Origin of the sequence: Thermosipho sp. (in: thermotogales), from assembly GCF_020054775.1 — a bacterium.
Taxonomy (GTDB): Bacteria; Thermotogota; Thermotogae; order Thermotogales; family Fervidobacteriaceae; genus Thermosipho; species Thermosipho africanus.
In genome coordinates this window covers 1-57,671 of sequence record NZ_JAIHAP010000003.1, presented here as the reverse complement: position 1 = coordinate 57,671, position 57,671 = coordinate 1, and the positions used below count along the sequence as shown (strand labels likewise).

Annotated in this window: 53 protein-coding genes and 1 pseudogene (1 of these 54 running past the window's edge); 24 read left to right on the top strand and 30 right to left on the bottom strand. The window is 31.1% G+C overall.

Features of this window, described 5'->3' with window-relative positions; all coding sequences use genetic code 11:
* The 12 genes from JG780_RS01455 to eno all read left to right on the top strand — a co-directional run.
* Positions 1–233, top strand: partial view of a 23S rRNA (pseudouridine(1915)-N(3))-methyltransferase RlmH gene (locus JG780_RS01455; RefSeq protein WP_287569005.1) — the 3' portion only. Its footprint begins 226 nt before the window's first position; the window shows 233 of its 459 coding nt (coding positions 227–459); its start codon lies beyond the left edge, outside the window; the stop codon is at positions 231–233.
* Between the two features lie 9 nt (positions 234–242).
* Entirely contained in the window at positions 243–821 is a 579-nt protein-coding gene (gene rdgB, locus JG780_RS01450) for an RdgB/HAM1 family non-canonical purine NTP pyrophosphatase (RefSeq protein ID WP_287569004.1), read from the top strand.
* Positions 818–1,303, top strand: coding sequence for a hypothetical protein (locus tag JG780_RS01445; RefSeq protein ID WP_004104158.1), 486 nt, complete (start codon positions 818–820; stop codon positions 1,301–1,303). The genes rdgB and JG780_RS01445 overlap by 4 nt, the downstream gene beginning before the upstream one ends.
* Before the next feature lie 13 nt (positions 1,304–1,316).
* Positions 1,317–1,694, top strand: coding sequence for a fluoride efflux transporter CrcB (gene crcB / locus JG780_RS01440; protein ID WP_287569003.1), 378 nt, complete (start codon positions 1,317–1,319; stop codon positions 1,692–1,694).
* Positions 1,691–2,008: a DUF190 domain-containing protein gene (locus JG780_RS01435; RefSeq protein ID WP_287569002.1), complete on the top strand. Its 318-nt coding sequence runs from the start codon at positions 1,691–1,693 to the stop codon at positions 2,006–2,008. The genes crcB and JG780_RS01435 overlap by 4 nt, the downstream gene beginning before the upstream one ends.
* Positions 2,005–3,039: a THUMP domain-containing class I SAM-dependent RNA methyltransferase gene (locus JG780_RS01430; protein WP_287569001.1), complete on the top strand. Its 1,035-nt coding sequence runs from the start codon at positions 2,005–2,007 to the stop codon at positions 3,037–3,039. The genes JG780_RS01435 and JG780_RS01430 overlap by 4 nt, the downstream gene beginning before the upstream one ends.
* Before the next feature lie 13 nt (positions 3,040–3,052).
* Complete coding sequence (locus JG780_RS01425; protein WP_287569000.1) at positions 3,053–4,831, top strand: TIGR03960 family B12-binding radical SAM protein; 1,779 nt, start codon at positions 3,053–3,055, stop codon at positions 4,829–4,831.
* 61 nt (positions 4,832–4,892) lie between these two features.
* A complete protein-coding gene (secG, locus tag JG780_RS01420; protein WP_004104145.1) occupies positions 4,893–5,123 on the top strand; it encodes a preprotein translocase subunit SecG in 231 nt (76 codons plus the stop codon).
* 25 nt (positions 5,124–5,148) lie between these two features.
* Positions 5,149–6,345 (top strand): tyrosine--tRNA ligase, encoded by a 1,197-nt coding sequence (gene tyrS, locus JG780_RS01415; RefSeq protein WP_287568999.1) that lies wholly within the window; start codon positions 5,149–5,151, stop codon positions 6,343–6,345.
* Positions 6,346–6,445: 100 nt separating this feature from the next.
* Positions 6,446–7,477: an S-layer homology domain-containing protein gene (locus JG780_RS01410; protein ID WP_287568998.1), complete on the top strand. Its 1,032-nt coding sequence runs from the start codon at positions 6,446–6,448 to the stop codon at positions 7,475–7,477.
* A 49-nt stretch (positions 7,478–7,526) separates the two neighbouring features.
* Positions 7,527–8,825, top strand: coding sequence for a hypothetical protein (locus tag JG780_RS01405; RefSeq protein ID WP_287568997.1), 1,299 nt, complete (start codon positions 7,527–7,529; stop codon positions 8,823–8,825).
* Positions 8,826–8,958: 133 nt separating this feature from the next.
* Positions 8,959–10,248 carry a phosphopyruvate hydratase gene (gene eno / locus JG780_RS01400; RefSeq protein WP_004104139.1) on the top strand — a complete coding sequence of 430 codons (1,290 nt, stop codon included), beginning with the start codon at positions 8,959–8,961 and terminating at the stop codon, positions 10,246–10,248.
* 40 nt (positions 10,249–10,288) lie between these two features.
* Here the strand turns inward: eno and xerA are convergent, their stop codons facing one another.
* The 23 genes from xerA to JG780_RS01285 all read right to left on the bottom strand — a co-directional run bounded on the left by xerA (position 10,289) and on the right by JG780_RS01285 (position 38,727).
* On the bottom strand, positions 10,289–11,140 hold the full coding sequence (gene xerA, locus JG780_RS01395; RefSeq protein ID WP_287568996.1) for a site-specific tyrosine recombinase/integron integrase: 852 nt from the start codon (positions 11,138–11,140) through the stop codon (positions 10,289–10,291).
* Complete coding sequence (gene uvrA, locus JG780_RS01390) at positions 11,133–13,907, bottom strand: excinuclease ABC subunit UvrA (RefSeq protein WP_287568995.1); 2,775 nt, start codon at positions 13,905–13,907, stop codon at positions 11,133–11,135. Before uvrA ends, xerA begins: the two co-directional genes overlap by 8 nt.
* Positions 13,908–13,910: 3 nt before the next feature.
* Positions 13,911–14,390, bottom strand: a complete 480-nt coding sequence (locus JG780_RS01385) for an adenylyl-sulfate kinase (protein ID WP_287568994.1) — start codon at positions 14,388–14,390, stop codon at positions 13,911–13,913.
* On the bottom strand, positions 14,383–15,606 hold the full coding sequence (locus JG780_RS01380) for a hypothetical protein (RefSeq protein ID WP_287568993.1): 1,224 nt from the start codon (positions 15,604–15,606) through the stop codon (positions 14,383–14,385). Before JG780_RS01380 ends, JG780_RS01385 begins: the two co-directional genes overlap by 8 nt.
* Before the next feature lie 20 nt (positions 15,607–15,626).
* The gene (locus JG780_RS01375; RefSeq protein ID WP_287568992.1) at positions 15,627–17,201 is read right to left on the bottom strand and encodes an ABC transporter permease subunit; all 1,575 of its coding nucleotides are present in this window, start codon (positions 17,199–17,201) and stop codon (positions 15,627–15,629) included.
* Between the two features lie 48 nt (positions 17,202–17,249).
* A complete protein-coding gene (locus tag JG780_RS01370) occupies positions 17,250–17,687 on the bottom strand; it encodes a UvrB/UvrC motif-containing protein (protein WP_004104133.1) in 438 nt (145 codons plus the stop codon).
* Positions 17,684–18,232, bottom strand: a complete 549-nt coding sequence (pth, locus tag JG780_RS01365; RefSeq protein ID WP_081578928.1) for an aminoacyl-tRNA hydrolase — start codon at positions 18,230–18,232, stop codon at positions 17,684–17,686. Before pth ends, JG780_RS01370 begins: the two co-directional genes overlap by 4 nt.
* A gap of 1 nt (position 18,233) precedes the next feature.
* Positions 18,234–18,887 (bottom strand): 50S ribosomal protein L25, encoded by a 654-nt coding sequence (locus JG780_RS01360; protein ID WP_004104129.1) that lies wholly within the window; start codon positions 18,885–18,887, stop codon positions 18,234–18,236.
* Positions 18,888–18,922: 35 nt separating this feature from the next.
* Positions 18,923–19,873, bottom strand: a complete 951-nt coding sequence (locus JG780_RS01355) for a ribose-phosphate pyrophosphokinase (protein WP_012579546.1) — start codon at positions 19,871–19,873, stop codon at positions 18,923–18,925.
* Complete coding sequence (glmU, locus tag JG780_RS01350) at positions 19,854–21,209, bottom strand: bifunctional UDP-N-acetylglucosamine diphosphorylase/glucosamine-1-phosphate N-acetyltransferase GlmU (protein WP_287568991.1); 1,356 nt, start codon at positions 21,207–21,209, stop codon at positions 19,854–19,856. The genes JG780_RS01355 and glmU overlap by 20 nt, the downstream gene beginning before the upstream one ends.
* A complete protein-coding gene (locus JG780_RS01345) occupies positions 21,206–21,616 on the bottom strand; it encodes a hypothetical protein (RefSeq protein WP_012579544.1) in 411 nt (136 codons plus the stop codon). Before JG780_RS01345 ends, glmU begins: the two co-directional genes overlap by 4 nt.
* Before the next feature lie 57 nt (positions 21,617–21,673).
* Positions 21,674–24,319: a pyruvate, phosphate dikinase gene (gene ppdK, locus JG780_RS01340; protein WP_287568990.1), complete on the bottom strand. Its 2,646-nt coding sequence runs from the start codon at positions 24,317–24,319 to the stop codon at positions 21,674–21,676.
* A 231-nt stretch (positions 24,320–24,550) separates the two neighbouring features.
* Positions 24,551–25,780: an iron-containing alcohol dehydrogenase gene (locus tag JG780_RS01335; RefSeq protein ID WP_287568989.1), complete on the bottom strand. Its 1,230-nt coding sequence runs from the start codon at positions 25,778–25,780 to the stop codon at positions 24,551–24,553.
* 57 nt (positions 25,781–25,837) lie between these two features.
* A complete protein-coding gene (locus JG780_RS01330) occupies positions 25,838–27,703 on the bottom strand; it encodes a glycoside hydrolase family 127 protein (protein ID WP_287568988.1) in 1,866 nt (621 codons plus the stop codon).
* A 69-nt stretch (positions 27,704–27,772) separates the two neighbouring features.
* Positions 27,773–29,293 (bottom strand): FGGY-family carbohydrate kinase, encoded by a 1,521-nt coding sequence (locus tag JG780_RS01325; RefSeq protein WP_287568987.1) that lies wholly within the window; start codon positions 29,291–29,293, stop codon positions 27,773–27,775.
* Between the two features lie 14 nt (positions 29,294–29,307).
* Positions 29,308–29,946, bottom strand: a complete 639-nt coding sequence (locus JG780_RS01320; RefSeq protein ID WP_287568986.1) for an L-ribulose-5-phosphate 4-epimerase — start codon at positions 29,944–29,946, stop codon at positions 29,308–29,310.
* A 36-nt stretch (positions 29,947–29,982) separates the two neighbouring features.
* Positions 29,983–31,434: an alpha-N-arabinofuranosidase gene (locus JG780_RS01315; protein ID WP_287568985.1), complete on the bottom strand. Its 1,452-nt coding sequence runs from the start codon at positions 31,432–31,434 to the stop codon at positions 29,983–29,985.
* Between the two features lie 38 nt (positions 31,435–31,472).
* Positions 31,473–33,377, bottom strand: coding sequence for an alpha-L-arabinofuranosidase family protein (locus JG780_RS01310; RefSeq protein WP_287568984.1), 1,905 nt, complete (start codon positions 33,375–33,377; stop codon positions 31,473–31,475).
* 33 nt (positions 33,378–33,410) lie between these two features.
* Complete coding sequence (locus tag JG780_RS01305; RefSeq protein WP_287568983.1) at positions 33,411–34,265, bottom strand: carbohydrate ABC transporter permease; 855 nt, start codon at positions 34,263–34,265, stop codon at positions 33,411–33,413.
* Positions 34,266–34,267: 2 nt separating this feature from the next.
* Positions 34,268–35,212: a carbohydrate ABC transporter permease gene (locus tag JG780_RS01300; protein WP_287568982.1), complete on the bottom strand. Its 945-nt coding sequence runs from the start codon at positions 35,210–35,212 to the stop codon at positions 34,268–34,270.
* 17 nt (positions 35,213–35,229) lie between these two features.
* A complete protein-coding gene (locus JG780_RS01295; protein ID WP_287568981.1) occupies positions 35,230–36,477 on the bottom strand; it encodes an extracellular solute-binding protein in 1,248 nt (415 codons plus the stop codon).
* Positions 36,478–36,513: 36 nt separating this feature from the next.
* A complete protein-coding gene (locus JG780_RS01290; RefSeq protein ID WP_287568980.1) occupies positions 36,514–37,266 on the bottom strand; it encodes a LamG domain-containing protein in 753 nt (250 codons plus the stop codon).
* A 30-nt stretch (positions 37,267–37,296) separates the two neighbouring features.
* The gene (locus JG780_RS01285) at positions 37,297–38,727 is read right to left on the bottom strand and encodes a glycoside hydrolase family 43 protein (RefSeq protein WP_463274138.1); all 1,431 of its coding nucleotides are present in this window, start codon (positions 38,725–38,727) and stop codon (positions 37,297–37,299) included.
* A 448-nt stretch (positions 38,728–39,175) separates the two neighbouring features.
* On the opposite strand from JG780_RS01285, the gene araA reads away from it, so the two are divergent.
* Positions 39,176–40,666 carry an L-arabinose isomerase gene (gene araA, locus JG780_RS01280; RefSeq protein ID WP_287568979.1) on the top strand — a complete coding sequence of 497 codons (1,491 nt, stop codon included), beginning with the start codon at positions 39,176–39,178 and terminating at the stop codon, positions 40,664–40,666.
* Between the two features lie 17 nt (positions 40,667–40,683).
* On the opposite strand, the gene JG780_RS01275 is transcribed toward araA, so the two are convergent.
* A complete protein-coding gene (locus tag JG780_RS01275) occupies positions 40,684–41,745 on the bottom strand; it encodes a GntR family transcriptional regulator (protein WP_353844448.1) in 1,062 nt (353 codons plus the stop codon).
* 207 nt (positions 41,746–41,952) lie between these two features.
* Here JG780_RS01275 and JG780_RS01270 point away from each other — a divergent pair, with 207 nt between their 5' ends.
* The 8 genes from JG780_RS01270 to JG780_RS01235 are packed head-to-tail and all read left to right on the top strand — an operon-like array spanning position 41,953 to position 48,632.
* The gene (locus tag JG780_RS01270; RefSeq protein ID WP_287568978.1) at positions 41,953–42,552 is read left to right on the top strand and encodes a uracil-DNA glycosylase; all 600 of its coding nucleotides are present in this window, start codon (positions 41,953–41,955) and stop codon (positions 42,550–42,552) included.
* Entirely contained in the window at positions 42,545–43,048 is a 504-nt protein-coding gene (locus tag JG780_RS01265) for a metal-dependent transcriptional regulator (RefSeq protein ID WP_114702266.1), read from the top strand. Before JG780_RS01270 ends, JG780_RS01265 begins: the two co-directional genes overlap by 8 nt.
* The gene (locus JG780_RS01260; protein WP_114702267.1) at positions 43,048–43,980 is read left to right on the top strand and encodes an SDR family NAD(P)-dependent oxidoreductase; all 933 of its coding nucleotides are present in this window, start codon (positions 43,048–43,050) and stop codon (positions 43,978–43,980) included. Before JG780_RS01265 ends, JG780_RS01260 begins: the two co-directional genes overlap by 1 nt.
* Entirely contained in the window at positions 43,949–45,181 is a 1,233-nt protein-coding gene (locus JG780_RS01255) for a replication-associated recombination protein A (protein ID WP_287568977.1), read from the top strand. The genes JG780_RS01260 and JG780_RS01255 overlap by 32 nt, the downstream gene beginning before the upstream one ends.
* Positions 45,165–45,719 carry a macro domain-containing protein gene (locus tag JG780_RS01250; protein WP_287568976.1) on the top strand — a complete coding sequence of 185 codons (555 nt, stop codon included), beginning with the start codon at positions 45,165–45,167 and terminating at the stop codon, positions 45,717–45,719. Before JG780_RS01255 ends, JG780_RS01250 begins: the two co-directional genes overlap by 17 nt.
* A 17-nt stretch (positions 45,720–45,736) precedes the next feature.
* Positions 45,737–46,717: an ABC transporter permease gene (locus JG780_RS01245; protein WP_287568975.1), complete on the top strand. Its 981-nt coding sequence runs from the start codon at positions 45,737–45,739 to the stop codon at positions 46,715–46,717.
* Positions 46,718–47,575 carry an ABC transporter ATP-binding protein gene (locus tag JG780_RS01240; protein ID WP_287568974.1) on the top strand — a complete coding sequence of 286 codons (858 nt, stop codon included), beginning with the start codon at positions 46,718–46,720 and terminating at the stop codon, positions 47,573–47,575. It abuts the gene before it with no gap.
* Between the two features lies 1 nt (position 47,576).
* Positions 47,577–48,632, top strand: a complete 1,056-nt coding sequence (locus JG780_RS01235) for an ABC transporter permease (RefSeq protein ID WP_287568973.1) — start codon at positions 47,577–47,579, stop codon at positions 48,630–48,632.
* Positions 48,633–48,646: 14 nt separating this feature from the next.
* Here the strand turns inward: JG780_RS01235 and JG780_RS01230 are convergent, their stop codons facing one another.
* Genes JG780_RS01230 through JG780_RS01220 form a run of 3 tightly spaced genes read right to left on the bottom strand, consistent with a single transcriptional unit; the run spans position 48,647 to position 51,566 of the window.
* Entirely contained in the window at positions 48,647–49,843 is a 1,197-nt protein-coding gene (locus JG780_RS01230; protein ID WP_287568972.1) for an aminopeptidase, read from the bottom strand.
* Position 49,844: 1 nt separating this feature from the next.
* Positions 49,845–50,807, bottom strand: a complete 963-nt coding sequence (locus JG780_RS01225; protein WP_004104097.1) for a potassium channel beta subunit family protein — start codon at positions 50,805–50,807, stop codon at positions 49,845–49,847.
* 36 nt (positions 50,808–50,843) lie between these two features.
* Positions 50,844–51,566, bottom strand: coding sequence for an alpha/beta hydrolase (locus JG780_RS01220; RefSeq protein WP_004104094.1), 723 nt, complete (start codon positions 51,564–51,566; stop codon positions 50,844–50,846).
* Positions 51,567–51,666: 100 nt separating this feature from the next.
* Between JG780_RS01220 and JG780_RS01215 the strand changes: the two genes are divergently transcribed.
* Genes JG780_RS01215 through JG780_RS01205 form a run of 3 tightly spaced genes read left to right on the top strand, consistent with a single transcriptional unit; the run spans position 51,667 to position 55,068 of the window.
* Positions 51,667–53,070 (top strand): MATE family efflux transporter, encoded by a 1,404-nt coding sequence (locus tag JG780_RS01215; protein WP_287568971.1) that lies wholly within the window; start codon positions 51,667–51,669, stop codon positions 53,068–53,070.
* Positions 53,045–54,763, top strand: coding sequence for a M3 family oligoendopeptidase (locus JG780_RS01210; protein WP_287568970.1), 1,719 nt, complete (start codon positions 53,045–53,047; stop codon positions 54,761–54,763). Before JG780_RS01215 ends, JG780_RS01210 begins: the two co-directional genes overlap by 26 nt.
* A 2-nt stretch (positions 54,764–54,765) precedes the next feature.
* Complete coding sequence (locus tag JG780_RS01205; protein WP_004104080.1) at positions 54,766–55,068, top strand: hypothetical protein; 303 nt, start codon at positions 54,766–54,768, stop codon at positions 55,066–55,068.
* A gap of 145 nt (positions 55,069–55,213) precedes the next feature.
* Here JG780_RS01205 and corA read toward each other — a convergent pair.
* The 3 genes and pseudogenes from corA to JG780_RS01190 all read right to left on the bottom strand — a co-directional run bounded on the left by corA (position 55,214) and on the right by JG780_RS01190 (position 57,310).
* Positions 55,214–55,967 (bottom strand): annotated as a pseudogene (gene corA, locus JG780_RS01200) (magnesium/cobalt transporter CorA).
* A gap of 108 nt (positions 55,968–56,075) precedes the next feature.
* A complete protein-coding gene (locus JG780_RS01195; RefSeq protein WP_258167431.1) occupies positions 56,076–56,201 on the bottom strand; it encodes a hypothetical protein in 126 nt (41 codons plus the stop codon).
* Between the two features lie 218 nt (positions 56,202–56,419).
* Positions 56,420–57,310, bottom strand: coding sequence for a hypothetical protein (locus tag JG780_RS01190; protein WP_114702277.1), 891 nt, complete (start codon positions 57,308–57,310; stop codon positions 56,420–56,422).
* Positions 57,311–57,671: the final 361 nt, after the last annotated feature.

Sequence of the window (57,671 nt, the reverse complement as noted above, 5' to 3'; positions counted from 1 at the left end):
AACAGATGGATAGTATTTCATTTTCAAAATTCGTTGAAAATGAGATGTTATCGGGAGAGCTTTTGTTTGTTATAGGAGGACCACTTGGTATAGACGATGAATTAAGAAAAAAAGCAAGTTTAAAAATTTCTTTGTCTAAAATGACTTTTACTCATGAATTTACACTTGTTATACTTTTAGAACAACTTTTTAGAGCGTTTAAAATTATAAATAATGAAAAATATCATTATTGAGGTGAGAATGTGATTTATGTGGCAACAACAAATGAACACAAAGTTCACGAAATTATGGATATTTTGAGTGATTTTAATTTGGAACTATTAAAATCACCAAAAAAAGTTGATGTTGAAGAAGATGGAAAATCTTTTTTTGAAAATTCTGTGAAAAAAGCTTACTATTATGGAATGGAGTTAAATAACCCTGTAATTTGTGATGATTCAGGACTTGTTATAAATGCTCTAGGTGGAATGCCTGGGGTTGAAAGTGCTAGATTTATGGAAGGCTACAGCTATGAAGAAAAGATGAAAGAACTTTTAAGACGATTGCAAAATTTTGATGATAAAAGTGCAAGTTTTGTTTGTGTTGCAACATATTTTAATCCAAATAGTGGAGTTTTAATTTCCGCGCAAGGAGTTGTAAGCGGCACGATTTCCGAAAATATAAGAGGTGAGTTTGGATTTGGATATGATCCATTCTTTATACCTGAAGGTTATGATAAAACTTTTGGGGAACTTGGCGAAAGTGTAAAAAGACAAATAAGCCATAGGAGTAGAGCTTTTAGAAAGTTATTTGAATTATTGAAAAAGGTGGGAGAGATTTGAGAATCCTTCTTTCAAATAGTTTTTTAGTGGAGGAATTTGAACCAGACATATGGGTGACTAATGATTTTGAAAATTTGCAAATTCCATATACTCTCTTTTATAATGGACAGGCTGTATTTATTTACGATCATTTTAAGTTCGTAGATACTATTTTGAATAATTCAGAAAAGATAATAGACTTTGGGTTTTTCAAAGCTGGCATATTGGTTGGAAGTTCTATATCGGTTGCTGAAAATTACTTAAAAGATGTTGAACTTTTTATAGCTTTTGATAAAACAAACTATACCAGTAAATTTTTGCTTAGAAAAGCTCAGACTATTGTGGCAAGTGATATTTCAGGTAAGACAATTTTATCTTTGTTTATTTACAAAGATAAAACAAACTATATAAAAACGTTGCCGAATATTGGAATAGTTGATGACAGTATGTCGCATGTTTTGTGGGAAAAGGAATTTAAAGAAAGTAAAAGAGTGGAAATATAAGGAGTTGAAGTAAGTGAAGATCTTGTATGTTGCGTTTGGTGGAGCTTTAGGTGCTGTTTCAAGGTATGTGATTTCAAAGTTTATTAATTCATCTTTTTCATTTAGTTTTGTCCCTTGGGGGACAATTTTTGTAAATGTAGTTGGTTCTTTTTTACTTTCTTTTCTGATGTTTTTAAGTATTTCAAAAACAGATATATCACAATCCTTTATACTATTTTTTGGAACAGGTTTTCTTGGAGCATTTACAACATTTTCAACTTTTGCATATGAATTTTTATCAATTTTTTTGACTCAACCATTGAGGGCAACTGTGTATTTTATTGCAAATATCTTTTTAGGATTTTTTGCAGCTATATTGGGTATGTTTTTGGGTAGGGGGAGAATATTATGAAGTTACTTAGAGTTTACCTTGGAGAAAAAGATTTTGAAAAAGGGATTCCAACTGCTGAGTATATAATGAAACTTGCTTATAAAGAAGGGATGAAAGGTGTTACTATATTGAAGGGTATAATGGGGTTTGGGAAGAAGAGGCATATTCACAGAAGTGATTTTTTTAGTATTTCAGAAGATTTACCTGTGGTTATTGATATAGTTGATGAAGCTGAAAAGATAAATATGTTTGTTGAAAAGTTAAAAGAATTAAATTTTGATGGTCTTATAGTTGAAATTCCTGTGGTAGCTCATTATATGGAGTCAAAAAAATGAAATTAATGATAACTTGCACTGCAGGTCTTGAAGGTGCAACGGCTCTAGAATTAAAAAATTTGGGTTATAAAATTGTGGATTCACAATCAGGAAGAATATACATTGAAGGGGATTTAAAAGACATTCCAAGACTTAATATGTTTCTTAGAACTGCTGAGAGGGTATATATTGTTTTAGCACAAGATAGAGTTGAAACCTTTGATGAACTTTATAATGTAATTTATTCGGTAAATTGGGAAGAATTTGTTGATGGAAAAGTTTTAATCTCTGATGTCTCTGTAAGAAATTCTAAACTATCTGCAAAAGGTGCTATTATTTCAGTAAGCTATGCAGCAATTAGTAAAAAAATTTCAAGAAAAACTAATAATATTTATCCAATCAGGCTAATTATTAAAAACGATATTCTACAAGTTTTGCTTGATACTACAGGAAAAGATGCATTAAGTAAAAGAGGATATAGGCTAAAGACTTCAAAGGCTCCATTAAGAGAAACTATAGCTGCTGCTTTAGTTCTTCTTTCAAGATGGGATAAAAAATCTACTTTGATTGATCCATTTTGTGGGAGTGGAACAATTTTAATTGAAGCAGCACTTTATAAGGAAAATATTCCTCCATCTTTTTTGAGACATTTTGTATCTGAAAAATGGAGTATTTTAAAAGATTATTGGCCTGAGAGGAAAAAGTACAAAGTTAATGTGGATAATTTATTTGGATTTGATATTGATAAAGAAGTACTAAAAGTTGCAAGGGAAAATGAAAAAAGGGCAAATATAAACGGGATAATATTTGAGAATATAGATTTTAATAATTTAAAAAAATTTGAAAATTGTTGGGTTGTAACTAACCCTCCATATGGTGAAAGATTAAAGAATGATATTAATTTTTCAAAACTTTGGGATATTTTTGTTGATTCAAAAATTTATATACTCTCCCCAGATTCAAACTTTGAAAGGCTTGTTCAAAAAAAGGCAAGGAAAAAAATCAGATTTCAAAATAGTGGTATTTGGGTATGGCTTTATATGTTTTATTGAAGAGGAGGAAAATATGATAAATCAATTTTTGCATAATAATCTTTTAAAGGTTCAAAAGCCTGCAAGATACATTGGTGATGAATACAATATTGTAAAAAAGGATCCAAATGGAAAGTTTAGAATTGCACTTTCGTTTCCCGATGTGTATGAAGTTGGAATGTCTCATTATGGACTAGAGGTTTTATACCATTATTTAAACCAACTTCCAAATTTTTATGCTGAAAGAGTGTTTTTACCTTGGGTTGATATGATTAACTTGATGCAGGAAAAAGATATACCACTTTTTACATTGGAGACTAAAACTCCGGTAAAAGAAATGGATGTACTTGGTGTTTCTTTAGAGTATGAACTTGCATTTACTAATGTTTTAAAACTTTTAGAATTAGCCAAGATTTCAATTGAAACCGAATATAGAAAAAAAGATGATCCAATAGTTGTTGCAGGTGGGCCTGTTGCTTACAATATTGAGCCTATTTCTAAAGCATTTGATATTGTATTTATTGGTGATGGGGAGAAAAATTTAAAAGAGTTATTCGAACTTTTATATTATACAAAAGGAGAAGACAGGATAAAAAGATTAGAAGAGGTAGCAAAGATACAAGGAGTTTATGTCCCGATTTTTTACAAACAAATTGGAAGAAAAATTGTCCCAATTGGAAACGTTCCAAAAAAAATAAAAAAGAGTATTATTGAAGATTTGGATAAAGCAATAGTTCCTATAAAGCAAATACTGCCAAATGTTCAGAGTATTCATGATAGAGCAGTTATTGAAATTAGTAGAGGTTGTACAAGAGGTTGTAGATTTTGCCATGCTGGGTATGTTTATAGACCCGTTAGACAAAGAAGTGTTGAGAATATTGTTGAAAACGCGAAAAAAATGTTGAAAGAAACTGGATATGAAGAATTATCTTTTTTGTCTCTCTCTGCAATGGATTATACGGCAATAAATCAAATTGTTGATAAAATTATTTCATATTCAATTGAAAATAAAATTTCTATATCTATTCCATCAACACGTGTTGATGCATTAAATATTGAGATTATGTCGAAGATTGCTTCTGTTAGAAAACGTGGAATAACTCTTGCACCAGAAGCAGGTTCTCAAATAATGAGAGATAAGATTAATAAAAATATAAATTTTGAAGAAATTTATAACAGTGCTAAAAAAGCAAAAGAGGCAGGTTGGAATAGAATAAAATTGTATTTTATGGTAGGTTTTGATGGAGAAAAAGATAGTGATATTGAAGATATAGGAAGGTTGTTGATAGAAATTAAGAAATTAAAATATAGGGATATTACTGCTTCAGTAAATCTTTTAGTTCCAAAACCACATACACCAATGCAATTTGCAAAATTGCAACTTCCAGAATACACTGAACATGTCTTTTCTATTTTGAGAAAATATAGAAAATATGCTAAGATTGATATTAATGACGGTAAAAAAAGTTTTATTGAAGGATTATTATCACGTGGTGATAGAAAATTGTTTGAAGTTATAAAGATAAAGTATAAAAAATCTTATTATGATGAGTGGACTGAGTTTTTTAGTTTTGAAGATTGGATGGAAGCATTCAAAGAAGCAAAGGTAGACTTTAAAGAATACATAGGACCATTTACTTTGAAGGATGAATTTGCCTGGGAGCACATAGATTGTGGAGTAACAAAGCAGTTTTTGTGGAAAGAATATAATAAATATTTAAATGGAGATATAACTAAAGATTGTAGATTTGGTGATTGTAGTATTTGTGGTGTGTGTCAAATTTTGAAGGTGGAAAATAACCTGAAGGTTTGATTTGATAGAAGGTATATGATATAATAAGGCTTAGAAAAAATAATATTTGGAGGTGCAATTGATGGGTACAGTTATGCTTGTTGTTCACGCAATTATTAGTGTAATTCTTATTTACCTTTCTTTAAAGCAAATGGGAAAATTTGCCGAACTTGGTGGAGCATTTGGATCAGGTTCAATGAACACTATTTTTGGTAGAGATAAAGGGCTTGACGCCGAGGGAAAATTAACAGTTTTATTTGGAATATTATTTTTTGTTTCAAGCATATTAACAGCATTTTTTATTTCCAGATAAAAAGTTTTAGAAGGGGGAAGTATCTTTGGATTTTTCAAAGCAGCTTGAGATATTAAAGAAGAATGTAGTAGATTTTGTAAGTGAAGAGGAATTAGTTGAAAGGCTTAAAGAAAATAGACCTTTGAGAGTAAAACTCGGAGTAGATCCTTCCAGACCTGACCTTCATTTAGGACATGCTGTTGTGTTAAAAAAATTAAAACAATTTCAAGAATTAGGTCACCACATAATATTGATTATTGGTGACTTTACTGCTCGTATTGGGGATCCAACAGGAAGGAATTCTACAAGACCGATGCTTTCTGAAGAAGAAGTAAGAAAAAATGCTGAAACTTATGCAAATCAAGCTTTTAAAATTTTAGATAAAGAAAAAACTGAGATTAGATTTAATAATGAATGGCTTGGGAAGATGAAGTTTGAAGATGTTGTAAAACTTGCTGGAAAATACACAGTTGCAAGGATGCTTGAAAGAGATGATTTTGCAAAAAGACTTTCTCAGGGATATCCTATAAGCATTGCGGAATTTTTGTATCCTCTTGCTCAGGCATATGATTCGGTTACCATTCAGGCAGATGTTGAGCTTGGTGGTACGGATCAGTTGTTTAATCTTCTTGTTGGAAGAAAGATCCAAGAAGAATATGGTCAAAAGCCGCAAATTGTTATGACGATGCCGATTATTGAAGGTACAGATGGGAAATTAAAGATGAGTAAAAGCTATGATAACTACATAGCATTTACAGATGAACCAAATGATATGTATGGAAAAATTATGTCAATACCTGATGAACTAATTGCTAAATATATGAGATTGATTACGGATATAGAGGAAAGTGAAATAGAAGAATATGAAATACTAATGAAAGAAGGAAAGATAAATCCTAGGGATGTTAAGATGAGGCTTGCAAGAGAAATTGTTACGTTCTTCTACGACAAAGAAAAAGCCAAAATAGCGGAAGAAAACTTTGTAAAAGTATTCAGGCAAAAGGAAATACCAGATGAAATGCCAGAAATTCAAGTTGAACCTGGAGAGTACAATATAGTTGATTTAGTAACAAAAGTCAATAGTAATTATAGTAAAAGTGAGGTAAAAAGGTTAATAAGTCAAGGTGGAGTTTATTTTGATGGGAAAAGAGTTAACGATTTTAAACAAATTGTAAAAGTTGAAAAAGAGCATGTTTTAAGGCTTGGTAAGAGAAAGTTCTTTAAGTTGATAACAAAAAATTAATTATTTTGAAAAAACACTTGAAATTTATTAACTTAACATGATATAATATACTTGCATGTTGAATAAAATGTAACACAAAATAGGAAGGGAGGTTATTTTTATGAAGAAATTGTTAGTTATATTGGCAGTAGTTTTAGTATCAGTTTTTGCGTTAGCCGAATTAAAAGACGTGCCAACAAATCATTGGGCTTATGATTCAGTTGTTATGCTTGAAAAAGCGGGGGTTATCACAGGTTATCCAGATGGAACATTTAAAGGTACAAATAACGTTACAAGGTATGAACTTGCGGTATTTTTGGCAAGAGTTTTGAAATTATTAGAGGAGGATATTCAAAAATTATCCGTAACAGTTGATGTTCATGAAAATGACATTTCAGCACTTTATGATATTGTTGGACAATTAAAGAAGAGCGTAGCTCTTATGGCAAAATTAGAAGATGTGGAAGCACTTTCAAAAAGAGTTGATGTTTTAGATAAAGATATTATAAGAATTTACGAAAGTTTGACAAAAAAGGCTTCCAAAGAAGATGTTGAGCAAATGTTAAATGGATCTTTAGAATCAGTAAATGGTCAAATTGAATTTTTATACAAAAAGATTACTTTGTCAGATGAAAATGGAAAGAAATACACTGATGAAAAGATAAACGAATTAGCAGGAAAAGTTTTGAATATTGAAACAAACGTTAATGATGCAATTCCAATGCTTAGAAATTTGGTTTACCAAAATTCAGAAAATATAAAGAATTTGGAATCAAAATTGATTAGATATATAAATGTAAAAATTAAATCGTTTGATTCAAAATTAAAAGCATTAGATGAAGTAAAACAAATGGCAGAGTTTAATACAGATACATTAAATGGTTTTGCAGCAAAATTAGGTGAAGTAGAATATGCTTTAAGAAAACAAATTGAAGAAACAAATAAAGTTGTTGAGGCAAATTCTAAAGAAATAGAAGGTTTAAAAACAAATGTTGAAGAAGTTAAAGCAAGTGTTAATGAAAAAGCATCAAAAACAGAAGTTGAAGACTTAAGCAAGAAAGTAGATTCTGTAAATACAATGTCAATTTTAGGTCTTGTTGCAGGATTAGTTGGTTTAGGACTAGCAATTTATGCAGCATTTGTAAAACCATAAGGTAAAAATAAAATGCTTATACTATTATATTAAAGGAGGTAGGAGTTTTATGAAAAAGCTTTTAGTTGTATTGATGTCTTTATTTGTTTTAACAGCATTATTTGCTGCTGAAGCAACACCAGTAGTTTCCTGGTCAGGTAGTGCATCTTTTACATTGGGTATTGACGAAAAAGGGGTAGACATTGACGGTGGATTAGTAAAACCTTCAGTTACAATTTCACCAAGTGCAGATACTCAATTTGGCGTATCCTTTGCAATTGATGTTGTTGGAAAATCATTATCATTTAAAAGCTTGAGCTTTGAAAACAACATTTTCGCACTTGATTATACAAAAGGTGCAGCAGGATTCCAATATTTTGTAAAACCTGACAAAGATGGTAACTATTTGTTAAATGCTGAAGATAACATTTCTTTAACATTAAAAGCAGTTGATGGATTGACAGTAGTATTCCAAGATGTAGTAACTGAAGTTGATTATAACACAGGAACACCAACAACACACAAATGGTTTGATGATTTTGTTGGAGTTACATACAGTGTGGCAAATGTAAATCTTGCAGCAGCATTTTATGATGCAGATGAAGCAACACAAACAAATCTTTACCAATATGGTTTAAATGCAAATACAAGCTTGGATCTTGGATTTGCAACATTGGATCTTGATGGAGTAGCAGGTGTTGTTGATGCAAGCAATACTGTAGCTTACGGAATTAGTGAAAGCTTGTCAGCAGAATTTTCAATTGTAACCTTAACACAAACCTTTACATGGAAACAAAACGTTAGCCAATTTGCATTTGCAAGAGACAATGATGCTTCATCAGTGTCTGTAAAAGCAGCTGTTGAATATTCAATGTCCCCATTAACAGTTTCTGGTGATGTATCATTTAAGATTGCAAGCCTTGCAACACCATCTGAATTTACAGTCCCAGTAAACTTCAAAGTTGCTTATGCAGATATGTTTGATGCAAGCTTAGCACTCAGCTGGGCAGATGTAGTTAATGCAGCAACATCAATTAATATGACACTTGCAGCAGGTTATGATGATGATATGGTTGCAGTTAATGCATCAGCGGAATGGGCAGATATTGTTGGTGCGGCAACAGCAGTTGATCTTAACGCAGATCTTTCAGTAACACCAATCGATGCATTGACATTAGGTGCAGCAGTTAGATACGCAAGCGAAGAATTTGGTTATAATCTAAATGCAAAATACATGTTTGATGATAACACAACATTCACAGTATTCTACGGAACATTGTATGGCGATGATGATAAAGACGGAAAAACAGACATTCACAAAGACGATGCACAATGGTATGCAAAACTTTGCTGGAGCACAAGCTTCTAATATTGTAATAATTTAAAATTAATTGATCCCTCCGCGACTTGCGGAGGGATTTTTTTGTAATAATTTATAATAATTTTTGAAACATTTATGGTGTATAATATAATTGTGAAATAAAAAACTTGGAGGTGAAAAGATGTACATTGAAATTATCGATGTTTTTGCAAGAGAAGTACTTGATTCCCGCGGAAATCCTACTGTTGAAGTTGAAGTTATGTTAGAAGATGGCTCAACAGGTAGAGCTATTGTACCTTCTGGTGCATCTACTGGAAAATTTGAAGCTTTAGAATTAAGAGATGGCGATAAAAAAAGATATCTTGGAAAAGGTGTATTAAAGGCAGTTGAAAATGTAAATGAAGTTATTGCACCAAAACTTTTAGGTCTTAATGCTTACGATCAAGTTTATATTGATAACGTTCTTCTTGAACTTGATGGAACAGAAAATAAAAGTAAATTAGGTGCAAATGCAATTTTAGGAGTATCTATGGCAGTAGCAAGAGCAGCAGCAAATTCATTACAACTTCCATTGTACAAATATCTTGGCGGTGTAAATGCAAAAGTTTTACCAGTGCCTTTAATGAACGTTATTAACGGTGGTGCACATGCAGATAATAACCTTGATATACAAGAATTTATGATTGTTCCTGCAGGAGCACCAAGTTTTAGAGAAGCTCTAAGATATGGTGCAGAAACTTTCCATGCACTTAAAAAGATTTTAAAAGAAGCAGGTCATGTAACTGCAGTAGGTGATGAAGGTGGATTTGCACCAAACTTGAAAAATAATGAAGAGGCAATTCAAGTTTTAATACAAGCAATTCAAGCTGCAGGCTATGAGCCAGGAAAAGATATCTTTATAGCATTGGATGTTGCAGCAAGTGAATTTTATAATGAAGAAACTGGAAAATACTTTATTGATGGTAGCGAAAAAACAGTTGATGAATTAATTGAATACTACAAATCATTAATTGAAAAATATCCTATTATTTCAATTGAAGATCCATTTGATCAAGAGGATTGGGAAGCATATCAGAAATTTAATAAAGAAGTTGGAAACAAAGTACAAATCGTTGGCGATGATTTATACGTTACAAATGTTAAAAGATTACAGAAAGGTATTGAACTAAAAGCATCTAATTCAATATTAATAAAACTTAACCAAATTGGTTCAGTAACTGAAACGCTTAATGCAATAGAACTTGCAAAAACAAACAACATGACAAATGTAATTTCTCATAGATCTGGTGAAACCGAGGATACATTTATTGCCGATCTTGCAGTTGCAACAAATGCTGGATTGATAAAGACAGGATCACTTTCTAGAAGTGAAAGAATTGCAAAATACAATCAACTTCTCAGAATCGAAGAAGAACTTGGAGATGTTGCTCAATATAAAGGATTGGATGCATTTTATTCAATAAAAAGATAAGGGAAACATAAATTCAAGCCCCCAAACGGGGGCTTTTCTTTTACAACTTTTTAACAGCATCAAATTTTTCTTGATCAGCAACGTGTAGATAAATACTTGTAGTGCTTAGATTTGTATGGCCCAATAATTCTTGAACAACTTTTATATTTACTCCTTTTCGTATCAGATGAGTTGCATATGAATGCCTTAGAGTATGTGGATGTACGTCTTTTTTTATATTTGCTCTTTTTACTCCTTCCTTTAACCACCTAAAAACAGTTGAAGGATGTACATGTTTTTTTCCATTTTCAAAGACAAATATTTTTGGATTTTCAAGATCTATATATTTTTTTAATATTGGTATTACTTTGTCTGGCAGCGGAACTAGTCTGTCCTTTCTACCTTTTCCCATTTCTACCCTTAAAAAAGGTGGAATAAAAGAGATATCTGTGGTTCTGAGATTACACAACTCGCTAATTCTAAGTCCAGCATAGTAAAGTAATGATATGGCAGTTTTTTGTTTAAGCTCATTTTCTTCATTGAAAGCCTCAATTAAACTTGAAACTTCATCTTCAGTGAGAAAATCAGGGATTTTTCTCCTAATTCTAGGATGTTTAATTCTTTCCATGGGGTTTTCAGAAATCATTCCAGAAAGTTCAAGGTAATTAAAAAAAGAATTCAAACTAGAAATATACCTTGATATAGTAGTTTCACGAGGACTTTCACCTGTAATATCACCTTTTGAGAGAGCTTTTAAGAATTCTTCTACGTCTTTTCTTTCGATATTATTAACTTGTTTTCCAACGTATGTTAAAAATTTTCTGACATCTTTTTTGTAGGCTTTTAATGTATTTTCAGAATGTCTTCTTACGTGTGCAAGATAATCTGAAAACATTTCAATTACTTTATCCATCATTACCCTCCAAAACCATCTTTATATATTTTCCGGTTAAAGAATTTTTAGAATTTGCAATATCTTCAGGTGTCCCTTCAGCAACTATATAGCCACCATTTTTTCCACCTTCAGGCCCAAGGTCAATTACATAATCAGCAGATTTTATTACATCAAGGTTATGTTCAATTACTATTACTGTATTTCCTTTGTCAACAAGTTTATTTAAAACATTAATTAATTTTTTTACATCTTCAAAGTGAAGGCCAACTGTTGGTTCGTCTAAGATATAAACAGTTTTGCCTGTAGCACGTTTTTTTAATTCAGAAGCAAGTTTAATTCTTTGAGCTTCACCACCTGAAAGTGTGGTTGCAGGTTGACCAAGTTTTATATATGAAAGTCCTACATCATTTAAAACTTTTAAGGTTGAATAAATATTAGGAATATTTTTAAAAAATTCTAATGCTTCTTCTACAGTCATATCGAGAATATCAGCTATATTTTTATCCTTGTAAGTTATCTGGAGAGTTTCACTGTTGTACCTTTTTCCATTACAAACATCACACTGTACATAGACATCTGGCAAAAATAACATTTCAACTTTTAATATTCCCTGCCCCTGACAGTGTTCACACCTTCCACCTTTAACATTGAAACTAAATCTGCTTGGAGTATAACCTCTTGCCTTGGCAAGAGGAGTCATTGCAAATAACTTTCTTATTTCATCAAAAACTTTAGTATATGTTGCTGGATTACTTCTTGGAGTTCTTCCAATTGGAGATTGATCTATTGCAATTACTTTATCAATATTTTCAAGACCTTCTAATCTATCAAATTCACCGGTATTATGCTTTGTTTTATGAAGAGCGTTCATTAGTGCAGGGTATAGTGTGTCAATTATAAGTGAACTTTTTCCAGAACCTGAAACACCAGTTACGCAAATAAAAGTTCCAAGTGGAAATGAAACAGTAATATTTTTTAAATTATTATGCCGCGCGCCATATAAGGTTAAAAATTTTCCATTTCCTTTTCTTCTTTCTTTTGGTACTTCAATTTTTTTAATTCTTTTCAAGTATTGTATAGTCAATGAATTAGTATCTGAGTTGATGTTTTCAATTGGACCCTGGTAAACAACTCTTCCTCCATTTATTCCTGCGGCAGGCCCAATATCTATAAGGTAATCAGCACTTCTTATTACATCTTCGTCATGTTCTACAACAATGACAGTATTTCCAAGGTCGCGCAATCTTTTTAAAGTTGATATAAGTTTTTCATTGTCGCTTTGGTGAAGTCCAATGGTTGGTTCATCAAGTACGTATGTAACACCTGTAAGCCCTGAACCAATTTGTGTAGCAAGCCTTATTCTTTGAGCTTCACCTCCTGATAATGTTTTAACGTTTCTAGAAAGACTTATATATGATAGACCAACTTCGTTTAAAAATTGGAGTCTTTTTTCAAGTTCTTCTATTAAATCTTTTACTATTTCAAGCTTTTTTTCCGGTAATTTTTTCCTTAGTTTTTTTATAAATTCATATTCATCGGAAATCGGCATTTCAGTAAAATCAATGATATTAACTCCATCAATTAAGATTGATAATGCTTCTTTTCTAAGTCTTTTCCCTCCGCATTCATGACAAGTGTTTTCCACAAAAAATTTGTCTAAATACCATTGTCTTGTATCTTCTGAAGTACTATATTCGTATCTTTGTCTGACTATTGGAATTAATCCATCAAAAAAAGTTGTACCATATAATATTGCCTCTTGTGTCTCTTCTGGTAGGTTTTTAAAAGGTGTTTTTAGATCTCCACCATATATTTTTAATATTTTTTTGATTCTTTGAGGAATCCAGCCATCTTCTTTGTGACCAATATTTATTGCTTCAAGAACAGGCTTTTCAAAATCAATTACCTTTTTTTCATCAACTTCCAAAGTAAAACCAAGACCATGACATCTATCACAGGCTCCGTATGGACTGTTAAATGAAAACAATTTTGGATTTATTTCAGGCATTGAAACACCACAAGTAGGACACATCATCTTTTCAGAGTATATTTTTACATCATTTGTATCAACATTTTTAATATATACAAAACCATTTGATTCTCTCAATGCAATTTCAACTGAATCAAAAAGCCTATGTTTAATATTTTCATCATTTTTAATTCTTAATCTATCAACTATTAAAAATATATTATGACGTACATTTTTGTTAAGCTCTGGAGTTTCTTCCAATCTGTAAACTTCACCGTCTATTTCTATGCGTGCATAACCTTTTTCTAGTAAATTTTCGAAGATGTCTTTAAAGGTTCCCTTCTTTTCAATTGCAATTGGTGATTCAACGTATATTCTACTATCGTCAAAATTTTCCATTATATCTTTAACAATTTCATCAACACTTAATTTTTCAAGTTTTCTTCCACATTTGTAACAGTATGCTTCACCAATTTTTGCATAAAGCACTCTCAAAAGGTCGTATATTTCTGTTACAGTTCCGACTGTAGATCTTGGATTGTGTGAGACACTTTTTTGATCAATAGCAATAGAAGGAGATAGTCCTTCAATACTTTCTACTTCGGGCTTTTTTAAATTTCCGATAAATTGTCTTGCATATGAAGAAAGACTTTCAAGGTATCTTCTTTGCCCTTCAACGTAGATTGTATCAAGTGCTAAAGAGCTTTTTCCTGAACCTGATAGACCAGTAATAACTGTAAGTTTATTTTTTGGAATTTTTACAGTTATATTTTTTAAATTATGAACTTTTGCACCACGAACTATAATATAATCCATTTTTCATACTCCTTGTATATTTTTGTTTACGTAATCTATTATTATTTTAGCACATTCATTTACTTTGTGAAGTGAAGTATCAATAACAAGGTCTGGATTAACAGGTTCTTCAAATATTTTATCAACATAAAGTTGAAAGTAATCTGATGATTTTATCCTCTTTTTTCTTATTTTTTCATCACAAGTAATAAATATCTCAAAAAATGGCACAGGTGATATTTTTTTTATCATCTCTCTAATACTTTTTTTTGGAGAAACAGCTGGAATAATAACTATATAACCCAATTTGGAAAATAAAAATGCAGTATTTGCAAGAATTTTTATTCTCTCTTGAACTTGTATATTAACATTTTTAAAAATATCTCTCCCCTCAAGTACAATTGAGGGAAGAGACTTTTCAATAAAATATTTATTGAGCTCTTTTGCTATAGTTGATTTTCCAGTCTTTCTTTTTCCAACAAGCCAGATTATATAATTATTCATTTACTATCTCCTCAAGTTTTTTCAAACCATCTTGCAGTGAAATTTTATTAAATAGCATCAATTTAAGAATATCTGAGACATTTTTGTGAAATTTTACATATCTTTTGTCAAACGGAATTGGCTGGGCTGCTTTTTGAGTGCTTTCAAAGACGTTCTTGAATTTTCCTTCAGGAATATAATCATCAAAAAATTTGGTGTATTTATCTGCAAAGTACTTTTTAAAATCTGGGTTATTTAAAAGTAAATAAAGCCAGTAAGTAAAATGTTCATCGCCATCTTTTGTAGATACAAATGCTTTATAGTCTTTAAAAGGTACTAGTGGTTTTGGAAGGGGCAAAATGTAAAAATCTTCCATTTTTTCGGAGATTATTGGAAGCAAAAAAGATCCTTGAAACATTAAAGCAACCTTTTTATTTACAAAGGATGCTATTTGTGCTTGTTTATTTAAAAAATCAAAATAGTTATTTTCATACCATTTTTTGACTACATTGAAAGCATTAATTGTATTTTCATCGGTTAGTATAAAGCTGTCTGAAATTAGTGGTATTTTTCCATATCCCATTAAAAATGTAGAAAACCAATATGCACTTATTGGATTTATTGCAATTTTTTTGTTTGTATCCTGCACAATTTTTTCTACAGTTTTTAAGTTCCAACTTTTTGGAACTATATTAATATCTTTTTGTACGTATACTATTTGGGTGTCATAATAATAATTGTAAAGCTTTCCTTTGACTATATTTAATTCTTTGTATGTTGGATAGTCAAACGCACTTGTCATTATTACATCAGGTAGTTTGACATTTGATTTGCTCATTGTAATAAGTTTGCTTGAAATTTGTGGAACCTCAAGCACTTTTATATTTAAATCATGCATTTTTGAGTATTTTTCTATATATTCTTTTATATCATTTATTCCTTCCCAAGAAAGCCATACTTCTCTTTGCAGTTTTTCCAAAAATTCTGCCTTAACTTCCATATTTGTGAACTTTTTTCCTTTAAAATAAAAGTTACCATTTTTTATTTCTATTAAATCGTATAAAGCGATATTTTCTTTTACATCATTTGAAATTAATGATATAGCTTCAATTTTTTCAAAAGGTGGAATGAGTTCTATAACTCTATATTTTCCGTCGGGAAAGTTTTTAGGGCTTACAATGTAGGAAAATAATAATACTGAAGAAATTATGAATATAACTACAAAAGCCTTTTTCATATGATCTACCTCCCCTTTTATTAAAGATATTTTATATACGAAATTTTAGAAATCTTTAGAAGAAGAAAAGTTAAAATTAATAAAATTAAAAATGTTGCAAATGATGCAGCACCGAACAAATTCCATTGTGGATAATGTGTGCTTGCTGCTCCAACATAGGAGTATAACTTTATACTAAGTGTGTATTTACTTTCATCGAATAGAAAAACTAAAGGTGGTAAAAATGCATTAAAAGAGTTTAATGTTGAAAGCAAAAATAAGGACGAAACAAGGGGAAAACTATTTGGAAGTAGTATTTTGAAAAAGAAAGTATTTTTGGGTATATTATCTAACTTTGCAAGTAAGAATAGATCTTCTGGAAAATTTTTAAAATAATGGTATGACAGTAATGACAAAAATGGTAAGTTTTTTGCTACTAACATTAAGATAACGGAAGTAAACGTATTTAATAATCTCAATTTGGAATAGATATAGAAGATAAAGATTATAATATGTAAGCCCGAAAAGATTTTTAGAAAGTTAAAAAAGTTTAGTATATTTTCACCGTTTTTAATATTCAGCAAAAAGTATGCAAAATACATTGAAAGTATAATACTTAATATTGAGGTTATAATTGAAATTAGCAAGGTATTTGAAAAGGATTTAACTATGCCATCATCAAGAATATACTTGAAATTTTTTAGTGTAAAATTGCCATTTAAATAAATGCTTTGAGAATCTGAAAAAGCAAGGGTTAATAGTATGTAGAAAAAGTAAATTATTGAAAAGATCCAAATGTATGAAAGAGTTTTTGAAAAATATGAAATGTTCATTTTAATCTTTGAATTTAATTTACTAGAAAGAAAGTAAACAGAGGTTATTATTAATATTGTTAATAGAGAAATAGAAGAAACTTGTGAAATATCACTTTCAAAATTAAAAAGTTTGTAGATTAAAACCTCAAGGTTAGTAGTTGCACCAATTATTCCTTTGTCAGTTATTCCAAAGCTTAGAGGTGCGCCGCCTTCTGCTAAGAGCCATGGAACCTGAAAATCTTTAAAGGCTTTTAAAAAATTCAATATAAATGCTGAATAGATAGCCCCTTTTATATTTGGAACGACTATTTTTTTGTAATAAATATCTGTTTTATTTGATTCTAGTAGAAAACTTTCAAGGTATTTTTTATTTTGAGTTTCTGAAAAAGTGTAAAGAAAAAAGCTGGTAAAAGGAATAAGAAACCAACTAGAAATAAGAGTTGCTGAAATAAAAGAAGTTATTGGATTTATATAAATATCTGTATACTTTTCAAAAAAAGTTCTCCAAACAGGAACACCAATATACGGTGGGATTGTCCATCCAATCACGAGGAATATAAAGGAAAATTTGTTGAATTTTATTAATTTAGAAATATATAGTGAAACATATGTTGAAATAAAAGCACTGAAAAGAGCGTAAAGTATGGTAATTAAAAGGCTTATATAAAAATATTTTGCTCCCAGTGTCTGAAAAAGAGCAGAAAATGAAAATGAGTTGTTGATGTATATGGAGGAAAAAATACCATAGAAGATCGGGAAAATGTTGAAAATTAGTATAAATAAAATAACAATTATTATCATATCAATAGGAATTATATCATTTTGGAAGGGTAAAAACAAAATATGAAGCTAAATTTCGGAGAGATTGTCAAGGCTGTCTAAAATTTCTTTTATGTGTTTTGCAAGTTCATAGTTTTCATTTTTAACAGCTTTTTCTAATTTCTGTTTTAAAAAGTAAATTTTTCTACTTTTTAAGTCTTTTGTAATTCTTTGCTTAGTAAGTTCATCTTGTTTAAACATAACTGATTGAACTGCAAGAGGCATCAAGGAAATTATTTCCAAGTTATTTTTTTTGAAATGATATATTGAAGAATCTGATTGTGTTTCTTCAATGTAATCAACATGCGCTGCCAAAAGTTCAATACCAGCTTTGGTATAATTGGTTGTATCGTATAAAAGAGTTTCTTTAAGGCATTTTTTGCATATAGATATGCTTTTTGGAACAAAGTTTACAAAGGTTCGTATAACAAGCTCCGCCTCTTTTCCACACCTTTCACATTTGCTCACAATTTCACCTCTTGAGAGTTATACAAACTCATGGCTTTATCAATACCATCTTTAAAAATTGTATATAAAGCATCTATAGATAGGTCGAGAACTTTGTCCAAGACTTTTAGTTCATCTTCTTCAAATTCTCCAAGTACAAAATCGACAAGATTTACATTTTCAGGAATAGGTCCAATTCCAATTCTTATTCTTTTAAAATCTTCTCCTAGATAACTTATTAGAGATTTAATTCCGTTATGACCACCCGATGATCCGCTTTTTCTAATTCTTATTTTTCCTAAAGGCAAATTAACATCATCGTATACAACTATTATATCACTAAAATCTTCTTTATTTAAATGGCTGAAAATTTCACCACTTAGGTTCATATAGGTAAATGGTTTTACAAATAAAATATCTTTGCCAAAAAGAGTTTTTTGACAATACTCGTAGTTATTTTGTTTTTTAAAATTATTACAAATTCTGTCAATAAACATAAAGCCCACGTTATGCCTTGTGAAGGCATAACGTGGACCAGGATTTCCAAGGCCTACAACTAGGTAAATATTATTCTTCCTCCTTCTTACCTTTCTCTATAACTTCTGGTTCTGCACTTTCTTCTTCTCCTGTTTCCTCTTCAACTTCAAGACCACTTGGAGTAGATACAATTGCAATAATTTCTTCTTCATCAAGTTCTGCTTCCATACCTTCTGGAAGTTTAAGATCTTTAACGTATAGTGCTTGACCGAGATCTAAATTGCTTACGTCAATTTCTAATTTTTCAACTACTGCATTTGGAAGTGTTTCAACAGGAAGTTCGTGGTGATGAATTTCAAGGACTCCACCTTTTTCTTCACCTTTTGCTTTTCCAACAAACTCGAGTGGTAAGTTAATTTTCATTTTGTGTCCCTTTTCAGGTGCGTAGAAGTCAACATGTTTAACTTCATCTGTCAATTTGTCATATTGGACATTTTTAATAAATACATCGTGTGAAAATACTTCTTTGCCATTTTCGTCTTTAACTGTAAGGCTTATAATACTTGCTTCTGTAACCTCGTGAAAGAGTTTAATAAGATTTGATCTTTTAATAGAAATAGAAAGTGGTTCTACATCTGGTCCGTATACGACACCAGGAACAAAACCTTGTCTTCTGAGCCTTCTTACTGCCCTTTTCTTTCCGACAACACTTCTCACAAGGGCCTCAAGTGTGTGCTTTTCCATACTTTAAAACCTCCTTTTTTTATTTTTATGGGTTATTATTGTCTAAACAATATACTGATTGATAGGTTCTTTCTTACCCTAACAATAGCCTCACCTAAAAGTGGCGCAAGAGAAACTACACTGAATTTATCGGGCAAATTGCTATGGCTAATCGAGTCGGAAATATATATCTTTTCAATTTCAGAATTTTGAATTCTTTCAATTGCACCATCTGATAGCACAGGGTGTGTTATACATGCAATTACCCTTTTTGCACCTTTTTCTTTGATAGCTTTTGCAGCATTTACCAAAGATCTGGCTGTATCAGCAATATCATCTACTATTATAGCTGTTTTTCCTTCAACTTCACCAATTATATTTAATATTTCAGCAACATTGTCTTTAGGTCTTCTTTTGTCAAGAATCGCAAGAGGACCACCAAGTCTTTCAGCAAACTGTCTTGCACGTTTTACACCGCCAACGTCTGGAGAAACAATTACATAATCATCATCTACTATTTTATCTTCTTTTAATTTTTTTGCAAATATTGGAAAACTCCATAGATTATCAAGTGGAATATCAAAGAAACCTTGAATTTGTTCGGAATGAAGATCTACGGTCATAACCCTTGTTGCTCCAGCAACTGTCAGTAAGTTTGCAACAAGTTTTGCTGTTATTGGATCTCTTCCCTTTGCTTTTCTATCTTGTCTTGCGTACCCATAGTAAGGTATAACAACTGCAATACTGTTTGCGGAAGCTCTTTTAAGAGCATCTATCATTATGAGTAATTCCATTAAGTTTTCATTTACAGGAGGACAAGTTGGTTGAATTATAAATGTATCATGCCCTCTTACAGTTTCTCCTATTTTTACATTTATTTCACCGTCAGCAAATCTTCCAACTTCACAATCAGCAAGTCTTGTTCCTATATATTCTGAAACCTTTATTGCAAGCTCTCTATTTGCATTTCCAGAAAAGATCTTCATTTCATTCTTTGCTATCTGCATTTTGATTTCCCCCTTTTTTTCTTAATACCCAATCTTTAATTACTACTTGCCTTGCACGACCAAGACCCAAACTATTTTCTGGTACATCTTCTGTTATTGTTGAACCTGCACCAGTAATTGCATTTTTTCCAATTTTTACAGGTGCAACTAGTGAATTGTTACTTCCAATAAAGGCACCATCTTCGATTATAGTCGGATGTTTCTTTTCCCCATCATAATTACAGGTAATTGTTCCCGCCCCAATATTTACATTTTCACCTATTGTAGCATCACCAAGATAAGTTAAATGTTGAGCTTTAGTGTTTTTACCTATAACGCTTTTTTTAGTTTCAACAAAATTTCCAATTTTTACGTTTGATTTCAAATGTGTTCCTTCTCTGAGTCTAGAAAATGGGCCAACAGATACATTATCTTCAATAATTGCCTTTTCAACTTCTGATCTAATTACATTTACATTATTTCCAATTTTTGAATCTTTTATTCGAGTCATTGGTCCTATAACACAATCTTCCCCTATCTCAGTTTCACCTTCTATGAAAGTAAATGGATATATTATAGTATCTTTTCCAATTTTTACGGTAATATCTATATAAACACTCTCAGGGTCTATAATCCTGACCCCTTCTCTCATTAATTTTTCATTTATTCTTTTTCTCATATTTTTTTCAAGCTTTGAAAGCTGGATTCTATCATTTACTCCGGTAACTTCGTCTATATCATCTGTAGTTACTGTTGAGATATTTTCAGTAAACTTAAGAATATCTGTTAAGTAGTATTCTTTTTGTGCATTATCATTTTTTATTTTCTTTATGTTTTCTTTCAGAAATTTCCCTTTAAAAATGTAAATTCCCGTATTTATCTCTTTTATTTTTTTAATTTTTTCATCAGCATCTTTATCTTCAACAATTTCAATTTTTTTACCTCTAACTATCCTACCATATCCAGCAGGATTTTCCAATATAGCAGTTAATATGGTAACATCACTGTTACTTTCTATGTGTTCTTTTTCAAGTCTTTTTAAAGTTTCATATGAAATAAAGGGAACATCTCCGTATAAAATTAAAAGATTATCTTTTTCTGGTATAAAATCAAATCCACACATTACTGCATGAGCAGTTCCAAGTTGTTCATTTTGAAGAAAGATTTTTACATCTTGGGGAATTACCTTTTCTACCATTTCATGCTTGTGACCTAAGACTACTCCAACTTCTCCAAAGCTTTTAGCGGTATCAATTACCCAGTTTATCATTGGCTTTCCAAGAATTTTGTGAATAACTTTCGGATATTTTGAATTCATCCTTTTTCCAAGCCCTGCAGCTAAAATTAGGGTTTTCAATCTTGTTCACCCCTTTTTTTGAATTCTTTTAAAAATATTGGAATAATCAAAAGTCCAAAAAAGTATCCTATTGTTCCATATTTTATACTTCCAATTAAGGAAATACTTATTCCAAGTAGTAGATACAATGGAAGACTCCAAATTGGAGATTTAAATATATCATATAAAATTGATACAAAACAAGAAATTAAAAGGAAAATGAGTCCTTTTGGATCATAACCACGAATTGTTGAAAAGAATGAAAGAGCGATCATTAGAACATATGTAAGACTCAATAAACTTTGAAGTTTTATATTATTTCTAATAAGATAGTAAATTCCAATAGCAATTATACTAAAAAATAGATATGATTTTGTAAAATAAAAAAGAATTATAGAAGTTGCTATAGAAAACAAAAGGAAGCTCATTAAAACACCTCCGAATAAGAAAGGGCCCAAAAAGGGCCCTATTTAATATGTTAAGCTTTATTTTCTGTTTTTAATTGTTGCTTGTGCAGCAGCTATTCTTGCTACTGGAACTCTGTATGGAGAACAGCTTACATAGTCAAGTCCTGCAGCATCGAAGAATAGAATGGATCTTGGATCTCCACCGTGCTCACCACAAACACCAACTTTAAGATCTTTTCTTGTGGCTTTACCTTTTTCTGTTCCCATCTTGACTAATTGTCCTACACCTTCCCAATCAAGGCTCTTAAATGGATCGTGCTCAAGTATACCTTTTTCAAGGTATTCTGGTAAGAACTTTCCAACATCGTCACGGCTGAATCCGAATGTCATTTGTGTAAGGTCGTTTGTTCCAAAGCTGAAAAATTCTGCTTCTTGAGCGATTTGATCCGCTGTTACAGCTGCTCTTGGAATCTCAATCATTGTACCAACTTTGTATGTTAAGTCGATTCCTGATTCTTTAATCAATGCATCTGCTGTTTCTTTGACTACTTTTTTAACGTATTTAAGTTCATTAATGTGACCTACAAGTGGGATCATGATTTCTGGAATGACATCAATGTTTTCTTCTTTCTTAAGTTCAATAGCAGCACCAATTATAGCTTTTGTTTGCATTACTGCAATTTCTGGGTATGTGATAGTAAGCCTACAACCCCTGTGACCAAGCATTGGGTTTAATTCATGAAGTTGTTCAACTATTGATTTTAATTCTTCAACAGTAATACCTACTTGCTCTGCTACTTCTTTCATTTGATCTTCTTCATGTGGCAAGAATTCATGTAGTGGAGGATCTATCAATCTAATAGTAACTGGTAAGCCTTTCATTGTTCTAAATAATCCTTTGAAGTCTTCTTTTTGAAGTGGAAGAAGTTCTGCAAGAGCTGCTTCTCTTTGTTCTTTAGTTTTTGCAACGATCATTCTTCTTACTTTTGGAATTCTGTCTTTTTCAAAGAACATGTGTTCTGTTCTACAGAGACCTATACCTTCTGCACCGAATTCTCTTGCAACTTTAGCATCCCTTGGAACATCAGCGTTTGTTCTAACACCGAGTCTTCTGATTTCATCAGCCCATGTGAGAAGTTCAGCAACTTCACCTTCAAGGCCTTGTGGTTTAACTGTAGTTATTTTTCCAAGGTATACGTTTCCGGTAGTACCATCTATTGAAATCCATTCTCCTTCTTTTACAACAACATCTCCGACTTTGAATTCTAATTTTTCTTCATCAACAACAATTTCTTCTGCACCAACAACTGCTGGTTTTCCCATACCTCTTGCGACAACTGCAGCGTGTGATGTCATTCCACCACGTGCGGTTAATATACCTTCTGCTGCGTTCATACCACCGACATCTTCTGGACTTGTTTCAGGTCTTACCAAAATGACAGCTTCTCCATTTTTGTGCATTTCTTCTGCTTTTTTAGCGTCAAAATATACTTTACCAGTAGCTGCACCTGGTGATGCTGGAAGACCTTTTGCAATTACTTTTGCATTTTTGACTTCTTCGTCATCGAATTTTGGGTGTAATACTCTTTCAACGTCTTCTGGTTTTACCCTCATAACAGCAGTTTCTTTATCAATAAGTCCTTCGTGAACAAGATCAACTGCTATTTTAATTGCAGCTTGGCTTGTTCTTTTACCATTTCTTGTTTGTAAGATGTAGAGTTTTCCTTTTTCAATTGTAAATTCTATATCTTGCATATCTCTATAGTGTTTTTCAAGTCTTTCCATGATGGAGAGAAGTTCATTATATACTGCTTCATTTATCTTCTTGAGTTCTTCAAGTGGAACTGGTGTTCTTATACCTGCAACAACGTCTTCTCCTTGTGCATTTTGTAAGAATTCACCGTATGGTATCTTTTCACCAGTATTTGGATTTCTTGTGAAGCAAACTCCTGTACCACAGTCATCACCCATGTTACCGAATACCATTGTAACGATATTAACAGCTGTTCCAAGAAGTTCTCCTTCTTTTATGTTATTAATTTGTCTGTATTTGATTGCCCTTTCGTTCATCCATGAGCCAAATACTGCATCGATAGCTGCCCAAAGTTGTTTGTATGTGTCTTGTGGGAATTCTTTTCCATGTTTTTTGTAAATTTCTTTGTAGTCTTCAACGAGAGCTTTAAGGTCATCAGCATCAAGTTCAACGTCAAGTTTTACTCCCTTTTCTTCTTTCCTTTTTTCGAGTGCTTTTTCAAATTCTGCATGAGGAATTCCAAGTGCTGTATCACCAAACATTTGCAAAAATCTTCTGTATGCATCATATGCAAATCTTTCATTATTTGTTAATTTTGCAAGACCAACAACTGTTTCATCGTTTAAACCAAGATTTAAGATTGTGTCCATCATACCAGGCATTGAAACTGCAGCACCTGATCTAACAGAAACTAATAATGGTCTTTCAGGATCTCCTAATTTTTTCCCTGTTACTTCTTCTAATCTTTTTAGTGCTTCATCTACTTGTTGTTTAAGATCTTCTGGATATGTTTTTCCGTGATCATAAAAGTATTTACAAACTTCCGTAGAAATGGTAAAACCAGGCGGAACTGGTATTCCTAAATTTGTCATTTCAGCAAGGTTTGCACCTTTTCCGCCGAGGATTTCTTTCATGTCTGCTCTTCCTTCGGCTTTTCCGTTTGCAAAGAAATAAACCCACTTCTTTGACATTCTTACACCTCCTTGTATTTTATAAATAGTCGCCTGTTATTATTTTAACATAACATGATGTCAGAAACGGTTAATTATTGATAATTGTATTTTTCTATTTTGTTACAAATTTAAAGATGTACAAATAAAAAAATATAATTAATTTATACATTTTGAAGTTTAATAAGTATTTTTATTAATTTACAGATAAATTATAAGAAAGGAAGTTAAAAAATGAATAGGTAAGATATATTATAATTGGAAAAATAATTCGGAGAAATTTTTGAGGATATTCATTTCTTCGAAAAGGTCTAAAATTGTAAATCTGTTTCGTACCATATTAGATAATCTGATAACTTTCATTATAAATGTTTTATCGTAATTTGAAATTAAAGAAAGAATGTCTAATTTTTCAATAATTTTACTTAACAAAGGAAAATATTCGTTGTGTATATTTTGAATTTCTTCTTTAATTTTATTAAGATCAATATCATATTTCCTGTACATTTTTCGTTTAATCTTATAATTTTTAATTAAGTCTAAAGCTTTCTGTTCAGACAAAATAGAGAAAAGATCTTTTTTTCTTTCTTCGAATCTATATTCTTTTCTTAATAATTTGATATCATCCATTAATACTTTGTATGCTTTATAAGAAATATAAAGGCCTATTGCGACTGTTAATCCATGAAAAGGAGGTAGTTCATCTTTATCTTCATGAGACATTTCGATTAAATGTGAAATTACATGTTCAGCTCCTGAAGCAGGTCTTGAACTGCCTATTATAACCATATTAATTCCAGATATTAATTGTGCCTTTGTTAATGTTTTTATACTATCAATATCTTTTTGTAAGATTGAATCATATATGTTGGGAATTTCTTTTAAATAATTTTCTATATCTTTCCAAACAAATGGACAAATGTATTCATTATGCAAGACATTTGATAGAATCCAATCAGTTCTTGCTAAAATTTTTGCAGAAATATCAGCAACGCCGGCTTTTATTAAGATGGACGGAGAATCTTTTAAAACATTAAAATCTAAAAGTATTTTATTTGGTATAGAAGCTTTTAATGTTTGTTTAACTCCATTTATTAAGATAGGAGCAACGGTTGATGTGTAGGCATCAACCGAAGGTGCAGTAGGTATACAAGAATAACTTTTTTTAGAAAGAAAAGCAGCATATCTTACTAAATCGGTAAGACTACCGGAACCTATAGAAACTAGTTCTGGAAAATTTTTGGAAACTTGAATTATTTTTTTAACGTTTTCTAGTGTAGCTAAAGGTCTTTTGTTATTGAAAACAAATGACTGCTCAACTGGTAATTTTACCAGCTGAGCAGTATTTAAATCAGCTATGAAAAATGCATTTGAAAATAAATCACTAGCATTATTAATGTTTTTTTCTATAATTTTGATATGGGGAATGTGATGAACTTTACCACATTCACAAATGATAGTTTTTCCTAATAACTCTTCCATATTATAGTTTCTCCTTAAATACTTTATAATTACCAGAAAATTAAAGATAATTTGATTTTATGTTTTCTTTAGCCATACACTCATAGGACCTGGTTCTCTATTAGCCCAAGCGTAATAGGGAACAAGAGTAAAGGATGTTGAAATTTCATTAGTTTTTGAAAGTTTTCTGTAAAGCTTTCCTTCCCATTCAGAAAATTCCATCGCTTTTCCTTCGCCCTTAAGAAATACAACAGTTCTGTTAAATATTTGTCCTTTTTCTTCTTTTAAGCTTTCTGGGTCTACAGCAAGAGTCCATACATGAAAATCTGGATTGTCAACCTGTTCTGCACAATAAATGATAGGTCCTTTCTTTACAGCAACTTTTTCTAAATTATCTCTTACAAAAGGATGAGCTTCCATAAGTTCGGGGGTCATTTTAAGAGTGAATTCAATAGTATGTTTCCCTTTCCAATGATGATTCAATTCTAAATAACCATTCTGAGTTCTTACCGGGCTCTCTTTTCCATCTATTTTTATGGAAAAGTCACTCGTCCAACCTGGTATTCTAAGAAAGATACTAAATGGTACTTCAATAACTGTTTCAACGATTAAGTATACATGTTTATCCAACGGATAATCGGTTTCCTGCACTATTTTCACTGGGGAACTCTTGAACGAAAGATCAGCAGAACTTTTTTCGTAGAAATGTACTTGTATTCCTTCGTCGGAAACGGTATATATGTAACCGGGGAAGGAAGCTATGAATCGGGCAAGGTTTGGTGGGCAGCAAGCACAATCAAACCATTTTTGTCTCCTTGTTTTGCCCAAATCCTCCAGTGGATCGAAATAAAAATAATGCTTTCCATCAAGAGATATTCCTGCTAGTAAACCATTATACAATACTTGTTCCATCAAATCGGCGTATTTCCTCTCCCCAGTTGCAAGAAGCATTCTGAAATTCCACATGAAATTTGCAATGGCAGCACAGGATTCTGCATAGGACCTTCTATTTGGAAGTTCATACTCTTCACCAAATGATTCCCAGTCGTGTCTTGAACCGGCACCACCTGTGATATACATTTTCTTAGAAACAAAATTTCCCCAAAGTCTATTAAGAACTTGCCACAGTTGCTCATTTCCTGTTTCAAGATAGAGGTCTGTAGCACCACTGCAAAGATATAATGCTCTTACTGCATGGCCTGTAATTTCTTCAAGTTCTACAAAAGGTTTATGATCTATAAAGTATTCCGGCCCCGGATTTTTGAGAACACTTGCTAATCCCTTACCACGAGCAGATATAAAGTATTTTGCCATTTCCAAATACTTTCTGTCTCCTGTTTCCCTATACAGTTCTACAAGTGCCATTTCAACTTCAGGATGTCCTGGTGCCCCTTCTTTTTTCCCGGGACCAAAAGTGCTGTAAATGTGTTCTGCAAATCTTTTTGCAACCTCAAAAAGTTCTATCTTTCCAGTGTCTCTCTTATGAGCAACTGCTGCCTGAATCAAATGACCTGCGTTGTAAAGTTCATGATTCCATGCCAGATTTGTCCATCTTTCTTTTTTTCTTTCTCCAGAAAGATATGTTCCTATGTATCCATCTTCATCCTGAGCACTCTTTACTTCCTCTATCACATTATCGAGAATCTTTTCCATTTCTGGAAGTTCTTTATTTGCCAGAGCGTATGAAACAGCTTCAGACCATTTGTAAACATCGGTATCATCGAATGGAAAGTAAGTTTTATATGTTCCCTTCAACTTACCGCTTGCTATTCGAAAATTATCTAATCTTCCTGTGTTTTCCAAAAGTTCATACTGAGAAGGAAGAGTAGTGTTTAAAAGAATTGTCAAGTAATCCCCCATAAAGCCTTTTACTTTCACGGAATTGATAGGTGTTGTTTTCAATTTTGCATATGGACTTTGTGAAACATTAAGAATATTTGGCATTGAAAAATGAGCCTCCTCTATTTAAATACAATGAATTAACTATCAATTTTTCCAAGAAATTCTTCATTGTTAGAGTTTTTCCATTAGGTGTTTAGTACTTTCATATAATTCTTTATAGATTTCAAAATATTTGTCATAAATGATTTTATTTTCTTCATTTGGAAGAACTGGCTCTTTAAATTTTACCCATTCTTTAATTTTTTCTGGCTTTTCAATTATTCCAGTACCTAAGCCTGCTAGAAAAGCATCGCCAAAAGGTGCTTCTACTAAACTTGAAACTTGCCTCATTTTGAAGCCAGTAACATCAGCAAAAATTTTAACCCATACATTAGATTTTGAAACTCCACCAACAATCCAACATTCATCATTCAATTTTAGTCCAGATTTTAAACCTTCTTCAATATTATTTCTTAAAGCGTATGCTCCCCCTTCCATAAGAGCTCTATAGATATGAGCTCTTTTGTGGAAAAGGGTGACTCCAAATATAACACCACGTGCTTTAGGATTCCAAATTGGAGATCTTTCACCCATGAAATATGGAAGAGCAATTATCCCATCACTGCCTGGAGGAATATTTGCAACTTCCTTATCAAATAATTGATATGGAGATATACCAGTTCTTCTACCAACTACCGATTCACTTTCACCAAATTCTTCTTTAAACCATTTTGCAAGAGCTCCAGTAGTTGCTGAACCTCCAAAGGTATAAATTCTTTCAGTGTCATATACTACAAAAGGATAATTAACTAAACCTTCAGGTAAAATTTCACCTTTATGGACTGTTCCCCAACATGTTGATGTTCCAACCATAGCTACATGTTCTTTTTCTTCAATTGCGCCTGCAGATAATTGAGCAACTGGAGCATCAATTCCTCCAGCTATTACAGGTGTGCCTTCAGGTAAGCCACATAGTTCTGATGCTTCTTTCGTAACTCTTCCAACAATTTCGGAAGATTTTACAATTTTTTCAGGTAGAAAATCAATTGGTATACCTAAAATATTACACATTTCCTCAGACCAGGAAAGTTTGTTTATGTCAAAGACTCCACCTAAGTTCCCAGCAGAAGAGTAATCAATAACAATTTCTCCAGTCATTTGATAAATCACATAATCTTTTGGAGTAATGAATTTGTAAATCTTTTTCCAGATTTCAGGTTCATTGTTTCTGATCCACATGATTTTTGGAAATCCAAAGTAAGAATCGACGTAATTTCCAGTAATTTTGAAAAGTTTTTCTTTAGGAAAGTTTTGTTTAACCCATTCAGTTTCTTCAACAGCTCTTCTATCCATCCAAATAAGACAAGGTCTTAGGGGATTAATATTGCGATCTACAGGAATTCCTGAGCCGCCATATAAACCACTAAGAGCAATTCCAGCGATTTTATTTGTTGGAACACTTGATTTTTCAATAACATCTTTTACAGTTTCAAAAACTGCTTTAACCCAAACATCAGGCCATTGTTCTGCCCAGTTAGGTTTTGGAGTTATAACATCATATCCACTAAAAGCTTCAGCTATAACTTTACCTTGTTCATCTACTATGACAGATTTTGTTCCCTGAGTTCCTATATCAGTCCCTATTAAATACATTGATTATCCCTCCTCTACTTTTGCCCATACTTTGTATGATGCTGCAAATATAAATGATCTACTTCGTTTTTGGGAAGAGGTTCAATATTTTCATTAATTGAAGCTAAAAAGCTTGTTTTTGCAATTTCTTCTAAAAATATTGCTTTTTTTAAAGCATCACTTATTGAATTTCCTAAAATCATTACACCATGCTTTTTAAGTAAAACTGCACCAGATTTTCCAACTGCATTTATAACTGCTTTTCCAATTGCATCAGAACCTACTGAAGCATATTCTGAAACTGGAATTTCTTCTCCAAATACATCAGCATGTGCTGTGCAAAAAACAGGAATACTTTTTCCCCATATTGCCCATACTGTTGCATATGGTGAATGAGTATGGATAATGGAATTTGTAGAAGGTGAATTTTTATAAATATAAAGATGTGTTTGAGTATCTATTGAGGGCTTTTTATCACCCTCAATTATATTTCCATCAAGATCAATTACCACAAAATCTTCAGGAGTCAATATATTATATGGTACACCGGAAGGCTTGATTATCACATAATCATCTACTCGTACACTAACATTTCCACTAGTATATGTTACTAATCCATATTTTTCTAAATTCAGATGAGCTTCATATAATTCTTTTTTGAGGTTTTCAAACATTATTTCTCCCTCCATTTTTTATAAATTGATTAAAATTCATAGTTCAATTTCTATTACATTACAAGAATGAGGTTCAAGAGTAAATTCAAATTCAGAATCAACATTGATACTTGAAGATTTAATATCCACAACATTAGGATTTTCTAAAGAATTCTTAGAAGAAACATCAGGACCATTCAAAGTGAAAACGGTTGCTTTTTTAGAACCCAATCCATCAACTTTAATTGGAACTTTTAGATGATCGTCTTTTTTATAATTTACCAAAGCAATATAAAGTTTTTTAGAATCTTCAGAGATTGTTGCAGAAACATCCAAGTAAGGAACGTTTTGAATAGAAAATGGTATTTTGTGAATAAACATTGTTCCTTCAACATCATATTTTTCTGTTTCAACATTTGACTCAACTAACTTTTCTCCGGAATGATTTACTATTAATTCAAAAGCTTTGTAAATTGGAGTGAGAATAATACCATCTTTTTCAGTATGAATAGCACCTAAAGCGTTTACTAATTGAGCTAGGTTAGCAATTGGAACTATGTGGCTCAATTTTTGTAGTAACATCAAAGTTCCAAATGCAAATACTCCGTCTTTTAAGTCATAAGGTTCTTCTAGTTTATTGTCGGAAACTCTGTACCAAACATTCCATTCATCAAGCACTATTTTTATATTGGTTCTTTTTGGGTAAGTGCTCATGTCAATTAATCTTTTCAAACCTAGAAGTCTTTCTTCTAATAAATAAACTGTTGAGACAGTTTCATAATAGTCATCAGAACCTGTATAAAAATGATATGAAATATAATCAATAACATTTCCAGCATTCTTGAGTACTTTTAAGTTCCAATCTGGATCATCACAACCGACTGCGATAGTTTTTATAGTCGGATCAAATGTTTTCATCCATTTTGCATATTCATTAGCAGCTTTAGAATATTCATCAGCAGTCATATGTCCAACTTGCCATTCACCATACATTTCATTACCTATTCCCCAAAATTTGACATTATAAGGTTCTGGGTGCCCATTTTCCCTTCTGAGTTTTGCATAATAAGTATTTCCAGAGCCATTACAGTATTCAAGCCAATGTAATGCTTCGTCTAGTGTTCCTGTACCCATATTTGTACATAAATAAGGTTCTGCTCCTATTTCTTTACAATATTCCATGAATTCATCAGTACCAAAATGATTGTTTTCTTCTTGTTGCCATGCTAAATCAAATCTTGTAGGTCTTTTTTCTTTAGGACCAATTCCATCTTCCCAATGATAATTTGATACAAAATTACCTCCAGGCCATCTTAAGTTTGGAACTTTTAGTTTTTTAACAGCTTCCAAAACATCTTTTCTAAAGCCTCTTTCATCGGAAAGGGGTGAATTTTCATCATAAATTCCTCCATAAATACATCTTCCAAGATGTTCGGTAAAATGACCATAAATATGTTTGCTAACACTATGAACTGTTTTTTTAGGATTAACATAAACCTTAAAACCCATGTTTACTCCTCCTTCGCTAAAATTAGTTTTCTCTGAAATCATTTAATTTTTAATTTTAAAATTGTTATTGAAAATTCATCAAATCGATAATTAAATGAGTTTTCTATTCCTACAATTGTCTTTTCAATTGGAGCAATTTCAAGGTTTTCAAAATTATTTTCGCTTTTTAAATTGCCTTTTAATTTTATTTCTTTTCCTATACCTTCTACTGAAATGCCATTAATATTTATTTCTACGGTTTTAGTATCAGCCCAAGGATTAACAACTTTTATAATTAGTTCCTTAGCTTGAGAGTCGTATGTAACAGAATGGTATAAACTTTTGTATTTATAACCCATAATTAAATATTTTTCATTTGAAAGTGTTGAATTAATGAGGAAATCTCCTTTATTTGTACTAAAAAGCTTTTGGACATAATAACTAGGAGTTCCAAAATATCTGTAATTATCGAACCATATTAGATCAGGAGTCCATTGAGACCAACCTACTTTGTTAAATAAAGGAGCATAAGAGGCCATTATAACAACATCTGAATTTTTTTCTAAACCTGTCATAAAAGCTGCTTCTGCTAAAGCTGCTTGAAAATTATTTTTTCTATCAGGGGTATGAGCAGCATATTCACCGAGCATAACTTTTGGACCATTTCTATCATATTTTTTATATCTATCTGCATTAGCTAACAACCATTCTGGCGCAGCATAAATGTGTTCGTCAAAAATTTCAACATTATTATCTTTAGCCCATTTCCAAGATTGTCTAAAATCATTTCCTTCGTAAGAAGGTGGACCACTAAAAATGATTTTTATATTTGGATATTTACTTTTAATTTCTTCATAAAATTTTTTGAAGTTTGTTTGATATTTTAAACCCCAATTCTCATTTCCAACTCCTATGTATTTAACATTAAATGGTTCAGGATGACCTAAAGATGCTCTTACTTTTCCCCAAGTTGTTTGGGTAGAACCATTAGCAAATTCTATGAAATCTAAAACGTCTTGAATAAATATGTCCAATTCATCAGATGAACAATATTCTGCTCCTCTTACCTGACAAGACATTCCAGCATTGAAAACAGGTATAGGTTCAGCTTTAAGCTTTTCACTTAAAAGTAGATATTCAAAAAATCCTATTCCTAATGATTGATAGTATCCCCAAAGATTCCATTTTGCATTTCTTTCTTCGATTGGGCCAATACTTTCTTTCCAATTATATGCATTTTTCAAATTATTACCTTCGACCAGACATCCTCCAGGGAATCTTACAAATCCGGGGCGTAAATTTTCTAATGATTTTAATAGGTCATTCCTCATATTATAAAAAGTATCGGAGTTGATTAAAGATATCATGTCAATATTTAAAGTACCTTTTCCAGTAAATTTAAGAGTCAATTGAGCATTGGTTGATGTTTTTGTTGGAATCAACGTATTAGTAATTTTTGTCCAATTTTCCAATTCTTTGTTAAGTGTTATGTAAGTTTTAGAAAATATTTCGTTATTTTTTTCCAAAATAACTTCTATTGAACCAATGAAGTTTCCTTTTACAAAAACTGAAAATTTATATTCTTGGTTTAAAAAAACTGGAATTCCTCCATAACCTAGATTAGAAATGGTTGCAGAAGATGTGGAAGGAAAATATAAATATAAATAATGAGAATTATTCTTATTTAAAGGTGTCTTATTATCTATAGTAATTTCACAACTATTTTCAGTTTTAATTAACCATCCCTCATACTTTCTCATTTCCTGCTCAAAAGACCCATTTCTTACAAGTTCAGCATACAATCCACCATCTATAGCATGATTAATATCCTCAAAGAAAATTCCAAAGAGTGTGTTTGGAATCTCAAACTCTTTATTAGAAAAATCAATATTGAGTATATGATCAGGGCTAGAAAATATTAATAATCCAACAAATAAAGAAATAATTACTATAAGTTTTTTCATTTTATGGTCTTCCTCCTTTAAACGTTAATAGACTTATCCTTTTCCAGTAGTTCCAAGGTATATACCTTGCATTAAATATTTTCTAAATAGAATGAAAATTATCAAAACTGGAGCAACTGAAATAAAAGCTCCTGCCATTAGTGTTCCAATTCCTCTATAAGGATCTCCCCATCCAGCATTAAAGCGTACTAATGAAATTGGTAATGTAAATTTATCGGGGGAAGAAAGTACAAGTAATGGCCAAAGAAAACTATTCCAATATCCAAGGAAAGACATTAAACTTAATAAAATTAAAGCAGGTTTAACATATGGTACAACAATGGTAAATAAAAATCTGAATTTTGAACAACCATCTATCCATGCTGCATCTTCTAATTCACGAGGAATACCAATCATATATTGTCTCAAAAGAAAAACTCCAAATGTTCCTCCTAATGATGGAAGAATCAAAGCGGATAAAGAATCCATTAAACCCAAACGATAAATGATAAAGTAATGGGGGATAAGAAAAATTATTCCAGGAAAAGCCAAAACGGCAACGTATGTCCAAAAAATAGCTGTTCTACCTTTAAATTTTAATCTTGAAAGTGCATACCCTGCTAAAAGTGCAATAAATAATCCGGCAATTGTTCCTACTACTGCAACTATAACACTATTTAATATACCTCTAAATACACTAATACCACTTATTGATTGAAAAATTCTTCTATAATTATCAAAAGTAATATTTTTTGGAATCCATTGTGGAGGAAATTCCGAAGTTGCTATAGTAGATTCTTTTAGAGATGTTATAAACATCCAAAATATGGGAACATACCAAATTGCTGCAAAAATCCAAAGAAAAACGGAAATTATTATCCTGAGAATTTTTTTATGCTTTTTAGTCATTTTTATCCCTCCGCGGATTTGACTGATTTAGTGAGAATAAAGAGGTTAATTAATGCAAAAACGAAAATAATTAAAAACATATACCAAGAGATAGCAGAAGCTCTACCTAGTTGTTGTCTTTCGAAACCAACAGTGTAGAGATAATAAATCATAGTTCTAGTGGTTCCAGCAGGTCCTCCACCAGTGAAAAAATAAACTTGATCGAATAATCCAAATGCTAATAAAACTTGTCTGACGACATCAAAAAACAAAACATTCCTCATCCAAGGAAGAGTAATATACCAAAAAGAAGCCCACGGTCCTGCACCGTCAAGCTTAGCTGCTTCATATTGTTCCGGTGGGATTCTTTGCAAAGCACCTAAATATAGCAATACACTAAATCCCATAATCCACCATACAGTGACAAAAATTATACAAGCCCAAGCTCGTGTTGGAGTTTCAAACCAAGAAATTGGTTGACTTAAAATTCCTAATTTCATTAAATAATAATTTAGTAAGCCATTAGGTGTTGATGCAAAAATCCATCTCCAAGTAGTTAAAATTCCTACTGAGCCAAAAAAAGTGGGAGAAACAAAGGCAATTAATAACCAGAGTTTTCCGTACAATTTTTGTTTTAAAAGTAAAGCAAATAACATTGAAATAGTTATAACAAGGGGAATACTTATGATAGCGAAAATAATAGTATTTTTCACTGAAAGCCAAAATCTTGAGTCATTCCAAATTTTTATATAATTACTTAAACCAACATATCTTGTAGTGCCAAGAATAGACCATCTATAAAAACTCATTACAAAACCATAAATTAAAGGAACTATAACAAATAAAACGAAAAATAAAAAGTGGGGCATGAGGAATCCCCATGCGGCCAATTCATTTTTAATTTTTCTAAAGCTTTTTCTTTTACTAATAGAGGTTTCTTTAAAGTCATTATATTTGTTTGTTTTCATTGCAAAACCTCCTTGAATTATTCACCAACTGTATCCCAGTAATCATCAATAATTTCTTGAGCTACTTGCTCTGCTTCTTCCATTGCTTCTTCAGGTGTCATTGTTTTATTAATTAAAACTTCTTCAATGTATGGTACTATTTCTGAAAGAATTTCAGCTATATAGGGGAACATCTGGAAAGTTTTAACATAAGGAACTTGCTGGGCTGCAACATAAAGATGTGGGAATTTTTCCTTAAATTCTTGACTTTGTGCAATTGATATTCTTGCGGGCGTTTGTCCTGCTGCATACCATTCAATTGCATGATCCCATAGATATTTAACCCATGTCATTGCAGCATTATAAACTTCTGGATCTGAAACCATAACTTCTGGAATAGCTATTACGTGAGAACCACCAAATACGGATTTTTTGGTACCCAATTGAGGAGCTGGAGCATATCCAAAATCATCTCCTAAGAGAGAAAGCCATGGATTAATTGTCCATATACCTGTGATAAGGATTGATCCTACGCCTGATTCAAATGAAGGTCCTGCATCAACAGGTTGATCTGGGTATAAACCTTCTTCTTGGAGTTGTTGAAGGAAATGTAAAACCTTAATACCTGCTTCTTTAAATGCAGGATGTTTGAAATCAGGAGTAAGGATATCTCCACCAAATTGCCATAAAAGATGTACAAATTCCCAATCCCAGCTTGGTGATTCAGTCCATGGAAATGCTCCTTCAGGAGTTACTTTTCTTAATTCACGTAATACATTAACAAATTGTTCTTGTGTTAATGGTCCTTCTTTTAAAGGAAGATCAGGATCTAAACCTGCTGCTACAAAGTTGTCTTTTCTATAAGCCATATAGAAAATCCAAACATCAAGAGGAATACCATAATATTTGCCATCCTCTGTTGTTAATCCACTTAGAACAGAAGGATAAATATCGTTAATATCAATTCCATATTTGCTTAAATCTTCTTTTGAAAATTGTTTGAAATAATCTAAAAATAATGGCATATCGTGTTTTCTAATAAGTAAAATTTCTGGAGCAGATTTTGTAGAAATTCCTGTAGCAAGTTTTTGTTTGTATTCCAATGAACTACCAACAACAAGATGAATTATTTCAACATTAGGATGTGATTCATTAAATTTTTGAATAATTTGATCCATGTATGAACCATCAGCACCTGAAAGTGGAGTCATAAAGGTTAATTGAATTTTACCAGCTAATAATGTTAAAGATAATACTAAAACTAACATAATTAAAATCTTTTTCATAAATTCACACCTCCTAAAGGTTTAATTTAAGTTAGACTATTTCATGTTATAAATAATTTTTACTTCGTCAGGTCCTAATGCTCTATCATAGATTCTTAATTCATCAAACATTCCTTTAAATGGTGGATCCCAATAATTAGCTCCTAAAGCAAATACACCACCAGGTTTCAGGCTAAAGATATCTGGAACCTTTCCTAAATTATCTTGCTGGCCATTTATCTGGATTTTAATTAAAACTTGATCACCGTTAATATAAATCCTTGCTGTGCCTTCATTTACAGAAATTGCTACGTGGTACCATTTTCCTGGAAGAATATTTTTACTTAAAAGACCGTCATACCAAAGATTTTCTTTATCATCCCTAGCCCACAACATGGTACCATTGTTCCAACCAAATGGTACAAAACTAATCCAATGCAAGAAAAGATCTTTATCAATATATGCAGCAAAAAATGTAGTAGTGAATTTTGTCAATTCTTCAGCATAAACCCAGAAAGTAATGGTATAATCATAATCTTTAATAAGATCTTCTGGAAGAAGTGCACCTCTACTACCAGGAAGCTTTAAAGCTTGATTAACAACACCATCAACAAATGTTAGAGAACCTCTTCCAATACTTCCAATAGTTTTTCCAGTTTTAACAACTTCGCCAAAATGTCCTGTTGCATCCTTTAAATTTCCATCAAATGGGTAATATGCAATAAGAGAAGGATCATTGTTTGGATCAAAAGCAAAAACTAAGCTAGATACCAAAGCTAATAAAATGACTAAAAAAGTTAATTTCCTCACCTTACCACCTCCTAGATATAGATAAATAAATTACTTTTCTTTTATACCCCAAAGGGAAACACCATTATTAGATAAAACAGAAAAAACTGTTACCCATTTTTTTTCTGTATTATGCCATTGTTTTAAAATAATGCCTTTGTAAATTGTCTCATTAGAGTTTTCGAAAATTTTTAAAGTAATATAGATTCCATCTGAGTCCCAAGTTCCGTTAATATCTCCTGTAATTGTTTTATCTTCATTAAGAGTGATATTGATTGGAGTTTTGATTTTTGATGATATGTCTTTCTCATGATTTAGAAGTAGGTAATTACCTATAATTTCATTTGAAGGTAGTTCTTCAAGTTTTTCATTGGCATAAGGGAAAGGAGCCATTACGAACCAACCTTCTTCATTTAAGAAAAGTTGGTGAACTCTCAATTGATATGTTTCACCTCTTCCGGGGAAACGGGTATGGAAGAAAATAAAGTATTTTTTAGTATCTTTATCATAATAAACGGAATTATGTCCTGGTGAAACATAACCAAAAGCCTTATAATCTAATGTGTTTTCAGGATTTAATGAGAAGTTTCCAATTAATTTTGCTCCAAAATTGGCAATGACAGTTTTTGAACCAAAGCAATTTTCCATATTTTTTCCTGAAGGGTCTAAATAAGGACCATCGGGATTTTTAGATCTAGCAACTCGAATGTTGTAACCACCTCTGTAATCTAAACCTCCAAAACTTAAGAAAAGATAATAGTAGTCTGTTTCAGGGCTGTAAATAATATATGGTCCTTCCATAGAACTGTGATTACCACCAGCTAATTTTTTTCCATAACCTTGATTAGGTAAAGGAAGGCCGGTATTAGGATCTAATTTGAGAATATAGATTCCGCCAAACCAAGATCCATATACTAACCAAAGATTACCTTTTTTATCAAAGAAAACCGCTGGATCAAGTGCGTTTGGATGTTTTGAGGAGTTGTAAGGTGTTCCATCTTCGCTTGGACCATCAACAGAAAAAACTTGGCCAGATTTAATAATGACAGCATAATGTTTATAAGGACCTTCAATATTATTTGATGTTGCTATTCCAATAGCTGATCTTGGTGAACCGAACGTAGAAGCACAATAATATAAATAATATTTTCCATCAGAAAGTTGAATAACATCAGGAGCCCAAATATCGTTTTTAGTTCTTGCCCAGGATAATGTTTCTTTCAATTCTTCGTTAATATTTGGAATGATAGGATTTTTGTCATTTGCATTAATACTTATTTGTTGCCATTTTTGCAGATTATAAGATTTTGCTACCTGAAGGTGAGTACCAAAAACATAGTAAAGATCTTCAGTTTTTATGATGGAAGGATCATGAACAACTGCCCATTTAAAAGAAATTTGTTGATCCATTGAAAATAAGCCTCCTGATGCAAAAGTTAATATAAATAATATTATTGTTAAATAATTAATCTTTATTTTCATTTTTGGTCCCCCTTTTTATAGTTTTGAATCAGAAAGTAATAATTATTGTTGAATATCCATCATATAATAAAATTAATTTGATTTACTTTTTATGTTTTTCACATTAAGTTTTTGGAATTTTAATTTTTGAATTTAATAAGAAGTGGATTTTGTACGTACATTAGATTCACATTGATGTTACCATTTTGAAACTTAATAAAGCAAATGTGATATTTTAGAAAAAAATAAAATTATAGATGTTTGTTGATAAAAATCTTTAATTATCTGTAAATTTCTAATTTTATGAACAAAAGTTTAATTTGAAAGTATTTTAGATGTGGAATTTTTTTGTTTTAAATACTTGTAAACGAGAGAGTTTTTTGAATAAAATATACGTACAATTATAGACAATTGATTTGTTTTTATGTTATACTATAAATGTTAAATTTTTTAAAAGGGGGCAAAAAGTATGATAGATATTAAAAAATATGAATTTTGGTTTTTGGTTGGCAGTCAAGATTTATATGGAGAAGAAACTTTGAAAAAAGTTGATTTACAAGCAAATAAAATTGTAGAAAGTTTAAATGCCGATCCATCAATTCCTGGCAAAATTGTGTTAAAACCAATTTTAAAGAATCAATCAGAAATCGCTGAAGTATTTGAAAAAGCAAATGCAGAATCGAAGTGTGCTGGTGTTATTGTATGGATGCATACATTTTCTCCCTCAAAGATGTGGGTTAGAGGCCTTTCTATAAATAATAAACCTCTTTTACATTTACATACTCAATTTAATAGAGAAATTCCTTGGAACGAAATTGATATGGATTATATGAATTTAAATCAATCTGCCCATGGAGACAGAGAGCATGGTTTTATTCAAACAAGAATGAGACTCCCAAGAAAAGTAGTAGTTGGACATTGGACTGAAAAGGAAGTAAGAGAAAAAATTTCCAAATGGATGAGAGTATCATCCTCTATTCAAGATGGAAGAACAGGTCAAATTGTGAGATTTGGGGACAATATGCGAGAGGTTGCAAGTACAGAAGGGGATAAAATTGAAGCACAAATTAGATTTGGTTGGTCAGTTAATAGTTGGGGTGTTTGCGAATTAGCAGAAAGAATAAAATATGTTCCAGAAAGTAAAGTAAACGAATTAATGGAAGAGTATAAAGAGAAATATGTTATGCCAGTTGATGAATATAGTATTAATGCAATAAAAGAACAGGCTCGAATGGAAATAGCAATTAAAGAGTTTTTGGTTGAGAAAAATGCGATTGCTTTTACTACAACTTTTGAAGATTTATGTAGTTTACCTCAGCTGCCAGGTTTGGCTGTTCAAAGATTAATGGAGGAAGGTTATGGTTTTGGAGCAGAAGGAGATTGGAAAGCTGCTGGTTTGGTTAGAGCATTAAAAGTCATGAGTGTAGGACTTCCAGGTGGAACTTCATTTATGGAAGATTATACTTATGATTTAACTCATAATAATGAGAAAGTTTTGGGATCTCACATGCTTGAAGTTTGTCCAAGTATAGCCAAGCAAAAGCCGAGAATAGAAGTTCACCCACTTAGCATAGGAGGAAAAAAAGATCCAGCTCGATTAGTTTTTGAAGGAAAAGAAGGTACAGCATTGAATGCTTCACTTGTTGATATTGGTGATAGATTTAGACTAGTAGTTAATAAAGTTATTTCAATGGAAATAGAAAAACAAATGCTAAAACTTCCGACTGCTCGTGTTTTGTGGAAACCATTACCTGATTTCAAAAAAGCTACAACTGCTTGGATATTAGCTGGAGGTTCTCATCATACAGCATTTTCATTGTCTCTAGATACTGAATATTTGGAAATTTGGGCTGAATTATTGAATTTAGAATATCTAATTATAGATGAAAATCTTAATTTAGAGAATTTCAAGAAGGAATTAAGATGGAATGATTTATACTGGAAATTGCAAGGGAAATGAGGGATGATTTTCATCCCTCATTCTTTTGGATTTGATACAGAATCTTTAAGAATTAAATTTGGTTTGAAAACATAATTTTCTGGTTTATCTCCTTTTATCATTCTTATTAAAATGTCGACAGCTTTTTTTCCTAATAGTTCTTTGGGATGTTCAAATGAACTTAATGCTTCTTTGAAATCTCCTATAGGAGCATTATCAAAGCCCAGTAATGAAATATCCTCTGGAACTTTTAATCCCATTCTTTTACAAGCAAGATATACTTGAAGAGCGGTAGCGTCATTGTAACAGAAGATAGCTGTGGGTCGTTGAGGTTTAGGTATTGAAATTAATTCATAAGCTTGTTGAGTAACAATACCTGTAAATTCCGATGAATGAAAGTTTTTTACATAAACTTTTTCAAATCCAAGTTCTTTACTTCTTTCTAAAAATGCCTTTGCTCTTATTAAACTTGGAACATGCGTAGTTTTATAAATAACTGCAACTCTTTTATGACCAAAATGATAAAAAAGTTCTGCTGCCTTTTTTCCTCCGTACCAATCATCTAGAATCACATTGCCTGCATTTTCAAAATTCCAATTAGTATGAATAAGAACCACTTTAATTCCTTTATTTATAATATCTTCAATGAAACTTTTATTTGAACGATTAGTTGCACTATAAACAGGGTCAATAATCATTCCATCAATATTTAATTCTAACCATTCATTTATTATTTGACGTTCTTTATTTGGATCTTCAGAAGAATTTCCTAAAAGCATTTTATATCCATTAAGAAATAGTTCTTCTTCTGCTCCGAGAGCAATATATGGAAAAATGTAACTACTAATTTGTTGTACTAAAATACCAATTACTTTTGTCTTTTTTTCAATATTTACAAATGTTCCAATTCCAGGTTTTCTAATAACTAAATTCATTACAGTTAATCTTTCAAGTGCTTTCCTAACCGTTTCACGGCTTGCGTTAAATTTTTGCATTAATTCTTTTTCTGTAGGTAATTTTTCACCATTTTTATACTTTCCTGAGTTTATTTCTTCAATTAAAAACTTTTCAATTATTCTATATTTTGGTAAAAACTTAATCGCCCCCTTTGAAAAATTTCATGGAGAAATTCAAAATTTTTTAATGTTTTAAAAATATTATTTCAAAAATATTATATCATAAATTTATCTTAAAATGTATCTACATTATACATTCTTAATGAAATTTTATAAAACTTATAATTTTTATGGTATAATTTTATTACTAACAAAGTTAAATAACGTTAATAATTTTTTGGGGGTTGAACTATGAAAAAAGAGGAATTAATGAAAATTGTTGTTGAGAGAATTAAAAACTGCACAGCTTGTCCCTTGCATGAGAATAGGACAAATGTAGTTCCTGGAGAAGGAAATCTAGATTCTCCAATTATGTTTGTGGGAGAGGGTCCAGGTGAAGATGAAGATCTTTCCGGAAGACCATTTGTGGGAAGAGCAGGACAACTTCTAACTAAAATTTTGGAATCTGTTAACATAAAGCGTGAAGATGTTTATATCACTAACATTGTTAAATGTAGACCTCCAAACAATAGAACTCCAACGAAGGAAGAAGCAAGTATTTGTTCTCATTATCTTTTTGCACAGATTGAAGTTATAAATCCTAGAATGATAGTAACTCTTGGAAAACCTGCGCTTGAGTTGTTTTTGGGAAAAAGTGTTGCGATAACTAAAGTTAGAGGTAATGAGTTTGAATGGAAGGGTGGAATAATAATTTTTCCCATGTTCCATCCAAGTTACCTTTTGAGAAATCCATCAAAAGCAAAAGGATCTCCAAAAGACCTTACTTGGCAGGATATTAAAAGAGTTAGAAAGTATTATGATCAATTTTTAAAGGAGAGAGAAAATGGCTGATAAAAAGTTAACACCAGCACTAGAAAATTATTTGGTAACTATTTATAAACTATCAAAGAATGATGGTGTTACAAGAGTTTCTGAAATTGCAAAGGTTAAGAATGTTAGTTATCCGAGTGTAACTACAGCTGTAAAAAAGTTAGCTGAACTAGGTTATGTAGAACATCAAAGGTACGGATTTGTTAAATTGACTAGAAAAGGTAAAAGAGTTGCTGTGACCATTCACAATGGAGAGCTTAGGGTAAAATACTTTTTTATGTACGTAATAGGCTTTCCAGAAAAATGGGCACAGCAAGCTGCCGAACTGTTAATTTACGGTCTTGATAGCGAAACAAGAAGGCAGCTAAGACGATTTTATGCTATAATGATAGATTTTGACGAGACTAAAACTGAAAAGTTAATTAAATTTTTAAAAGAGCAAAGAGAAAAATTGGGAATAAAAGATGTTCCAAAAGAAGCGCTCAAACTTAAAATAAGGTTGAAGGAGGATGATTAATGAAAGCACTAGTAACTGGCGGAGCAGGATTTATTGGTTCACATGTTGTAGATAAGTTGATAGAAAATGGTTATGAAGTCGTTGTTGTTGATAATTTATCAAGAGGAAAAAAAGAAAATGTAAATAAAGATGCAACCTTAGTTGTTGCAGATATTAGAGATGAAAAGACTATTGAGGAATTATTTAAAGAACATAATTTTTCCTATGTTTTTCACCTTGCAGCACAGGCGAGTGTCTCTGTATCTGTTAAAGATCCAGTTGAAGATGCAAATGTGAATATAATTGGAAGTCTTGTGTTATTAAAAAATTCCATAAAATATGGAGTAAAAAAGTTTATTTTTTCTTCTACAGGCGGTGCAATTTACGGAGATGATGTTGATATTTTTCCAACACCAGAATCTGTATTTCCAAAACCAATTTCTCCATATGGAATAGCAAAATTTTCTTTTGAAAATTATTTAAGATTTGCAAAGAAAGAATTTGGATTAAACTATACGGTTTTAAGGTACGCTAATGTTTATGGCCCAAGGCAAGATCCTTTTGGAGAAGCTGGAGTTGTAGCTATTTTTACTATGAGAATGCTAAATGGTGAAGATGTGATAATAAATGGTGATGGTGAATATATTCGTGATTATGTCTATGTGGAAGATGTTGCTGATGCAAATTTAAGAGCACTTAAAGCTGGAGATGGAATGGAGATAAACATAGGCACTTCGCAGGGAACAAGTGTTAATCAGTTGTTTAACTATTTAAAAAAGATAACTGGTTACACAAAAGATCCAGTTTATGGTCCACCAAGAAAGGGAGATATAAGAAAGAGTCTTTTGTGCTATACAAGGGCACTTGAAGAGTTAAGATGGAAACCAAAGGTGGATATAGAGAAGGGATTGAGGTTGACAGTTGAGTGGTTTAAGCGAAATTTTAAGGCCTAAAAATTTTGAAGATGTTGTTGGACAAGAGCATATATTAGGTGAAAAGGGAATCTTAAAACTTGCAATAGAGAAAGATTCCCTCTTTTCTGCTATTTTTTACGGTCCACCAGGTTGTGGAAAAACTTCCACACTAGAAGTTATCAAACTGAACACAAGCTATGAAGTTTATCATTTTAACGCGGCTATAACCTCAACTGCAGAAGTAAAAAAGATTTTAGAATATGCAGCTAAAGTCAAGGATGTAAAAAAGATCCTGATATTTATAGATGAATTTCACAGGTTCAATAAAAAGCAGCAGGATATATTTTTACCAGGGGTTGAAGCTTTTGATTATGTTTTAATAGGTGCAACAACAGAAAATCCATACAAGATGGTAAATCCTGCACTACTTTCCCGTGTAAGGCTTGTTGCTTTTAAAAAACTGCAAAAAGAGCATATAATTAAGTTGCTCGAGAAAGCTGTCAATGTGAAGAAAGTGGATATTAATGAGAATGCAAAAGATTTTCTCGCAAGGGTTTCAAATGGAGATGGAAGGTTTGCGATTAATTTATATGAAATATTGAGTGACATAGCGATTTCAATTGATAAAAAAATAATTGATGAAGAGATTTTACAAATATATTCTTCGGATGAAAATAGAGTTTATACAGCAAAGGAACATTATAATTTAGCATCAGCGTTTATAAAAAGTATTCGTGGAAGTGATCCTGATGCTGCACTTTACTATATGGCTAGGATGATAGAGGGTGGGGAAGATCCAAGATTTATTGCAAGAAGACTTGTGATTCTTGCAAGTGAAGATATTGGTCTTGCTGATCCGATGGCACTTTTAGTTGCAACTTCAACGGCTCAAGCGGTGGAACTTGTTGGTCTTCCCGAGTGTATGCTTAATTTATCTCAATGTGTTATATATTTATCTCTTGCTCCAAAGAGCAATTCATCAACCCTTGCTATCCAAAAAGCCTTAGAAGTTGCAAAAGATACAATGAATCTTGATGTGCCTCGTGATTTATTAAATATTCCAGATAGTGGTTATAAAAATCCACATAAATTTGGTGGATTTTTGAAAAAGTCTTATCTTCCAAAAGAGATTTCAGATAAGGTTTTTTACACTCCGAAATCAATAGGAAAAGAAAAGAAAAATATAGAAATTTTAGAAACTTTGTGGAGGGGGGTAAAGCAATATGATGATAAATCTTAATGGTAAGAAAATAGTTTTGATAAATGATGACATAACAATTCAGGATACAGATGCCATAGTTAATGCTGCAAACAGTCATTTAAAACATGGCGGAGGGGTTGCGGGTGCAATATTGAAAAAAGGTGGACGCATTATCCAAATTGAAAGTGATGAATATGTTGAAAAATATGGACCGGTGAAAACTGGTAATGTTGCAGTTACCTCTGGTGGTAATTTGAAGGCAAAGTATATTATTCATGCAGTTGGTCCAATCTGGCGTGGAGGGAATAATAATGAAGAAAAGCTTTTAAAGGATGCTGTTTTAAATTCTTTGAAAAAGGCAGATGAATTAAAGATAAAATCCATTTCCTTTCCTGCAATAAGCAGTGGTATTTTTGGTTTTCCAGTGAGAAGATGTGCACAAATTTTTGCTGAAGCAATTGATGAATATTTAAAAGATAATACAACAATTGAAGAAATTAGAATAGTAAATATAGATAAAGATACCCACCAGATTTTTGAAGAAGAATTTAAAAAATACTTTAAATTGCAAGGATGATTTACATGAAAATATTAATGCTAACTAAGTCTTTATTTTTAGAATATTTTAGAAATAAAATATCCTTCTTTTTCAATATTTTATTTCCATTAGTATTATTTATTTTGTTTTCGCTAGTTTTTTTTAGCGAAGATACTGCTAATTTTGCTTATTTTTCTGATATTGATCTAGATATTTATGGAAAGTCATACAATGATGAGGAAAAATTATTAAGCGATAGAGGAAAATACGATGCTGTCGCGGTGATTAAAGATAATGAAGTAATAGTTTACAAAAACAGTAATAGTGCAATGGTTTATGTGTGGATTGATACGTTAGTAAATAAGGTTAAATCTTTTGGATTAAAAAACGTAGTAAATATAAAAGAGACAAAGTTAGATTATATAATTTTTTCGCAAAGGGAAAATATTTATATAGGTACATTTGCACTTTCGATTATGTCCATAGGAATGTTTTCTGTGGTTAATTTATTTGATAGGTATAAAAGAGTAGGTACACTAAAAAGGCTAAAACTGCTTCCTATGTCTTCTCTTTCTTTTGTCTTTTCATTTTCGATTTCGCAGTTTTTTATAAGTTTTATTTCTTTAGTTATAATAAGGTTAATTGGAGCATTTTTGTTTTCAATATCTTTGAAGGTTAATGTTTTTTATTTTTCTATTGCTCTTGTTTCTTCTGTAATTGGAATGCTTGGAATTGGTACATTGATTAGTGTTCTTTTCAAAAAAAGTGCGGCTAATGTATCTCAGTTTTTGTATATTGTATTCATATTTTTTTCTGGGATTTATTTTCCATTAGAATTTCTTCCAAAGTTTTTAAAAAATTTAAGCTTTTTTATTCCAGTAAAATATATTGTTGATATCTTCAAATTTTCAATGGGAATGCAAGTAATTAATATCTCTAAGTTTTTCATTTATTCATTTATATTAATTGTATTTGGATTATTTTTACTTTTAATTGGTGGCAAGATACTTTTTGAAACTGAAAAAGTAGGTGGTTAGATGGTAGTAAAGGTGGAAAATTTAAAAAAATTATATGGAAAATTTGAAGCGTTAAAAGGTATCAGCTTTGAAGTTGAGGAAGGAGAAGTTTTTTCTCTTCTTGGACCAAATGGTGCTGGAAAAACAACCACTGTTGAGATTTTAATAGGTCTTAGAGAAAAGAGTGAAGGGAAAATTTATTATTTTAATAAAGAAATGGAAAAAATAGATAAGAAAATAAAATCAGTTATAGGAGTTTCTCTTCAAAAAACTGAACTTTTTAGAGAGCTTACAGTTATCGAAACTCTAAAACTTTTTAGAAGTTTTTACAAAGATGGATATGATCCTTATGAGGTGTTAGAAAAGATAGAGCTAGTTGAGAAAGAAAAGGAGAGAGTGAAAAATCTTTCTGGAGGTCAATTTCAAAGACTTGTTGTAGGACTATCTTTTATAAATGATCCAAAAATTATCTTTTTGGATGAACCTACAACAGGACTTGATCCACAATCAAGAAGAAAAATCTGGGATATTATACTTGAATTTAAAGATAAAGGAAAAACAATATTTTTGACAACACATTATATGGAAGAAGCTCAATTTTTATCCGATAGAGTTTGTATAATTGATAATGGGAAGATTATTGCCCTTGATACTCCTCAGAAATTAATAGAAAAATCTAATTTAGAGACAATAATAGAAATAGATGGCGTGTATAAAAAATTCGGAAAGGTTGTTGGAAATAGAACACTTGTTGAAACAAATGATCCAAATAGTTTAATACAAAAGCTTATAGAAAACAAAATAGAAAATTTTACAGTCAGACATCCAACTCTTGAAGATGTGTTTTTAAAATTAACTGGTAAAGAATTGAGGGATTGATATGTTTCAGGCACTATTTAAGATAGAATTTTTAAGGTCAAAAGAGGCTACCTTTTGGATTATAGTCTTTCCAATACTTTTAACTATCCTGCTTACATCAATTTTTGGTGATATTGAAAAAAATGCAAAATTTAGGATAGGATATATCGGTGAAAATAAATTCATAGAAAATCTAAAGGATCACTTTGAAGTTTTAAAGGTTAAAAAAGTTGAAGAGATTGTTGAGAAAAATCTTGATGCAGTAATAGTCTTTGAAGATAATTTTGATCTAAAACTTCAAAGAGCTTTGATCTTGTCGAAAACAAAGTTGTTTAAACCTGTAAATGTTGAAATTTTTTATACAGATAAAGAATATTCAAAGGTTGTTAAAGATATTTTGGTGAATATATTTTCTTCTTTGAATGCGTTAAATTCAGAAAAAGAAGTAAAATTAAAGGTAAATGAAAGGAAAAAAAGTATATCTTATTCTCAATTTTTATATGCTTCAATTTTGGTAATGAATATAATGTCAGTAACATTCTTTGGCTTTACTTCGCAGATTTCTTTTTACAAAAGGCGAGGGCTTTTGAGAAGATTAAAATGTACACCGTATAGTCTTGGAAAATTTTATTTTGTATACGCTATTGTTTCATTGATGCAAATTATTTTTTCAAGTGTAATATTCACTTTATTTGATTTTTTAGTGTATGGAGTAAAACCTGATGTGTTAAATGTCTCAATTTATATGTTATTTGGAAGTGTGGTATTTTTGTCATTAGGTTATATGATAGCAAGTTTAATAGAAAATCCGGAGACGATTGTAGTACTTGGAAATATTTTATTTCAAGTATTTATGTTTGCAGGAGGACTTTATTTTGATGTAAGAAATGCAGGAATAATAGGAACTTTATCAAAAATTATTCCTTCTACTTACCTTGTTGATGGAATAAGAAAATCTTTTGGATACTCTGCCTATGAAAATCATTTTTTAATACCATTAATCTGGATTATCGTTTCTTTATCTATTGTAGCTTTATCTAGCATTATTAAAAGAAAAAAGGCCTCATCAAATATATGATGAGGCCTGTACAGTTATATTACCCATTTTCCACTTTCCATAAGTGTTATTTTTTCACCTGCTTTTATTCCATATACATTCATATTTTCATTTCCAACCATAAAGTCTACGTGTGTAAGACTTGTGTTTAGACCATTTTGTCTTAGTTGTTCTTCGTTCATTTTGGTGCCATCTTTTATACAATTTGGATATGCTCTTCCAAATGCAAAGTGAGATGCTGCATTTTCATCAAATAGTGTGTTGTAGAATATAGTCTTCATCTTGTAAATTGGTGAATTTACAGGAACCAAAGCTACTTCTCCTAAGCTTTTTGCACCATCATCTGTATTAAGTATTGTTTCTAAAATTTTTTCTCCTACTTCTGCTTTATAATTTACGATTTTACCGTCTTTAAATTCAAGTGTAAATTTATCTATTACATTTCCGCCATATACAAGAGGTAGGCTGTTTGTAACCACACCATTGATTTTATCTTTGTGCGGTGCTGTAAAGATTTCTTCAGTTGGAATATTTGGAACAAATGTTATACCACTCATATTTTCTTGAGTTGCAGAAAGCCATATATGGTTTTCTGGAAGACCTACTGTGAGATCTGTACCAGGACCTTCATATTTTAGATAGTCAAATTGCTTCTCGTTTAAAAATTTGGTTATTCTCTTAAGATTATCTATATGTTCTTGCCAATTTTTTACAGGATCTCCTTCGATTCTACTTGCCTTTAAAATATAATCTAGTAATTTTTCAGTGTTTTCTTCTCCTAAAACCTTTTTGGCCCATTTTCTTGTAGGATATGCTACAACACACCAGCTTATTTCGTTTGACATCATTCTTCTCATTATGTCTTTGTTTGCCGTATTTACTGTTTTTGTAAAAATTCCAATTCTTTCAGGTGGAACATCTTTTAGTGCATCTGGATCGCCACCAGTAATACTTAATACTGCACCTTTTTTATCTAAGAGATATTCAGATGCTTTTATTTCCCATTCAGGAAATTCTTTTAAGGCATCAATTGGTGCATTTTTAAGTCTAGTTTTTGTAATAATTTCATCTGACCATTTTACGTAAACATCGAATGCTCCTATTTCAAAAGCTGTTTCAACAACTTGTTCTACAAACTCTCTTGCATCAATTGGTGCTTTTATGAATAGTATTTGACCTTTTTGTAGGTTTAGTCCAATTTTTAAGGCAACTTCTGCGTACTTTTTTAACATGTTATTCCTCCTCGAGAATTTCTCTGATTTGTTTTTCTAAATCTTCTGTGATCTTTTCTTTGATTTCTATTGCCTTTAAGTTTTCATGGAGTTGTTCTTTGCTTGAAACACCTAATATGACACTACTTACATTGTCGTTTAATAGACACCATGCAATTGCAAGTTGAGACATTTTTGCATCTAATTCATCCGCAATTTTTTGTAACTTTTGAAGTTTTTTGAATACTTTCTCACCTAAAAGCCCATTTTCTTCAAGATGCTTTCTAAGGTGTGGGAATCTTGCGAGCCTTGAATTTTCTGGGATTCCATTGTTATATTTTCCTGTTAATATTCCTGATGCCAGAGGACTCCAAATAGTAAGTCCCATACCATATTTTTCATATATTGGTTTGTATTCTTCCTCAACTCTTTTTCTTACGAGCATGTTGTATTGTGGCTGTTCTACTATAGGTGGTATACAATTTAGCTCTTTACATGCTTTGTGAGCAGCTTCTAGTTGCTCTGCGCTCCATTCGGATGTTCCCCAATAGAGTGCAAGTCCATTTCTTACAATATAGTCCATTGCAAGAACTGTTTCTTCAATTGGTGTTTCTGGATCTGGCCTGTGACAGTAAACGATATCAACATAATCAAGTTGTAATCTCTTTAGTGAAGCCCATGTTCCTTCTAAAAGGTGCTTTCTTGAAAGTCCCTTATCATTTGGACCGTTTCCACCCCAGAATATTTTTGTTGAAACTACGATGTCGCTTCTCCTAAATTCTTTAAGAACTTCTCCAAGCATTGATTCTGCCATTCCATTTGCATATGCTTCTGCAGTATCAAAGAAGTTGATACCGTTTTTGAAGGATTCTCTAACAATTTCTTTTGCACCAGCTATGTCAAGTTGATTTCCAAAAGTGAGCCAGGAACCAAGAGATAGTTCACTAATTTTTAATCCCCATTTTCCTACTTTTCTGTAATTCATTTGAATCACCTCCTAAAAAATATTATACCACAATTATTAGTTTGACGAACTATTTTCGTTTATAAATTCTAGAATTTTATTTACTATTGTGGAAAGTTGTTTGTATCTATCAATTGTAGCCTCATTGTCTCCTTTTTGAAGAGGATAAAATCCGAATTGAGAATGATTCCCACCGTCAATTTCGTAAAATACCGTATTTTTTGGAAAAAGTTTAATTTTTGATTTGAATTTTTCCTGTGTAACAAGACCGTCGTTGCTTGCTGTAATAGCAAGTATTTTTAGTTCAAGATTTGAAATATCTTTTGCAGGATATGACGCAAGTAAAATTACACCCTCAACATTATTTTTCTTTGCAAATTCTATTGCTGCAATTCCTCCAAGAGAATGGCCGGCAACATACCATTTGATATTTCCATACTTATCTATTATGCTTTTTGCACCATTAGTTCTAAAAAATGCAAGATTTAAAGGCATTTTAAGTAAGACAAAATTTATGTTATTTTTTGCAAGATAAAAGCCCAGTGGTGCGTACGCTCTGTAATCAACGTGTCCGCCGGGATAAAAGATAATTCCAATATTAGAATTTGTTTTCGGTTTAAAAAATATATCTTTACCTATGTATTCAATCTTAACGTTTTCGCTCGATTTTAAATAATTTTCGACTTCACTTAATGGTTTTAGTGGATTAATAGACCATATTAAAAATATAAAAATAAATGCTAAAATAATAGATGTTGATATTAAAAGTGCTTTTTTCATAAATTACACCTCCAAAATAAATTTTTTCTTATTTTTATTTTATCATTTTTTAAAGTATGATATAATTAGTAATGCGAATCATTATTTAGGGGGTATAGTTTTGGAGAATAAACATAGGGTAGATATATTTAATCGGGGAATATTTTCGTCACTGTTTTTGCTGAGTTGGCCGCTTATAATTTCAAACCTTATGCAAACATTTTATAACGCAGTAGATGGTTATTTTCTAGGAAAGCTTGGGAAAATAGAATTTTCTGCACCAACGATTGTCTGGCCAATTATTTTTGTGTTTATTTCACTTTCTATAGGATTTTCACAAGCAGGTGTTACATTGGTCGCACAATTTACTGGAGCAAAAGACAAGAAACTTGCACAAAAATCTGCAGGTCAAAGTTTGCTAACCTCTACTTTAATTGGTGTAATTTTTTCAATCTTTTCAATAATTATATCAAGGCCGATAATAATGGCTGTTGCTGGAAAAGAAAGTGCAGAAGTTGTAGATTATGCGGTAAAGTACTTTAATATAATAATGTTAGGTCTTCCTTTTGGCTTTATTTTTAATACAGTAAGTTCCATTATTAGGGGTTGGGGAGATTCAAAATTTACGATGAATCTTATGTTAATTTCAACGATAATTAATATTATTCTTGATCCGCTTCTTATTTTTGGAATAGGTATTTTTCCAAAAATGGGTGTAGTTGGAGCTGCACTTGCAACTACAATTGCAAGGATTATAGCTGCCCTTATGGCTATTGAAAGTTTGTTTAAAGGAAAAAGAGGATTTAAGATACATTTAAGAGATTTAACACCAGATTGGCAGTTGATTAAAAAAGTTTTTAGAATAGCACTTCCAAGTTCTTTGAGTATGAGTATTACATCGCTTGGCTTTGTTTTTATTATGAGATTTGTTTCAAGTTTTGGACCGACTGTTGTAAGTGCATACGGTGTTGGAAATAGAATAATAAACTTTATTACAATGATTTCTTTTGGGATTGCAAATTCCGTTACTGCAATGGTTGGACAGTTTTTGGGTGCTGGTGATGTAAAAAGTGCTGAAAAAACTTTGAAGGTAGCATTTTGGACGAATTTTACTATTGTATTTTTCCTTAGTACTCTTACCTTCTTTTTTGGCGGACAGCTTACAAAGTTTTTTATAAACGAAAAAGATGTAATAGAAGTTGGTTATATATTTTTTAGGTATGTTTCTTTTTCTTTACCATTTTTTACTTCTATGTCAGTGTTTGTACATGCGCTTGTAGGAGCTGGTAGAACAGATCTTTCAATGATAGTTGATATAACAAGGTTATGGGGAATTAGAGTACCTCTAGTTGCATTTTTTTCTACAAAGTATGGCTTTACAGGATTGTTTTTTGCTATGATAATAAGTAATGTAAGTGCACTACTTCTTGCTTATCTTTTTATAAAGTTTTCTAATTGGAAAAAGCCAATAACAAGAGATTTAAAAAGGGGGAATTTAGATGATATTTACGGACAAGAAGATTGAAAGAAAACCTAGAAAATACTTTAAAGATTTATCATCAACGGATGGTGAAAAGATACTAGAGAGTATAAAACAGTTGTTATCGGAGAATATTAATAGTGAAAAAGAACTTATATCACTTGTAGAAAAATTTACTGAATTAAGTGATATTGTTTCAGAGGAAATGGGAAGAAGATATATTAATATGACAAGGTTTGCAGACAAACCTGAATATTCAGAGATGTTTAACGATTATTTCCAGAACGTTGTTTCAAAACTAAAACCATATTCAATTGAAGTTGAAAAAAAGATATATAACTCAGAATTTTCTAAAAAGTTGCCAAATGAATACCAGCATATGTTGAAAATTATATCTAACAATATTGAACTATTTAGAGAGGAAAATATTCCACTCCAAGTTGAAGAAAGAAAATTTTCCAATAAGTATGGTTCAATTTACGGTTCTATTGTGGTAGATTTTAGAGGTGAAGAAAAAACTTTGCAACAATTATTACCATATTTGAAATCTCCAGACAGAACGATAAGAGAAGAAGCTTGGAGAAAAAGATTTGAGGGGCTTTTGTCAAGAAAAGAAGAATTGGATAAACTTTTTGACGAACTTAAAGAGATTAGAATAAAGCAAGCAAAAAATGCTGGATTTGAAAATTACAGAGATTACATGCATAATTTGAAGGGAAGATTTGAATATTCGGTTGAAGATGTTTTGCAATTCCATGAGTCAGTTGAAAAGAAGGTCATGCCGTTTTTTGAAAAAAGGATGAAAAGAAGAGCTGAAAAGCTCGGTATTGAAAGTGTAAGGCCGTGGGATACAAGCGTCGATGTTGATGGAAAGGTATTAAAACCATATAACACAATCGATGAGTTTGTAAATAAAGCAATTAGAGTGTTGGGAAAAGTAAAGAGAGTTTTTGGAGAAAGGCTTGAAATGATGAAAAATTCTGAACTTTTGGACCTTGAGAATAGAAAAGGAAAGGCTCCTGGTGGATACAATTATCCATTGCCAGAGACAGGGGCACCATTTATATTCATGAATGCAACAGGACAAAGCAGTGATGTTAGAACGCTTCTTCATGAATCAGGACATGCAATGCATACATTTGAAACTGTTAATATTCCTATAGAGTACTATAGACCACATAGAATGGAAATTGCAGAACTTGCTTCGATGAGTATGGAACTTCTTACAATGCATCATTGGAATGAATATTATAAGGATGAAGATGATTTTAGAAAAGCAATGATAGAAGAACTTGAAAGTGCACTACTATTTTTGCCATGGTGTATGACGGTTGATGCTTTCCAACAATGGATTTATACAAATCCAGAGCACACGGCAAAAGAGAGAGAAGAATACTTTGGCAAATTGATGGATAAGTTCAATAGAGGAATTGACTGGAGTGGACTTGATTTTGAAAAGAATAATAGATGGATGTTCCAGCTTCACATTTTTGAAGTTCCATTCTATTACATTGAGTATGGTATTGCTCAACTTGGTGCGTTATCTATTTATAAAAACTACATTGAGAATCCTGAAAAGGCGATTGAAGATTATCATAACTTCCTAAAGGTTGGCTATAAGATGCCAATTGATAAAGTGTATGAGGTTGCTGGAATAAAGCTTGATTTTTCTGAAAAGCACATTGGGGAAATTGTAGAATTTGTTGAAGAAAGGTTAAATGAGTTGGAAGGAGAGTAAAGATGTTTTTTGAGGATTTCGATGAAGAATTTGAAAGTTTAGATGAGATGGTAGAAAAATTAAGAAATGAAAATAGCTGCCCAGAATGTGTTCAATGTGGTTACTGTTGTAAGGTGACTCCTTGCTATTATGGAAAATGGAATGAAGAAAAAAATCAATGTGAATATTTGACTGAGGATAACAAATGTGGCATTTATGACAAAATAGTAGAAATGGAAAAGGATCAGGAAGTAAAAATGTTTGGAAGCGGTTGCTGTTTAAATTACATGAATCCAGAAAGGTTGAAAAAGTTGTCTAGTAAATGAGTTTTAAATATTATACAAAATTTTGATTTTTAAAAAGAGCTGGAGTTTATTTCCAGCTCTTTTGTATTTAATTTTATAACCATTTTTTTCTTTTAAATATTATTATTAGGAAAATTACAATTATTGACATAACAGCTAAAACTACTTAGTAACTCCATTTCCAATATAATTCTGGCATGTATTTAAAGTTTATTCCATAAATTCCGGAGATAAAAGTTATTGGCATAAATATTGTGGATATTACAGTTAATATTTTTATAACATGGTTAATTTTGTTATTTACAGTTGTAAGAAAAATATCTAAAGTGCTTGAAACTTGATCTCTAATGGATTCTAATTCTTCAATAATTTGAATAACATGATCGTATGTATCTCTAAAGTATAGTATAGAATCACTTAAATAATCGCTCATGTCTCTAATCAAACTATTTAAAATTTCTCTGAGGGGTCGACAATTTTTCGAAAATTAATCATATTTCTTTTTAATGTTTGAATTGATTTTATTGTTTTTTTGGATGTTTCAGATATAATATCATCTTCAAGAACTTTTATTTCTTCTTCAAGCTTGTCTAAAATTGCAAAGTAATTATCAACAATTGTATCGACAATTCTATAGAGTAAATAATCTATTTTCTTTTTTCGAATAATTCCCTTGTTTTTCCTTATATGTTCAATAAGATTATCAAAGATGTTTGAATTTTTTCTGAAAAAGTTATTATATAATTTCCTTTGATAACAATACTTATTTGATTTACATCAATTAAATTACCATTTTCTTCAAATTTTAAATCTTTTAATACTATGAATATATAATCTTCAAACTCTTCCAATTCAGATCTTTGATAAATATTAAGGATATCTTCTAAAGTTAAAGAGTGTAAGTTGAAATATTTTCCTATTTTTTCAATAATTTCTTCTTTATGAATTCCAACAACATTAATCCAAGTAATAAGTTCTTGATTATACTCATTATCATCATAGCAATTTTCGATATTTAGAATTTTGTCTTATTCAAAAAATTTCTCATTGTATTTTATGTAACTTATTTCAAAGACGTTACTTTTAGAACCTGTGTATAAAAGGGTTCCTGGGGGCATTCCAACTTTTTGCAAGTATTTTTCTCTTTTACCCATACTTTTATCTTCATATTCATGTTCAATGTTTTAAATTTCATGATTTTAGATATTCTCATTTTAACACAGTATATTTTATATAATAAAACTCTTCTTGGCTATCAGTGCCAAGAAGAGTTTTTTCAATATATTTCTTTGTGAACCAATATAGTGTAAAAGAGCTAAATTACAGAAAGAGTATCAAAGAAAATTGTTGGATATTTATATTTTCATGTTTTTTATTTTACAATGTCTAAAATAGAGAAGACTTTGTATCCATCTTTTTTAATTACACATAGAAAACCTTTGTTGAACAAAATTCCTAAGAAATCACTTACTTTTTCATTATCTATTACTTTAACTACTTGTTCTTTAAGATCAACGTATCCAATTGACATATCTTGATCGTTATTTGTGAAGGATATAAATATAGATTTTGTGTATGGCTCAATGGCAAGATTTTTAATTCTTCCATGATCAAATTCTTTTAATATAATTTCCCCCATTTTTGTTAAAGGATTATAAGTTATAATACTGTTTTTGTCTGTAATAAAGTAAAGATCATAACCAAATGTTGCCAAGTTCACTATGTTGGTAGGTTTTATAGTAAATTCGGAAGTTTTTATGCTATCAAAAGAGTCTAAAACAGTTCCGGAAGAAGAAACAGTGTAGAATTTTTTATCTACTATAAAATATTTATCTTCGTCAATTTTCTTAATTAATGGAAATTTTCCAAGATCAATACTTATTTTATTAGTTGAGATTACATCGCCAGATTCTGAGATTTTAATTATTTTATTGTCTGAATACAAAGTGAAAGTATTATAATCAAAGTCAATAATTTTAAAGTTTTCAAAATTAAAATCTATATTTTTTAAATAATCTTCTATGTAGATGTCTTCTGGATTAAAAGCTGAAAGTATGTTAATTTTTACTGATAATAGAGTTTTTTTAGATTCAGAGTATAAAAAGAATTGGTTTGAAGAGTTTAAAAAACTAGTAAAGATCAAATTAGGAAAATAATTTTCTCTTGGTGTTTCTAAACTAACTTTTTCGATCTTAAAACTTTTACAAAAAATCATTGAAATAGACAAAATAGTAAGTAAGAGTATTGTAAAAAATTTTTTCATAATCCCCCTCCTTCTTTGTTGAAGTTCAAAAAAATTCTATCAAAAAAATATATAATATAATTTACATTTATTATAATTTTATTTTGCCTTAATCTTGAATTAACCAATATAGAGCAATTAATGAATAATACACGTGCTTTTAAAAGTTTATTGATTAATTATAGACAAAAAAGCAACAAATAATTTTTTTTTATTATTCAAATAACAATGTTTATTTCGTGAAAAAATTAACGAAAAGTTCAAACGGTTTTAATTTAAAAGCCTTGTAATGCACCCCGAAAAATTGGACAGAAATTACGAAACTTTTGTAAAACTTAGATATTCTTCATATACCTCCCGCGGACTTCTGTATTTCAACGCA

What these genes read in the sequence shown, in the direction of transcription:
- JG780_RS01435 (WP_287569002.1), top strand. Translation starts at nt 1,691, where the DNA reads ATGAAGTTACTTAGAGTTTACCTTGGAGAAAAAGATTTTGAAAAAGGG.
- JG780_RS01430 (WP_287569001.1), top strand. Translation starts at nt 2,005, where the DNA reads ATGAAATTAATGATAACTTGCACTGCAGGTCTTGAAGGTGCAACGGCT.
- JG780_RS01425 (WP_287569000.1), top strand. Translation starts at nt 3,053, where the DNA reads ATGATAAATCAATTTTTGCATAATAATCTTTTAAAGGTTCAAAAGCCT.
- secG (WP_004104145.1), top strand. Translation starts at nt 4,893, where the DNA reads ATGGGTACAGTTATGCTTGTTGTTCACGCAATTATTAGTGTAATTCTT.
- JG780_RS01410 (WP_287568998.1), top strand. Translation starts at nt 6,446, where the DNA reads ATGAAGAAATTGTTAGTTATATTGGCAGTAGTTTTAGTATCAGTTTTT.
- JG780_RS01405 (WP_287568997.1), top strand. Translation starts at nt 7,527, where the DNA reads ATGAAAAAGCTTTTAGTTGTATTGATGTCTTTATTTGTTTTAACAGCA.
- eno (WP_004104139.1), top strand. Translation starts at nt 8,959, where the DNA reads ATGTACATTGAAATTATCGATGTTTTTGCAAGAGAAGTACTTGATTCC.
- xerA (WP_287568996.1), bottom strand. Translation starts at nt 11,140, where the DNA reads ATGGATAAAGTAATTGAAATGTTTTCAGATTATCTTGCACACGTAAGA.
- uvrA (WP_287568995.1), bottom strand. Translation starts at nt 13,907, where the DNA reads ATGGATTATATTATAGTTCGTGGTGCAAAAGTTCATAATTTAAAAAAT.
- JG780_RS01385 (WP_287568994.1), bottom strand. Translation starts at nt 14,390, where the DNA reads ATGAATAATTATATAATCTGGCTTGTTGGAAAAAGAAAGACTGGAAAA.
- JG780_RS01380 (WP_287568993.1), bottom strand. Translation starts at nt 15,606, where the DNA reads ATGAAAAAGGCTTTTGTAGTTATATTCATAATTTCTTCAGTATTATTA.
- JG780_RS01375 (WP_287568992.1), bottom strand. Translation starts at nt 17,201, where the DNA reads ATGATAATAATTGTTATTTTATTTATACTAATTTTCAACATTTTCCCG.
- JG780_RS01360 (WP_004104129.1), bottom strand. Translation starts at nt 18,887, where the DNA reads ATGGAAAAGCACACACTTGAGGCCCTTGTGAGAAGTGTTGTCGGAAAG.
- JG780_RS01355 (WP_012579546.1), bottom strand. Translation starts at nt 19,873, where the DNA reads ATGCAGATAGCAAAGAATGAAATGAAGATCTTTTCTGGAAATGCAAAT.
- JG780_RS01345 (WP_012579544.1), bottom strand. Translation starts at nt 21,616, where the DNA reads ATGAGCTTCCTTTTGTTTTCTATAGCAACTTCTATAATTCTTTTTTAT.
- ppdK (WP_287568990.1), bottom strand. Translation starts at nt 24,319, where the DNA reads ATGTCAAAGAAGTGGGTTTATTTCTTTGCAAACGGAAAAGCCGAAGGA.
- JG780_RS01335 (WP_287568989.1), bottom strand. Translation starts at nt 25,780, where the DNA reads ATGGAAGAGTTATTAGGAAAAACTATCATTTGTGAATGTGGTAAAGTT.
- JG780_RS01330 (WP_287568988.1), bottom strand. Translation starts at nt 27,703, where the DNA reads ATGCCAAATATTCTTAATGTTTCACAAAGTCCATATGCAAAATTGAAA.
- JG780_RS01325 (WP_287568987.1), bottom strand. Translation starts at nt 29,293, where the DNA reads ATGTATTTAATAGGGACTGATATAGGAACTCAGGGAACAAAATCTGTC.
- JG780_RS01320 (WP_287568986.1), bottom strand. Translation starts at nt 29,946, where the DNA reads ATGTTTGAAAACCTCAAAAAAGAATTATATGAAGCTCATCTGAATTTA.
- JG780_RS01315 (WP_287568985.1), bottom strand. Translation starts at nt 31,434, where the DNA reads ATGGGTTTTAAGGTTTATGTTAATCCTAAAAAAACAGTTCATAGTGTT.
- JG780_RS01310 (WP_287568984.1), bottom strand. Translation starts at nt 33,377, where the DNA reads ATGAAAAAACTTATAGTAATTATTTCTTTATTTGTTGGATTATTAATA.
- JG780_RS01305 (WP_287568983.1), bottom strand. Translation starts at nt 34,265, where the DNA reads ATGACTAAAAAGCATAAAAAAATTCTCAGGATAATAATTTCCGTTTTT.
- JG780_RS01300 (WP_287568982.1), bottom strand. Translation starts at nt 35,212, where the DNA reads ATGAAAACAAACAAATATAATGACTTTAAAGAAACCTCTATTAGTAAA.
- JG780_RS01295 (WP_287568981.1), bottom strand. Translation starts at nt 36,477, where the DNA reads ATGAAAAAGATTTTAATTATGTTAGTTTTAGTATTATCTTTAACATTA.
- JG780_RS01285 (WP_463274138.1), bottom strand. Translation starts at nt 38,727, where the DNA reads ATGAAAATAAAGATTAATTATTTAACAATAATATTATTTATATTAACT.
- araA (WP_287568979.1), top strand. Translation starts at nt 39,176, where the DNA reads ATGATAGATATTAAAAAATATGAATTTTGGTTTTTGGTTGGCAGTCAA.
- JG780_RS01270 (WP_287568978.1), top strand. Translation starts at nt 41,953, where the DNA reads ATGAAAAAAGAGGAATTAATGAAAATTGTTGTTGAGAGAATTAAAAAC.
- JG780_RS01265 (WP_114702266.1), top strand. Translation starts at nt 42,545, where the DNA reads ATGGCTGATAAAAAGTTAACACCAGCACTAGAAAATTATTTGGTAACT.
- JG780_RS01260 (WP_114702267.1), top strand. Translation starts at nt 43,048, where the DNA reads ATGAAAGCACTAGTAACTGGCGGAGCAGGATTTATTGGTTCACATGTT.
- JG780_RS01250 (WP_287568976.1), top strand. Translation starts at nt 45,165, where the DNA reads ATGATGATAAATCTTAATGGTAAGAAAATAGTTTTGATAAATGATGAC.
- JG780_RS01245 (WP_287568975.1), top strand. Translation starts at nt 45,737, where the DNA reads ATGCTAACTAAGTCTTTATTTTTAGAATATTTTAGAAATAAAATATCC.
- JG780_RS01240 (WP_287568974.1), top strand. Translation starts at nt 46,718, where the DNA reads ATGGTAGTAAAGGTGGAAAATTTAAAAAAATTATATGGAAAATTTGAA.
- JG780_RS01235 (WP_287568973.1), top strand. Translation starts at nt 47,577, where the DNA reads ATGTTTCAGGCACTATTTAAGATAGAATTTTTAAGGTCAAAAGAGGCT.
- JG780_RS01230 (WP_287568972.1), bottom strand. Translation starts at nt 49,843, where the DNA reads ATGTTAAAAAAGTACGCAGAAGTTGCCTTAAAAATTGGACTAAACCTA.
- JG780_RS01225 (WP_004104097.1), bottom strand. Translation starts at nt 50,807, where the DNA reads ATGAATTACAGAAAAGTAGGAAAATGGGGATTAAAAATTAGTGAACTA.
- JG780_RS01220 (WP_004104094.1), bottom strand. Translation starts at nt 51,566, where the DNA reads ATGAAAAAAGCACTTTTAATATCAACATCTATTATTTTAGCATTTATT.
- JG780_RS01210 (WP_287568970.1), top strand. Translation starts at nt 53,045, where the DNA reads ATGATATTTACGGACAAGAAGATTGAAAGAAAACCTAGAAAATACTTT.
- JG780_RS01205 (WP_004104080.1), top strand. Translation starts at nt 54,766, where the DNA reads ATGTTTTTTGAGGATTTCGATGAAGAATTTGAAAGTTTAGATGAGATG.
- JG780_RS01195 (WP_258167431.1), bottom strand. Translation starts at nt 56,201, where the DNA reads ATGGGTAAAAGAGAAAAATACTTGCAAAAAGTTGGAATGCCCCCAGGA.
- JG780_RS01190 (WP_114702277.1), bottom strand. Translation starts at nt 57,310, where the DNA reads ATGAAAAAATTTTTTACAATACTCTTACTTACTATTTTGTCTATTTCA.